The sequence below is a fragment of the Streptomyces sp. NPDC055966 genome, from assembly GCF_042269865.1.
Taxonomy (GTDB): domain Bacteria; phylum Actinomycetota; class Actinomycetes; order Streptomycetales; family Streptomycetaceae; genus Streptomyces.
On the sequence record NZ_JBHJYK010000031.1, the window covers coordinates 53,128 to 97,208 of the forward strand.

The 44,081-nt window shown below is 67.5% G+C and carries 57 protein-coding genes (1 of these 57 running past the window's edge); 47 read left to right on the forward strand and 10 right to left on the reverse strand.

The features are described 5' to 3' along the window. The 28 genes from ACFC8N_RS42890 to ACFC8N_RS43025 form a co-directional block, all read left to right on the forward strand. A protein-coding gene (locus tag ACFC8N_RS42890) for a hypothetical protein (RefSeq protein ID WP_376295097.1) crosses the window boundary here: on the forward strand, nt 1-1,036 show its 3' portion. The gene continues 455 nt to the left of window position 1, outside the view; only the last 1,036 of its 1,491 coding nucleotides appear in the window; its start codon lies off the left edge, out of view; the stop codon is at nt 1,034-1,036. A gap of 103 nt (nt 1,037-1,139) precedes the next feature. Continuing rightward, nucleotides 1,140-2,129 (forward strand): HNH endonuclease signature motif containing protein, encoded by a 990-nt coding sequence (locus tag ACFC8N_RS42895; RefSeq protein WP_376295099.1) that lies wholly within the window; start codon nt 1,140-1,142, stop codon nt 2,127-2,129. A 79-nt stretch (nt 2,130-2,208) separates the two neighbouring features. Next, entirely contained in the window at nt 2,209-2,559 is a 351-nt protein-coding gene (locus tag ACFC8N_RS42900) for a hypothetical protein (RefSeq protein ID WP_376295100.1), read from the forward strand. A gap of 40 nt (nt 2,560-2,599) precedes the next feature. Continuing rightward, a complete protein-coding gene (locus tag ACFC8N_RS42905; protein WP_376295101.1) occupies nt 2,600-3,547 on the forward strand; it encodes a hypothetical protein in 948 nt (315 codons plus the stop codon). Between the two features lie 33 nt (nt 3,548-3,580). Then, nucleotides 3,581-4,291, forward strand: a complete 711-nt coding sequence (locus ACFC8N_RS42910; protein WP_376295103.1) for an HNH endonuclease signature motif containing protein — start codon at nt 3,581-3,583, stop codon at nt 4,289-4,291. 44 nt (nt 4,292-4,335) lie between these two features. Then, the gene (locus ACFC8N_RS42915; RefSeq protein ID WP_376295104.1) at nt 4,336-4,485 is read left to right on the forward strand and encodes a hypothetical protein; all 150 of its coding nucleotides are present in this window, start codon (nt 4,336-4,338) and stop codon (nt 4,483-4,485) included. A gap of 42 nt (nt 4,486-4,527) precedes the next feature. After that, on the forward strand, nt 4,528-5,001 hold the full coding sequence (locus ACFC8N_RS42920) for a hypothetical protein (RefSeq protein ID WP_376295106.1): 474 nt from the start codon (nt 4,528-4,530) through the stop codon (nt 4,999-5,001). Between the two features lie 14 nt (nt 5,002-5,015). Then, nucleotides 5,016-5,447 carry an HK97 gp10 family phage protein gene (locus ACFC8N_RS42925; RefSeq protein WP_376295107.1) on the forward strand — a complete coding sequence of 144 codons (432 nt, stop codon included), beginning with the start codon at nt 5,016-5,018 and terminating at the stop codon, nt 5,445-5,447. Nucleotides 5,448-5,449: 2 nt separating this feature from the next. After that, nucleotides 5,450-5,674, forward strand: coding sequence for a hypothetical protein (locus ACFC8N_RS42930; protein ID WP_376295109.1), 225 nt, complete (start codon nt 5,450-5,452; stop codon nt 5,672-5,674). A gap of 3 nt (nt 5,675-5,677) precedes the next feature. Further along, on the forward strand, nt 5,678-6,892 hold the full coding sequence (locus tag ACFC8N_RS42935) for a phage tail tube protein (RefSeq protein ID WP_376295110.1): 1,215 nt from the start codon (nt 5,678-5,680) through the stop codon (nt 6,890-6,892). Nucleotides 6,893-6,967: 75 nt separating this feature from the next. Further along, on the forward strand, nt 6,968-7,474 hold the full coding sequence (locus ACFC8N_RS42940) for a hypothetical protein (RefSeq protein WP_376295111.1): 507 nt from the start codon (nt 6,968-6,970) through the stop codon (nt 7,472-7,474). 71 nt (nt 7,475-7,545) lie between these two features. Next, nucleotides 7,546-10,359 (forward strand): phage tail tape measure protein, encoded by a 2,814-nt coding sequence (locus ACFC8N_RS42945; protein WP_376295112.1) that lies wholly within the window; start codon nt 7,546-7,548, stop codon nt 10,357-10,359. 148 nt (nt 10,360-10,507) lie between these two features. Next, nucleotides 10,508-11,797 (forward strand): hypothetical protein, encoded by a 1,290-nt coding sequence (locus ACFC8N_RS42950; protein ID WP_376295113.1) that lies wholly within the window; start codon nt 10,508-10,510, stop codon nt 11,795-11,797. A gap of 9 nt (nt 11,798-11,806) precedes the next feature. After that, the gene (locus tag ACFC8N_RS42955; protein ID WP_376295114.1) at nt 11,807-12,019 is read left to right on the forward strand and encodes a hypothetical protein; all 213 of its coding nucleotides are present in this window, start codon (nt 11,807-11,809) and stop codon (nt 12,017-12,019) included. After that, nucleotides 12,016-12,546, forward strand: a complete 531-nt coding sequence (locus tag ACFC8N_RS42960; protein ID WP_376295115.1) for a hypothetical protein — start codon at nt 12,016-12,018, stop codon at nt 12,544-12,546. Before ACFC8N_RS42955 ends, ACFC8N_RS42960 begins: the two co-directional genes overlap by 4 nt. Nucleotides 12,547-12,550: 4 nt before the next feature. Then, a complete protein-coding gene (locus ACFC8N_RS42965; RefSeq protein WP_376295117.1) occupies nt 12,551-13,312 on the forward strand; it encodes a hypothetical protein in 762 nt (253 codons plus the stop codon). 1 nt (nt 13,313) lies between these two features. Next, the gene (locus ACFC8N_RS42970) at nt 13,314-15,212 is read left to right on the forward strand and encodes a glycosyl hydrolase family 28-related protein (RefSeq protein WP_376295119.1); all 1,899 of its coding nucleotides are present in this window, start codon (nt 13,314-13,316) and stop codon (nt 15,210-15,212) included. Continuing rightward, the gene (locus ACFC8N_RS42975; protein ID WP_376295121.1) at nt 15,212-15,958 is read left to right on the forward strand and encodes a hypothetical protein; all 747 of its coding nucleotides are present in this window, start codon (nt 15,212-15,214) and stop codon (nt 15,956-15,958) included. Before ACFC8N_RS42970 ends, ACFC8N_RS42975 begins: the two co-directional genes overlap by 1 nt. Before the next feature lie 16 nt (nt 15,959-15,974). Next, a complete protein-coding gene (locus tag ACFC8N_RS42980; protein ID WP_376295123.1) occupies nt 15,975-16,451 on the forward strand; it encodes a hypothetical protein in 477 nt (158 codons plus the stop codon). Between the two features lie 14 nt (nt 16,452-16,465). Beyond that, nucleotides 16,466-18,796, forward strand: a complete 2,331-nt coding sequence (locus tag ACFC8N_RS42985) for a hypothetical protein (protein ID WP_376295125.1) — start codon at nt 16,466-16,468, stop codon at nt 18,794-18,796. A gap of 64 nt (nt 18,797-18,860) precedes the next feature. Next, nucleotides 18,861-19,142, forward strand: a complete 282-nt coding sequence (locus ACFC8N_RS42990) for a hypothetical protein (RefSeq protein ID WP_376295126.1) — start codon at nt 18,861-18,863, stop codon at nt 19,140-19,142. A 65-nt stretch (nt 19,143-19,207) separates the two neighbouring features. Continuing rightward, nucleotides 19,208-20,137, forward strand: a complete 930-nt coding sequence (locus tag ACFC8N_RS42995) for a hypothetical protein (protein ID WP_376295128.1) — start codon at nt 19,208-19,210, stop codon at nt 20,135-20,137. 1 nt (nt 20,138) lies between these two features. Then, the gene (locus tag ACFC8N_RS43000) at nt 20,139-20,684 is read left to right on the forward strand and encodes a phospholipase D-like domain-containing protein (protein WP_376295129.1); all 546 of its coding nucleotides are present in this window, start codon (nt 20,139-20,141) and stop codon (nt 20,682-20,684) included. Then, a complete protein-coding gene (locus ACFC8N_RS43005; protein ID WP_376295130.1) occupies nt 20,681-20,905 on the forward strand; it encodes a hypothetical protein in 225 nt (74 codons plus the stop codon). The genes ACFC8N_RS43000 and ACFC8N_RS43005 overlap by 4 nt, the downstream gene beginning before the upstream one ends. A gap of 10 nt (nt 20,906-20,915) precedes the next feature. Beyond that, the gene (locus ACFC8N_RS43010) at nt 20,916-22,448 is read left to right on the forward strand and encodes a glycoside hydrolase family 25 protein (RefSeq protein ID WP_376295131.1); all 1,533 of its coding nucleotides are present in this window, start codon (nt 20,916-20,918) and stop codon (nt 22,446-22,448) included. Next, nucleotides 22,445-22,696 carry a hypothetical protein gene (locus tag ACFC8N_RS43015; RefSeq protein WP_376295133.1) on the forward strand — a complete coding sequence of 84 codons (252 nt, stop codon included), beginning with the start codon at nt 22,445-22,447 and terminating at the stop codon, nt 22,694-22,696. Before ACFC8N_RS43010 ends, ACFC8N_RS43015 begins: the two co-directional genes overlap by 4 nt. 51 nt (nt 22,697-22,747) lie before the next feature. After that, on the forward strand, nt 22,748-23,113 hold the full coding sequence (locus ACFC8N_RS43020; protein WP_376295134.1) for a hypothetical protein: 366 nt from the start codon (nt 22,748-22,750) through the stop codon (nt 23,111-23,113). A 65-nt stretch (nt 23,114-23,178) separates the two neighbouring features. Then, a complete protein-coding gene (locus tag ACFC8N_RS43025; RefSeq protein ID WP_376295136.1) occupies nt 23,179-23,910 on the forward strand; it encodes a hypothetical protein in 732 nt (243 codons plus the stop codon). A gap of 333 nt (nt 23,911-24,243) precedes the next feature. Here the strand turns inward: ACFC8N_RS43025 and ACFC8N_RS43030 are convergent, their stop codons facing one another. The 5 genes from ACFC8N_RS43030 to ACFC8N_RS43050 all read right to left on the reverse strand — a co-directional run bounded on the left by ACFC8N_RS43030 (nt 24,244) and on the right by ACFC8N_RS43050 (nt 26,248). After that, entirely contained in the window at nt 24,244-24,432 is a 189-nt protein-coding gene (locus ACFC8N_RS43030; RefSeq protein WP_376295138.1) for a hypothetical protein, read from the reverse strand. 610 nt (nt 24,433-25,042) lie between these two features. Then, on the reverse strand, nt 25,043-25,276 hold the full coding sequence (locus tag ACFC8N_RS43035) for a hypothetical protein (protein ID WP_376295139.1): 234 nt from the start codon (nt 25,274-25,276) through the stop codon (nt 25,043-25,045). Nucleotides 25,277-25,287: 11 nt separating this feature from the next. Next, entirely contained in the window at nt 25,288-25,749 is a 462-nt protein-coding gene (locus tag ACFC8N_RS43040; RefSeq protein WP_376295141.1) for a hypothetical protein, read from the reverse strand. An 11-nt stretch (nt 25,750-25,760) separates the two neighbouring features. Next, entirely contained in the window at nt 25,761-25,940 is a 180-nt protein-coding gene (locus ACFC8N_RS43045; RefSeq protein WP_376295142.1) for a hypothetical protein, read from the reverse strand. Between the two features lie 14 nt (nt 25,941-25,954). Then, the gene (locus tag ACFC8N_RS43050; RefSeq protein WP_376295143.1) at nt 25,955-26,248 is read right to left on the reverse strand and encodes a hypothetical protein; all 294 of its coding nucleotides are present in this window, start codon (nt 26,246-26,248) and stop codon (nt 25,955-25,957) included. A gap of 194 nt (nt 26,249-26,442) precedes the next feature. Between ACFC8N_RS43050 and ACFC8N_RS43055 the strand changes: the two genes are divergently transcribed. The 4 genes from ACFC8N_RS43055 (at nt 26,443) to ACFC8N_RS43070 (ending at nt 28,548) form a co-directional block, all read left to right on the forward strand. Beyond that, the gene (locus ACFC8N_RS43055; protein ID WP_376295144.1) at nt 26,443-26,700 is read left to right on the forward strand and encodes a hypothetical protein; all 258 of its coding nucleotides are present in this window, start codon (nt 26,443-26,445) and stop codon (nt 26,698-26,700) included. Between the two features lie 121 nt (nt 26,701-26,821). Continuing rightward, nucleotides 26,822-27,010: a hypothetical protein gene (locus ACFC8N_RS43060; protein ID WP_376295145.1), complete on the forward strand. Its 189-nt coding sequence runs from the start codon at nt 26,822-26,824 to the stop codon at nt 27,008-27,010. Continuing rightward, nucleotides 27,007-28,146, forward strand: a complete 1,140-nt coding sequence (locus tag ACFC8N_RS43065; RefSeq protein WP_376295147.1) for an integrase — start codon at nt 27,007-27,009, stop codon at nt 28,144-28,146. Before ACFC8N_RS43060 ends, ACFC8N_RS43065 begins: the two co-directional genes overlap by 4 nt. Before the next feature lie 258 nt (nt 28,147-28,404). Further along, a complete protein-coding gene (locus ACFC8N_RS43070) occupies nt 28,405-28,548 on the forward strand; it encodes a hypothetical protein (protein WP_376295148.1) in 144 nt (47 codons plus the stop codon). On the opposite strand, the gene ACFC8N_RS43075 is transcribed toward ACFC8N_RS43070, so the two are convergent. The 5 genes from ACFC8N_RS43075 to ACFC8N_RS43095 form a co-directional block, all read right to left on the reverse strand. Then, nucleotides 28,545-28,868, reverse strand: coding sequence for a hypothetical protein (locus ACFC8N_RS43075; protein WP_376295149.1), 324 nt, complete (start codon nt 28,866-28,868; stop codon nt 28,545-28,547). The genes ACFC8N_RS43070 and ACFC8N_RS43075 overlap by 4 nt on opposite strands. 49 nt (nt 28,869-28,917) lie before the next feature. Beyond that, nucleotides 28,918-29,775 carry a hypothetical protein gene (locus ACFC8N_RS43080; protein ID WP_376295151.1) on the reverse strand — a complete coding sequence of 286 codons (858 nt, stop codon included), beginning with the start codon at nt 29,773-29,775 and terminating at the stop codon, nt 28,918-28,920. A 268-nt stretch (nt 29,776-30,043) separates the two neighbouring features. Then, complete coding sequence (locus ACFC8N_RS43085; protein ID WP_376295152.1) at nt 30,044-30,799, reverse strand: hypothetical protein; 756 nt, start codon at nt 30,797-30,799, stop codon at nt 30,044-30,046. Nucleotides 30,800-30,996: 197 nt separating this feature from the next. Continuing rightward, the gene (locus ACFC8N_RS43090; RefSeq protein WP_376295153.1) at nt 30,997-31,287 is read right to left on the reverse strand and encodes a hypothetical protein; all 291 of its coding nucleotides are present in this window, start codon (nt 31,285-31,287) and stop codon (nt 30,997-30,999) included. A gap of 10 nt (nt 31,288-31,297) precedes the next feature. Further along, on the reverse strand, nt 31,298-31,747 hold the full coding sequence (locus ACFC8N_RS43095; RefSeq protein ID WP_376295154.1) for a WYL domain-containing protein: 450 nt from the start codon (nt 31,745-31,747) through the stop codon (nt 31,298-31,300). A 184-nt stretch (nt 31,748-31,931) separates the two neighbouring features. Here ACFC8N_RS43095 and ACFC8N_RS43100 point away from each other — a divergent pair, with 184 nt between their 5' ends. The 15 genes from ACFC8N_RS43100 to ACFC8N_RS43170 all read left to right on the forward strand — a co-directional run bounded on the left by ACFC8N_RS43100 (nt 31,932) and on the right by ACFC8N_RS43170 (nt 43,194). Next, nucleotides 31,932-32,450, forward strand: coding sequence for a hypothetical protein (locus ACFC8N_RS43100; RefSeq protein ID WP_376295155.1), 519 nt, complete (start codon nt 31,932-31,934; stop codon nt 32,448-32,450). A gap of 87 nt (nt 32,451-32,537) precedes the next feature. After that, a complete protein-coding gene (locus tag ACFC8N_RS43105; RefSeq protein ID WP_376295157.1) occupies nt 32,538-33,524 on the forward strand; it encodes an ERF family protein in 987 nt (328 codons plus the stop codon). Beyond that, the gene (locus tag ACFC8N_RS43110; protein ID WP_376295159.1) at nt 33,524-34,900 is read left to right on the forward strand and encodes a DNA cytosine methyltransferase; all 1,377 of its coding nucleotides are present in this window, start codon (nt 33,524-33,526) and stop codon (nt 34,898-34,900) included. The genes ACFC8N_RS43105 and ACFC8N_RS43110 overlap by 1 nt, the downstream gene beginning before the upstream one ends. A 110-nt stretch (nt 34,901-35,010) precedes the next feature. Next, complete coding sequence (locus ACFC8N_RS43115) at nt 35,011-35,310, forward strand: hypothetical protein (protein WP_376295160.1); 300 nt, start codon at nt 35,011-35,013, stop codon at nt 35,308-35,310. 305 nt (nt 35,311-35,615) lie between these two features. Next, complete coding sequence (locus ACFC8N_RS43120) at nt 35,616-36,353, forward strand: WhiB family transcriptional regulator (RefSeq protein ID WP_376295162.1); 738 nt, start codon at nt 35,616-35,618, stop codon at nt 36,351-36,353. Continuing rightward, nucleotides 36,350-36,781, forward strand: coding sequence for a hypothetical protein (locus ACFC8N_RS43125; RefSeq protein ID WP_376295164.1), 432 nt, complete (start codon nt 36,350-36,352; stop codon nt 36,779-36,781). The genes ACFC8N_RS43120 and ACFC8N_RS43125 overlap by 4 nt, the downstream gene beginning before the upstream one ends. Before the next feature lie 344 nt (nt 36,782-37,125). Beyond that, a complete protein-coding gene (locus tag ACFC8N_RS43130) occupies nt 37,126-37,512 on the forward strand; it encodes a DUF6221 family protein (RefSeq protein WP_376295165.1) in 387 nt (128 codons plus the stop codon). A gap of 644 nt (nt 37,513-38,156) precedes the next feature. Continuing rightward, nucleotides 38,157-39,248 carry a hypothetical protein gene (locus tag ACFC8N_RS43135; protein ID WP_376295166.1) on the forward strand — a complete coding sequence of 364 codons (1,092 nt, stop codon included), beginning with the start codon at nt 38,157-38,159 and terminating at the stop codon, nt 39,246-39,248. Beyond that, entirely contained in the window at nt 39,245-39,547 is a 303-nt protein-coding gene (locus tag ACFC8N_RS43140; protein ID WP_376295167.1) for a hypothetical protein, read from the forward strand. The genes ACFC8N_RS43135 and ACFC8N_RS43140 overlap by 4 nt, the downstream gene beginning before the upstream one ends. Further along, the gene (locus ACFC8N_RS43145; RefSeq protein WP_376295168.1) at nt 39,544-40,338 is read left to right on the forward strand and encodes a DciA family protein; all 795 of its coding nucleotides are present in this window, start codon (nt 39,544-39,546) and stop codon (nt 40,336-40,338) included. Before ACFC8N_RS43140 ends, ACFC8N_RS43145 begins: the two co-directional genes overlap by 4 nt. 12 nt (nt 40,339-40,350) lie before the next feature. Next, nucleotides 40,351-40,785 carry an SLOG family protein gene (locus ACFC8N_RS43150; RefSeq protein WP_376295169.1) on the forward strand — a complete coding sequence of 145 codons (435 nt, stop codon included), beginning with the start codon at nt 40,351-40,353 and terminating at the stop codon, nt 40,783-40,785. 65 nt (nt 40,786-40,850) lie between these two features. Continuing rightward, entirely contained in the window at nt 40,851-41,033 is a 183-nt protein-coding gene (locus ACFC8N_RS43155; protein WP_376295170.1) for a hypothetical protein, read from the forward strand. Further along, entirely contained in the window at nt 41,033-41,191 is a 159-nt protein-coding gene (locus ACFC8N_RS43160) for a hypothetical protein (protein WP_376295171.1), read from the forward strand. Before ACFC8N_RS43155 ends, ACFC8N_RS43160 begins: the two co-directional genes overlap by 1 nt. A gap of 207 nt (nt 41,192-41,398) precedes the next feature. Continuing rightward, nucleotides 41,399-42,058 carry a ParA family protein gene (locus ACFC8N_RS43165; RefSeq protein ID WP_376295172.1) on the forward strand — a complete coding sequence of 220 codons (660 nt, stop codon included), beginning with the start codon at nt 41,399-41,401 and terminating at the stop codon, nt 42,056-42,058. Then, nucleotides 42,058-43,194 (forward strand): ParB/RepB/Spo0J family partition protein, encoded by a 1,137-nt coding sequence (locus ACFC8N_RS43170; protein WP_376295173.1) that lies wholly within the window; start codon nt 42,058-42,060, stop codon nt 43,192-43,194. The genes ACFC8N_RS43165 and ACFC8N_RS43170 overlap by 1 nt, the downstream gene beginning before the upstream one ends. Nucleotides 43,195-44,081: the final 887 nt, after the last annotated feature.

Genomic DNA, 44,081 nt, shown 5'->3' on the forward strand with positions numbered 1-44,081 from the left:
CGCCGCCCCGGCCGCCCCGGTCGTCACCCAGCACGCCACCGGCGGCACCATCGGCGCCGTCAGCCTGTACGTCGGCGTCGCCGCCCGCACCGGCTCCGGCTACTACTACGGCTCCGGCAACTCCCAGGGCACCAGCAGCGTCATCAGCACCTTCGGTTCCGGCTCGACCAACTCGGTCACCGCCACCGTCACCGCCGTCCGCGGCGCCGTCGCCTACGACTGGTTCTACAGCGCGAACGGCTCGACCTGGTACTACTACACCACCACGTCGACCAACAGCGTCACCATCACGCAGACGATCGCCTCCAACCAGGCCCTGCCGACGAACCTGCCGGACCTCTCCACCAACTGGAAGGGCAGCGCCGGCGTCCCGACCATCAACACCTCCGCCGACAACGGCTCCGCGAACGCCGCCGACTACGACGGCTTCATGGCGAGCTTGACGGGCGACTACAACGGCTCCGGCCAGTGGGTCCAGCCCGGCACCGGCACCGCCAACCCGTCCATCTTCAAGAGCCTCGACGGCGCGGCGCTCACCCTCACCGGCGGCACCATCACCGAGATCGAAGCCAACCTGTTCCTCCCGCTGTGGAACCAGGTCAAGACCAGCCCCACCGCCATCATGGTCAACGCGGCGCAGGCACAGGAGATCGCCAACCTGATCCTCGGATCCTCCTCGGCGACCACCTACCTCAACACCGACACCAGCGGCCGTGTCTCCGTGACCGCCGGCGGCCGGGTCGGTGAGATCGTCAACGCCCCCGCCGGCGGCGTGACCGTGCCCATCGAGGTCCACACCTCCCTCCCCCCGGGCACCATCATCGCCCGCACCGACAGGGTCCCGTTCCCCCAGGCCAACATCAGCTCCGTCCTCGAGTGCCGCACCCTCCGCGACACCGCCCAGTTCGACTACGGGATCAACCGCAACCCCGGCGTCGCAGGCGGAGGCCCTCGAAAAGAATTCGAGCTCAGAACTGTCAGCGCTTTCCTTAATAGGGCTCCCGTAGCGATGGCGGTCATGAGTAACGTCGCCTAGTTAGAGGGTGCTCTGAGCTGCATAAATGCTCTGAGCGACAGTGTATTTGACGGGCAATCACTGGTACCCTGTAGAGAGTCGATTCTCTCTACAGGGGGCCAGCATGACCGTCCGCACCGGCGGCGTGTGCACAGTCAAAGACTGCGAAAAACCGAAGTTCGGGCGTGGCTGGTGCCAGATGCACTACGCCCGCTGGCAGGACCATGGCGACCCGCTGCACCCCGTCCAGCGGTACGTTCGGCAAGGCGCAACATGCAGCGTCGATGGCTGCGACAGCAAGCCCAGAAGCCTCGGTATGTGCGGCACGCACGGAGACCGCTTTCGCCGATACGGCGAGACAACGGAACCGCGCGAGCGCCGGTTCTGGGCGAAGGTCGACAAGGATGGCCCCATACCGGAGCAGCGTCCCGACCTCGGACCCTGTTGGGTCTGGACTGGGTACATTAACTCGGTCACCGGCTACGGCAACTTCGGCGGCCGTAAGGCCGGAACGCAGCTCGTCCACCGGATCGCCTACCAGTACCTGGTGGGCCCGATCCCGGCGGGGAAGCACCTCGACCACTTGTGCAGGCGACGCGAGTGCCTTCGGCCGAGCCACTTGGAGCCCGTGACCCCGCGCGAGAACATCCGACGCGGTGACCAAGGAGCCTTCTGGGGGTACGTGCACGAGGCACCGCCTCCACCACCGAAGGCACCCCGCCCCGACCGGTGTACGGAGTGTGGCGGTGACAAGCCGATCTACAAGCGGACGTTGTGTCGTCCGTGCTACCGCAGGTGGCTCAAGGACCCGAGTGTGGAGCGGCCGTCGAAGCGGACGGCAGAGCAGCGGTTCTGGGAGAAGGTTGAGAAGACCGACTCCTGTTGGTTGTGGATAGCGGGGATCAACCGGCATACCGGCTATGGGCGGTTTGGCTTGAGGCACGGCCAAATGGTTGACGCGCATCGGTACGCCTACGAGATTGCCAACGGCCCGATACCCGAGAAGCACGACGTGCATCACACCTGTCACGTTCGGCACTGCGTGAACCCGTCTCATCTTGAGGCAGTCACCCGCTCCGAGAACCTGCGTCTGCGCAAGGTGCGCCGCGCCTGACCGAACCAAGACCACTGAAGGCCGAGGGCTCCGATGCTCTCGGCCTTTCGCATTCCCTGACACCCTCAAGGAGCACGCTATGCGCCTCTACTCGCGCACGGGCGCGACCGCGCTCGACGACCCCACCTACGGCCACATCGAAGCCAACGCCGACGGCGGCTTCGACTTCCCCAACGAACTCTCCGACCAGCTCCACGGCTTCTGCGTCAACGGTCAGCCGCTGTGGGAGACCGACGTCGAACGCCAGCACCGCCTCATCAACGAGGAGCTGGAGCGGCGCAAGGACCCGGCGACGCTGCTTGGTGCCGTTGAGCAGCTTGTGAAGGCGGCGCAGGCCACGAAGGCGCTCGCAGATCCGGCTGAGTCCAAGCCAGCCCCGGCCAAGCGCGCCTCGAAGCGCACCGCACCACCGCCCAAGACCGCCGAGTAGCCGGAAGCACTGAGTAGCTTGGCCGTGAGGGGGTGAAGGCATGACCCTCGGAACGCCGTACGTGACCCCGCAGATGCTGATGAACGCCCCTACAGGCGTCTCGTGGTCGCTTATTCCGCAGCCCAAGTCTGGTGGGACTCCGGAGCAAATGGCGGAAGTCACCTCGATCTGCTGGCGTGCCACGTCCATCGTGGACGCGTACTGCAACCAGGTGCTTCGGTCCACGGTCGACAATGAGTACCTACAGGGGCCGGGCGCGCCGCGGGTCGGGATCCAACAGGGCACGGGCAACGGGCTGCTGGTGATGCGGCGCTGGCCGGTGACGCAGGTCCTGGCGATTCAGACGTCGTCAAACCGCACCTTCCCGAGGGCGTGGTCAACGGTTCCTGCGGGCCAGTACGACATCCTGCACCCGCTGATCAATCAGTACACCGACAGCGCTTCGGCCACGATGCCGGACGGCGGGTCGTCGATCCTGGTCGCGCCTGGGTACATCGTGGACTGGTACGGCCGTAACGGGCAGCGGATCCTGGTCAGCTACACCAACGGTTGGCCGCACAGCAGCCTCACGGCCAGCGCTGCGGCCGGGGCCACCACGATCAGCGTGGACGATGTGACCGGTTGGGCCGGAGCGGCCGGCTTCGTCTACGACGGCGCATCCACGGAGCCGGTCTCGGTCACCTCGGTTGCCGCGACGACACCGATGCAGCTCCCCAACGGCGCTGGCACCGCGCAGACGGGCCCAGGCACCGTCACTCTCTCTGCGCCCCTGTCCGCTGCGCACACGGCCGGGACGGTGGTCTCCGCGCTACCGGCCAGCGTCCTGTGGGCCACGGTGCTGGCCGCCGCGGCACAGGCGCTGGAGTCCGGGATCACATCGGTGTCGATCCAGAACATCCCCGGGTCGGAGACGACCGGTGGCAAGGGCGTCGAGGACCTGATCACCGAGTACGAAGTGTTGCTCGAGCCATTTCGCAGAATTGTATGAGAGGTATTCCTCCACCATTGCTACAATTCTCTCATGGCGATGTGTACCGTCAACGACTGCGAAGAGCCCGTAACCGGCCACGGATTCTGTTCGAAGCACTACCAGCGGTGGAGGTCGCACGGCGACCCATCGATCGTGCTCAAGCCGTATGGGCGTCGACTCAAGCCGACGTGCAACGTCGAGGGCTGCGACCGAACAACCGTCGCTCGTGGAATGTGCGGGAAGCACTACCAGCGGTGGGCCAAGTATGGCGACGCACTTTCCATCAAGCAGGACCGCGACCAGACCCCACAGGAACGCTTCTGGTCGAGGGTTGACAAGAACGGCCCTATCCCAGAGCACTGCCCAGAACTCGGCCCCTGCTGGGTATGGACAGGTGGATTGGCCGAGGGCTACGGGGCGTTCTGGCTAGACGGCCGCCAGGAGCGAGCACACATCGTCGCCTACACCTGGGCCAAAGGCGAGATCGCCGAAGGGCACGAACGGGATCATCTCTGCCGCAACCGAGCGTGTGTGCGCCCGGATCACCTTGAAGCCGTCGAGCACTGGACCAACGTCGCTCGCGGCATTTCTCCTCACGGAGTGAACGCCGCCAAGACGCACTGCAATCAAGGCCACCCATTCGACACGGCCAACACCTATATCAATCCCAAGGGCGCGAGAGTTTGCCGAGCCTGTGCGCGTGCGCGACACGATCGCTGGGCGGCCAAGAAACGTGCAGCGAAGAAGCAACTGGCGAGTTAGAGGCTGTCACTTCGCATGACGGCCTCCACGAGAAGGAGCATGTCATGGCACGTCATTGGGGTCACCGTCGGTCCGCCCACGCCGCGAAGAAGGCCATCGTCCACAAGTCCCGTACGAAGAGGGCGAAGGACTTCCATGTCGGCCGTAAGGGCGGTACTCACGTGCGGACCGTCAACGCCCCGAAGACCTGGTGACGTGCTGTGCCGCTCAACTCCGTGCAGCGGTACCTTCAGGGCTTGCTCGACGGTACGCCGGTGCCGAGCCCTACGGGTGGCTCGCAGACGCTGACGGCGTGGGTGACCCCACCAACGGTCGAGGATCTCGATGGGCCCCGCGCGTACGTGTGGGGCGGCAGACAGCATGGGCACCGGCAGACGATGCCGCGGGCCAAGCCCAACGAGCCGGAGACGGGCGGCTACCGGTGGATCGACCACACGATCGACATCTACCTCGTCTACCTCGCGAACCCGGACGACACCGAGCTTGACCAGGAGTTCCCGCTACTGATCGACGCGGTGCTGGCCCAGCTATGGAACGCCGAGATGCCGACGAAGATCCAGGACTCGACCACGGGTGTGGTCTCCCAGGTGCTGCTGGTCGGCGAGGACTGGGAGATCGAGTACCCGCCCGTGCACGCTCCGGCGACGCAGCGGATGGTCTATTACTCCTGCCGCATCGCGATGGACGTCCGTGAGGCGGTGCAAGGGTGAGTATCCAGGTCAAGGTGTCGCGGCCGAAGCGTGGACTGGCCGGCCCGTACCGGTTCAAGACGATCGCCGCGGCCTGGGGTGCTGAGGTCACCCCGCTCGTGGAGCGTGCGCTCAAGGACAAGGCGCCGGTCGCCAAGGAGAACGGTGGCCGGCTGCGGGAGTCCATCAAGCACAAGCAGCTCAACGCGTCGGGCCTGACGGTCACCTTTTACACGGAAGTGCCGTACGCCAAGTACGTGCTCGACGGGACGCGCCCGCACGAGATCCGGCCGCGCACGGCAAAGGCTCTGCACTGGAAGGGCGCAGGCGGCGACGTGTTCGCCCAGGTCGTCAACCACCCGGGCACGAAGGCCAACAAGTTCCCCGAGCGGGCCATCAAGCCGCTCTTGCCGGCGCTGAAGGGCCGGTTCAGGCAGATCTCCATCGAAGCCCTAGGAGGCGAATAGCCGTGAGGCTGCGCTACATCGGCGCCGGGCCGGTCACTTTCGTCGAGGCGGGTGAGCTGGAGCCGGGCGACGAGTTCACCGTGTCCGACGACCTGGCCGACGGCTGGCTGCGTCGCGCCGACATCGAGGAAGCACCGTCCGAGCCCGAGCCGGAGCCTGCGCCGGTGAGGTCGCGGAAGGCGTCGAAGACTACCGAGCCCGCCGCTGACGCGGCCCCCGAGGAGTAGGCCATGCCGTACCCCACGATCCAAGAGCAGTCGGGTGCGCGCTCCGCAACCGGCATGGCCAAGGAGCCCGGCTTCGGCCAGGCGACGACCCCCACCACCTTCCTGCCGGTGTCCGCCAACACGATGGAGGTCGACCCGGGCTGGTTCTCCCCGACGCTGATGCAGGGCTTCAGGGACAAGCAGATCTACAACCTCCAGGGTGAGCAGAAGCTCGCCGGAGCGATCACCGGGCCGATCTTTCCGTCCAATGCGATGGCGTTGATGGTCGCTTCCATCGGTGCGGATGCGGCGCCCGGGGCTGGGGTTACAGGCACTGTCGGGTCTGGGTCCACCACGCTGAGCGGTACCGTCTCGGCCGGTGCTACGTCCATCACTGTGGCGTCCGCCTCCGGGTTCATTACCGGGCAGGTCGTGCAGATCGACGTGAACTCGGGGACGACGACGACCTCCGAGTGCCGCAAGATCACCGTGAGTGGTACGACGTTCACCCTGGACTCTTCGCTGACTTACGGTCACATCTCAGGTGTGGCTGTGATCGGTGTGGTCGCCCCGTACACGCACACGATCAGCCAGGCCAACACGCTTCCGTCACTGACCATCGAAAAGAACTTGGGTGGCTTCCAGAGCCTCCAGTTCGCGGGCTGCCGCGCGAACAAGTTCGACATCAAGGCGCCGGTCGGCAACAGCCCCGTGGAGATCACGGCGGACATGATGGCCCAGTCCGTGGCGATCCTGAACAACCCGACCCCGATCTCGGTGGTGAATGAGGCGCCGTTCGTCTTCGCCGAGGCGGCACTGACCATCTACGGATCGTCCCGTGCTGAGGCCAGCAACGTCGCCATCTCCGTGGAGAACGGCATCAAGGAGACGTACACCTTCGGCAACCACGGGCCCGCGTTCCTCACGCCGGTGAACTTGCACGTCAACGGCACGATCGACCTGGTGTGGTCGAGCTTGAACGACGCGACCTACGGCGACTTCAACCGGATGCAGAACAACACCCTCGGGGCGCTCACGTTCTCGCTGACGCACCCGTCGAGCGGCGGCACGATCACGATCAACCTGCCGCAGATCGCGCTTAGCAAGTACGCCAACGACCTCAAGGCCGAGGACGTGATCATGTCGTCGCTGACCTACGAGGCTTCCCGGCCCCTGTCCGGTGCCTCGCAGTACACGATCTCGGCGACGGTCGTGAACTCGGTCTATACGGCGTACTGAGCCACCTTCCATCCCGACGCCCTGAGCCGCCCTGGCCGGGGCCTTTTTCATGCCCGCACCCTCAGGAGCACCCTCATGGGCTTTCTGTCCGCCTACTCGGACACCCGCAAGATCGATCTCGGCGGCGGGTACTGGGTCGAGATCAAAGAGTGCCTCTCCATCGTGGAGAAGCAGCGTGCCGAGAAGGCCCTCTCGTCGGGGCCGGTGTTCGACCAGAACGGCCGCGGCAGCGCGCAGATGGACATGCCCGCGTTCCACACCGAGATGGTCGTGGCCTCGATCACGGCCTGGAACCTCGACGAGGACGACGGCACCGTCTGGCCGCTGACCCCCGAGCCGGTGAAGCGCAAGAACGTTGCCCGGTTGCCCGCATCGGTGTTCGACCAGATCTTCAAGGAGGTCGACGAGTTGAACGGGCCGAAGCCGGCCCGGGAGCGGGCCCAGTTTCCTGAGCCGGGCCTCGGGGGCGATCCGGATGGGCACGGAGGGGCCACCGAGCCTGGGGACGTTCTGGGCGGAGCAGCAGCTGTGGCAGCGCCTGGGGCTGCGCCGTCAGGACCTGGAGACCCGTCCGTGGCGTGAGGTCGAGGACTACCTCCTCTACATCCAGCTGATCACCCGCGAAGAGCAGGCGCAGCAGAGGAGGGCGAACAGTGGCCGGGGCTGAGATGTTCACCGTCCTTGCGGTACTGGAGGCACGCGACCGGATCTCCGGGCAGCTGGAGAAGGCCGAGGGCGCGGTCGGCAGGTTCTCCGAGTCGCTCCAGCGCATGGCGGGGACGGCGGAGGAGGCTGGCGCCAGGACGGACGAGGCTCTCCTGCAGACCGCGTCTGGTACAGACGCGGTGGAGCTTGCCGACGCCCGCCTGGCTGCGGCCCGGGACAAGTTGACTGCGGCGACCGAGCGGCAGGCCGAGGCGGAGCGGGCGCTCCTCGAGGCACAGGGCTCGATCGCGAGCGAGGAATCGCTGGCGGCGGCGGCCGACAAGGTGGCCGGTGCCGAGGAGCGTGCGGCTGCGGCGGCGCAGCAGTTGAAAGTCGCGCAGGACGAGCTGGCGGCGGCGAAGGAGGCCGAAGCTACCGAGGCGGAGTTGGGCCGGGCGGCCGAGGCTGTCCAGATGGCCGACGAGCGGGCCGCGCTCGCCGTGAAGGAACTCACGGCCGCGCAGAAGGAGCAGGCAGCTCTTGTCACGCGCGCGGACGTGGTCATGGCCGCTGATGCGCTGGCAGTGGCGGAGAAGCGGGCGGCTGTAGCGTCCGGGGAGCTGACCGACGCGGAGAGGGTGCAGGCGGACACGGCGGCGGCATCGGCGGCGAAGACCGATGAGGCCGCAGCCGCGCAGGGCCGGTTCAGCGGGGTGATGGCCAAAGGCAAAGCCGTGATGGCCGGCGTCCAGAAGGCGGCCATGTACTCAGGTGTCGCGGTGGCGGCGATCGGCTACGAGTCGATCAAAGCGGCAAGGACCTATGAGTCGTCGACAACCCGCCTAGTCACGTCTGCCGGTGAGACGAACGACAAGCTGAACATGGTCCGTCAGGGCATGGTGGAGATGGCTGGGCAGGTAGGTGTCTCGGCGGACGACCTGTCGAAGGCTATGTACTACGTGGAGGCGGCCGGCTACCACGCCGCCGATGGTCTGACGGTGCTGAAGGCGGCGGCGCAGGGTGCGGCGGCGGAAGGCGCGGACACGACGACCGTGGCGCAAGCGCTGACGGACGTCCTGAAGGACTACCACATGAAGGCGTCGGCGGCGGCCGACGTCACCTCCAAAATGATCACAGCTGTGGCGCACGGCAAGACCAATTTGCAAGATTTCTCCGCTGCGTTCGCGTCGATCGTTCCCGCCGCATCCGGAGCCGGCATCTCTTTCAATGACGTTGGAGCCGCGCTCGCCAACATGACGAACCATGGCTTCACCGCCTCGAGGGCGAGCCAGAATCTCGCGCAGGCGCTGCGAAGCCTGCTCAACCCGACGACGCCGATGAAGAAGGCGTTTGACGAGTTTGGGGTCTCGGCGGACACGTTGAAGTCCAAGCTGCACGGCCCGAACGGCTTGACGGACGCTATGCAGTACCTGTCCGAGGCGGCGTCGAAGGCGGGCAAGGAGGGTACGCCTGAGTTCGCTGCGGCGCTCAAGAGGCTGATGGGTACGGCGCCGGGAGCGAACGCGGCGCTCTCCACGGTCGGCGCGAATATGAAGGACACCAACGACACGATCAAAGCGATGTCCAAGTCCACGGCTGACGCTCACGGCAAGGTCAAGGGCTTCGCCGAGGTGCAGCAGACCTTGGGCTTCAAGATGGCTTCGGCCAAGGCCGCGATTCAGAGCACGGGTATCGCGATCGGCACGGCGTTGCTGCCGATGGTCACCAAGATTTTCACCGAGGTCAACAAAATCCTCCTGCCGCTGGCTGAATGGGCTCAGAAGCATCAGAAATTGGTGATGCTGATCTTCGCGGGTGTGGGTGCGTTCGTCGCCATCGCAGGCGCGATCAAACTGATGAGCATCGCGATGGGCATTCTCAACACGGTGATGGAAGCAAACCCCATCGCGCTGATCATCATCGCAATAGCGGCCCTGGTCGGGGCGTTTATCTATTGCTGGGACCACTTCAAGTCGTTCCGGGACTTCTGGAAGGGCGCCTGGAAGGACATCCAGGGTGCTGCCGAGGCTGGCTTGCACTTCATCGAACACGCGTTCGCAAGTATCGTCGGGCGGGTCGAGTCGGCCTGGGCGATGGTCCGGGCCATATCGACCGGGCTCTGGCACTGGTTCGTCAGCTTCGTCGCGTCCCAGGTCAGATCGATCGAGGCTCGAATCGCCTGGTTTGGCCACCTGGGCTCGATGTTCGCAGGCTGGATGTCGTCCGTCAGTCACGCCGTTTCATCCGGAATTAGCACGGTTGTCCGATTCTTCGAGAACCTGCCGCACACCATCCTCAGCCTGCTGTCCGGAGCCGGATCGTGGCTGGTCGGTGTCGGCGTCAACCTCGTCGAAGGGCTGTGGAACGGCATCGCCTCAATGGGCTCATGGCTGTACAGCCAGATCTCGGGCTGGATCAAGTCCGTGGTCCCCGGCCCTGTCCTGAAGGTGCTTGGGATCTCCTCGCCGTCGAAGTGGGCGCACTGGGCCGGTCAGATGGTCGGCCAGGGCCTCGCCAACGGTGTCCTCGGCTCGCAGAGCACGGTGGCGACCGCAGCCAACCAGTTGGCCAAGGCAGTCACCGGCACGGCCGCAGGCACCCTCTCGGCCGGGCTGACGGTCACCGGCACCGCAGTGCCAGCATTCACGGGCACACCGGGCCTGGTCGGAGGCAGTGCTGCGGGTGGGGGCGCGCCGTCGGTCGTCATCGACATCCACGGCAACTACATCCTGTCTGACGCCGACACGAAGAAGCTCGCCGACCGGATTAGCCAGCAGATTCCACACGCCCTTGCGGCGGCCGGCGTCAGGATCCGCGGGTGAGTGACCAGCCGCGGGGTTCATCGCACGCGCACAGGGGCGGGGGTGACGTGTGGTCGCCACCCCCAACCTGACGTTTACGATCACACCGCCGGGCGGGTCGTCCACGGACTACACCCAGTACCTGGCCTGGTCCGGGGCCCAGGCTCAGATGACGATCACGCAGAACTTCGGCCGGCAGGGCGACACCGCGATCTTCCCGCTTGTCGACGAGTTCGTGTCGACGCCGCACTTCTGGATCCCGGTGTTTTCGCAGGTGAAGCTGGTCGACAACGCGATCGGGCAGACGCTGTTCGCCGGGGTCGTCACGAAGCCGGTGCAGGATGCGACGTCGCCGACGCGGAACGAATGGACTCTGTACTGCACGGACTACACGTTCTATGCCGACAACGCCATCGTCCACGGCACGTACGTCGGGCAGACGGTGGACCAGATCATCGTGTCGCTCACGGCGCAGGCGAACTGCGGCATCTCCGCCAAGCAGCTATCGCACGGCGGCTACGTGGCCCCGGGCCCGCAGCTCGCATCCTTCGTCCTCAACTACACCACGCTGTCGGATGCGTGGCGGCGGCTGGCGACGTTGGCCGGGCAGGTCACACCGTATGGCTGGTATGTCGATGAGAACCGTCGTGTGCACTTCTACGACGCCACCACCGCGCTCTCCTCAGGGGTGACCTTCACGACGATCCCGACCGCGACCAACGGTTCGACGACCGAGGGCCACATCTACTCGGAGAACCAGTTCGGCTACGAATGGGACGGCACCTCGGTCAGGAACCGGATCCTGGTTCAGGGCGCCAACCAGTCCATCACCTACGGCTCCGTGGCCCACAGCAAACCGACGGACACGTGGGTCGGCAACGGCTACCAGACGGCGTGGCCGCTCCGGTACACGGTCACGAACCAGCCGGTGCTGTACGTGGGCGGCGTGTCCAAGTCTGTGACCACCGTGAACGCGGGCGCGTCGAGCAATGCGACGTGGCAGGTCATTCAGGACTCGATCGGGAAGTGGTCGTTGGTCACCACCGGGGCTGCACCGGGCCCGGGTGTCGTGCTCAAGATTTGGTACGACTACCTCGTTCCCGTCACTGCCGCAGCCAACGACTACGCCTCCCAGCACAAGTACACGGGCCCGAACGGCGGGGTCTTCACCGAGTACATCAACGACACCTCGCTGACCACCGTGCCGATGGCCCTCGCCCGTGCGATGCGGCAGCGCACCGAGTACGCCGACGCGGTCGAGCGGATCACGTTCACCTGCGGCGAGGACTTCCTTGGCTGGGTCCGCTCCGGCCAGACGTGCTCGATCCGCAACACGTTGGTCCGGGACGTGCAGAACAATCAGTGGGGCGTCTGGGACCAGTTCATCGTCATCGGCAACACCGTGACCTTCGTCGCCGGCGGCTACCGGCAGTGCCAGATCACCGCCGTCCGACTCTGAGGAGGCATCGTGCCTGGCGTGTTCCGGCCCATGAACCTCGTCGACGTGCTGGGAACGCTGAACCAGCAGAACGGCCAGCAGCAGGACCAGACCGTGAACGGCCTCGGGAACTTCGGCGAGACCGACGAGACCCTCGGCGCCATCGACACCGTGACGGCCACGCTCAACGTCACTGCAGCGACGTACGACTCGGGACAGTGGGGGCAGTTCACTTGGGGATGACCAGGCCGAACGGCGGCGGATTCAACATCCACGGCCGCCTGTCCGTCACCACGGTCCGGCCCGACGGCACCGTCCGAGAGCGCCGCGAAGGCGACAACATCACCTGCACGAACGGGCTCACCGCGTTCGCCGCGGCCCTCGTCTGGGCCGGCATCCAGGACCAGGCCGCGAACCTCGGCGTCACCTCGCCGACGTTCCTGACGCCGCTGTTCGGAGCGATCGGCACCGGCAACGGCACCGTCGCAGCGTCGGATACGGCCCTGTTCTCGGAATACGCCCGGCAGACCGTCGGCGCTGGCGGCTCCACCCCGGCCACGGCATCGCTGAACGCGCAGACGACGTGGCTCTTCTATTTCCCATCGCCGACGAGCACGCTGACGATCACTGAGGCCGGGCTGTTCTCCGGCGCGACCAGCGTCCTCGGCTCTGGCGTCATGCTCGATCACTGGGCGTTCAGCCCTGTGCTGACGTTCCTGACCACGGACACTTTGATCTTGCAGGCTAGCTTCGCCATCTCGGGGAGCTGAGGCCATGTCGCAGATCCCCGCCTACGCCGCGGCCGTCAGCGGCCAGCCCGGGAACGCCGGCCAGGTCAACCAGCTGCTGGGCGCCCACACGTCTCTCGTGGCCTACGGTGCGGGGACGGTGCAGGCGTCACAGACCACCGCGAGCACGAGTTACCAGACGACGGCTGGGCAGTGGCTGGCGCAGCAGTTCATGACCGGCGGCGCCCAGACCGCGATCGGTCAGGTACGGATCCAGCTCAGTACGGTCGGCGGTTCGCCGACGTCCGCTGTGATCCCGCCTCTGACGCTGAGCCTGTACGCGGACCTGGGGGGCTTGCCAACGGGCAGCGCGCTGGCGAGCGTGATCGTGAATGAGGAGTGGATCTACTCGGCGCCCTACTGGGTGACGCTGCCCCTCATGGCCACCGGGCTGACGCCCGGCACGTTCTACCAGCTGGTGATCTCACCGGTGGGGACGTCCTCCCAGTACTACGTGTGGCACCAGTCGAATCAGATCGCCGGTTCGTCGACGTCCTCGGACGGGGTCACCTGGACGGCCTCCTCCTACGGGCTGGTCTACCAGGTGTACGACAACGCCGGGTCGGGGGTGCTGCCGACGATGCTCGTGGACGACACCGGGCAGCGGTGGACGCAGTTCACCTACAACGCGCAGGGCCTGCCCGCCACGATCACCGAGTTCACGGCAGCACAGAACGGCTCATCAAGCTACCTGTACTCGAACCGCTCTCTGACGTACAGCGGCGGCCTACTGACGGGGGTGAACTGACGTGCCCTACCTGGTCGGCTACGCCACGCCCTACGACTATGGGGCCACGGGCAACGGAACGACGGACGACACCACCGCGCTTCAGAACGCGATCAACGGCGTGTCGGCTGCGGGTGGCGGCACGCTGTTCTTCCCCGCAGGCACATTCAAGATCAGTGCTGCGCTGACGCTACCCAACGGGGTGAGCCTCCTCGGCGTCGGCCAGAACGTCAGCGTCATCAACCAGACGTCGACGACCGCCAACGCGATCACGTACAACCCGAGCACCCTGAACTACATGTCGATCGAGAACCTTTCGATCACCGGGCCCGGCTCGGGCTCAGGCATCGGCGTCCTGATCGAAGCCAACAGCGGGTCGACGAACGTCAACTCCTGCTCCTTCCAGGACGTCACCATCTCCGGCTTCGGATCCCATGGATTCGAGCTGGTCACCGGTGTCGGCTGCAGCCTGAACACCGTCAACGTGAGCAGCGTCGGCGGCCACGGCATTTTCCTCAGCGGTGGCACTGGCAACACGCTGACGAACTGCTTCATCACCGGTGGGGCGTCTACGCAGCAGGGCTTCCAGCTCACCAACGTCAACTACACCACCCTCAACGGCTGCAAGGCCTTCAGCTGCGGCGGCGGCTACACGATCAGCGGTGGGTCGGCGAACGCCATCACTGGCTGCGGCGCGGACACGATCGTCGCCGCGAACGGGCAGGACGGCAGCGGCTTCAAAATCTCCGGCGGCACGGTCCACACGATCGACTCCTGCTACAGCAACATCAACAAGGCCAAGGCGTTCTACGCCACCGGGTCGACCGTCGCCGCGACGATCGAGAGCATCCAGGAGAACGCCCCCGGGGCCGGTGCCACTGCGTCCATCCAGGTCGACTCCGGCTCCACAGCCGTCGTCCTCGAAAGCTCCACGGTGACGGCCACCTCTTACGCTGCTGGCACGACCACCGTCATCACGGGTGGAACCGTCACTCTTGTCGGCCCGGTGACACTGCAGCCGACCGCGGCCGGCAACACCATCCTGGCCGGCAACGTGAGCGGCACGGACGCCTTCGACCGCATCCGGATCCTGGGCTCCGGCACTGTGTCCATCGGCCCTGGCACTACCAACCGGGACGTTCAGCTGGCCCGGACCGCGGTCGGCACCCTGTCTGTGACCAACCCGCTCACTGCGCATGCCGCAGTTGAAATCCTCGATGGAAACCTCGTCGTCGGCGGCACAGCCGTCCTCGGCGACAACGGCGTCGGGGAACTCCAGCTCACCAACATCACCACCGCCCCGACCACCAACCCGACCGGCGGCACGGTGGTCTACGCGGTGAACGGCACCTCGCCGCTGCAGCGGGACACCGCAGGGCACCTGACGAACCTGGCCTGGGCGGACAACCCGTTCCAGTCGAACGGCCTCATCACGTGGAATTTCGACCCCAACGTCATCAACTCGAACTATCCGGTGGCGTCGGGCACGATCAACCTGCACAAGATCTACTTGCCGACCACTGCCACGGTCTCCAACGTGCTCGTCGCCGTGCAGGCGGCGGGCAGCGGGCTGACGAGCGGTGACAACCTCATCGGCCTGTACAACGCGGCTGGCACGCGTGTCGCCGTCACCGCGGACCAGACCACTACGTGGGGGTCCACCGGGGTCAAGACGGCCGCCTTCACCAGCGCCTTCACACCGACCTCTCCCGGCGTGTACTTCGTGGCGGTCCTCTCCGTGGGAACCACTCCCGTGACCCTGTACGGTTCGCCGGGTTCCGGTGCGGTCTACAACGCCAACACGACGGGCGCCACCCTCGTCCACGCGACCGGGCCGACCGGGCAGACCACGATGCCGGCGACCATCACCATGTCCGGCCTCACGTCGTCGTCGCTGTCGATCTGGGCCGGGCTCAGCTGATGACGGGGACCCCCGCCTGGCAGTCCGCCACCGCCGGGCAGGCACCGCTCGCGGCGCACGTCAACCAGTACCTCGGCACTCACGCGATGCAGGTGCTCTACACCGGCACGCAGCGGGCCGTACAGTCCACGGTCGGGTCGGGGAACGTGTCCACGAACGGCACGTGGCTCGCCCAGTCGTTCACAACGGCTGTGGGGCAGACCGCAATCGGCTACGTGGTCATCCAACTGGCCGCGAACATCAGCGCGGGCGCGAACCTGGGCCCGACCACGGTGAGCATTCAGGCGAACGCTTCCGGGGCCCCGTCGGGCACCGCGCTGGTGTCGGCCACGGTCACCGCCGAGTACGTGTTCAACGCGCCGACGCTCATCGTCGTCCCCACGCCGGTAACCGGGCTCTCGGCGTCCACGACGTACTGGATTGTGGTGGCGTCGGCCGGGAACGCGACGTACTCCTACAACTGGGCCAAGAGCAACCAGACCTCTGGAGCCTCCACGTCCGCGAACGGCACGTCGTGGACGGCTCAGACCTATGGCCTGATCTTCCAGGTGTACGACCAGACGGTCACCGGTCAGCAGACGGCGACCTGGGAGGACTCGGGGGCCCGGTGGACGTGGACCGGCCGCAGCTCCACCGGCCTGGTCAATGCCTACGCCGCATACACCTCGGGCCAGACTGCGTCCGGCTACGTCCAGACGTACCGCGGCTTTTCCTCGGCCAACGGCCTTGTCACGTCGATCAACTAAGGAGAGGTGACCGGCTGTGGCCTCCACTCTGGAAGTCCTCACCGCCGCGCAGACAGCGTTCCTGATGAACAAGCCGGGCGCGTTCCTCTACCAGAACGCCTCACAATCCGTCGGGAGCGGCGCCTACACGCCACTGACGTTCAACGTGGCGGTCGGGGATGTCTGGGGAGGCTGGTCCAGCGGAAACTCCAGCCGGTACACCGTCCAGGTCGCTGGCACGTACGAGATCAGCTGGTTCACCGCCTGGTCGTCCAACAACACGGGCTCTCGGCAGCACTACGCTCAGCAGAACGGCTCCCAGATCAACGGCACCAAGCAGGAGCTTCCGGCGATGACGACCACGATGGGTGTCGCCTCTCCGGTGTTCCAGGTGCCGGCGAATGTCGGCGACTACTTCCAGGTGCAGATCTACCAGGACACCAGCAACCCCCTGAACACCTACGCCACGGCCCCGTTCTTCAGCTCGATGACCGTCAAGTGGCTGCATCTCTGAGGGGGTGAACCGGGGTGGCGTATAACCCGACGTGGAAGGCCGCCGAGAACGGTCTGCCCGGCAACCTGGAGGCCACGAACCACGCCGCGCAGATCGATCAGTTCCTCGCCGTTCACGGGGTCACCCCCGTCTATCAGGGGAACCTGATCGTCGCCCCGGGCGCGCTCACCAGCACCTACGGCACAGCCTTCTTCTGGGTGCAGAACGTCGGCGGCGGCTCGACGCTCGACGTCTATGACGTCGACTGGCCGTTCACTTTGCCCGGCGGTTCCACGGCGATCGGGCATGTCCAGGTGGCCCTGGCGCCCGTCGGCAATGGCGCGGACCTGGAGGTCACCCTCTACCCGGACAGCGGAGGCTTCCCGAATCTGTCCAGCCCGCTCTCCTCCGCAGTGGTGCCGGCATCACAGATTGCGAACCTGGGGGCGTCAGGTGGGCTCCCCAGCGCGGGAGCACTGGCCACCCCGGCGAACAACACGCTCCAGACGAGCCCGTACACAAACGCGCCCTGGGGGACTACGTCCTCCTCGGCCGCTGGCCTGCTGACCTCGACATCGACCGCCTCATACGGCCAGTACCTGCTGATGTTCGGCGGCACGGACTCCAGCACCGGCAACTCGACCCCGTACGTCTACACCATCCAGCTCAGTGCCACCGGCCCCGCCGCCGCAATGCCCCAGCCCTCACTGCCACAGGGCCTGCTCGGGGCAGGCGTCGCTGCCAGCGTGGACACGGTTGTCGTCGCCGGCGGCTACACCGGATCCTCCTTCGTGAACACGGTCTACACGGCCAGCTGGGACAGCAACACCGGGGTCATCTCCGCCTGGTCTGCGCAGGCCACCTTGCCCGCAGGGCTTGACCTTGCAGCGGTGGAGATCTGGAACGACAGCACGGTGTACGTCATCGGCGGCAACACCGCCTCCGGTGCTGGGTCGCCCGTGTCGACGGTGAGCTACGCCTCGATATCGAACGGGCAGATCCAGAGCTGGCAGACCGGGCCGGCGCTCCCCACCGCCCTGTTCGCCGCCGGATCGGCAATCATCGGGAACACCCTGATCGTCATCGGCGGCCACACATCCGGCACCAGCCCAGGTCTCACCAGCGTCTACTGGGCCAACATCGCCGCCGACGGCAGCCTCGGAACCTGGCAGACCGGACCGTCCCTCCCTGTGGGGGTCGGCGGCATCGAAAACAGCACGTTCGCCACCGACTCCGGCGTGTTCATCATGGGCGGCAACTCGGTGAACGGGACGCCGCCGACGTTCACCCGGGCTATGCAGTCCCTCACCGTCACAGCGGATGGGCTGGGGGCGTGGCAGCAGCAGCTCATCAACGGCAACTCGGGCAACCTGCCCACCGGCGGATTCTCCAACGGTGACGGCACCTACACCATGATCAGCCTGGGGCTGACCGCGGCCGGCTTCAGCAACACGCAGACGCTCAACACGGTGCCCCTCATTCCCGTACCGCTCCCGGCGAGCGGACTGACAGGCGGCGGCACCTACCACCTGCTGTTCCACCAGATCGGCGGCGACGCCAACAACTACGTGAAGCTAGGCGAGGTGCTGTGCAGCTCGTCCAACTGGCAGTACGGGGCCCGCTACACCGGCCCACCATGGACGGTGCGAGGCGGCCTCGCCATCCTGGCGAACATCTACGACCAAACCACAGGCGGCCAGCCCATCTGCACCTGGGAAGACCCGGGCGGCAGCAACAGCACCAGCATCAACCGCGCCGCGAGAACGTCCACGATGGTCTACGACTACCGCGGACGGCTACTGGGAGTGTGTGAGGGAACCCAGCTTCCCCAGGACCCGCTGAACAGCAACCCGACATTCACCAGCGGAATCTCGCCGTGGACAGCGAGCGGCGGCACATTCACCCAGTCCAACGCGCAGACCCACGGCGGCTTCTCCTTCTCCGGCCTGCTCACGCCCGATGGTGTGAGCAGCCAGGCAGCGGCCTTCTCCGAAAGCGTTCCCGCCACGGGCGGTCAGTGGTACACGGCGAACGCCTGGTACTACTCGCCCGTCGGCTACGCCCAAGCATGGCTGGCGATCAACTTCATCGACGCCCAGCACAACCAGATCACCTACTACTACTGGCAGCCCGCCCTTCCTGCCAACACCTGGACGAACGTGACCCGTATCGCCCAGGCGCCTGCCGGGACCGCCTACGCCAACGTCTCCGTTGCCGAACAAGGCACCCCGCCGGGCAGCGCTCTGTTGTACGTGTCGAACTGTTTCCTCACGCCGTCCGACCCGACAACGCTCGCCTCCGTCGCCGCCGTCACTTACCCGACGGGCACGGCATGGCCGCCTTCGGGCGTGTCGCAACTGAACTGACCCGAAGACCCCAGGCCCCTGCGTGTGGGTGGGGATCGCCTTCGCCGAGATAGGGGAGGCTCGCATGCGCGCCCGCTGGATCGCTGTCGCCCTCGCGCTTGTGGCCCTCGATGTCTACCTGCTGCTGGAGCACTGGAACGACGTCGCCGGGAATGTCGAGGCGCAGTTCATCATCGTCACCCCCGCTTTCCTCATCCAACACCTGGCGCTGCGACGGCACGTCGACCGTCGGCACGCCGAGACCGAGCAGCGCCTGGGCAAGAAGGTCGCCGAGACCCACGCCCAGGTCGCCGAGTTGCACGCCCTCCATGTTGAGGGCCAGCTACCGGACCGCTTTAAGCCCTGACCTGCACCACCCCTACAACCCCCGTACCGCCTGGTCGGGGGCTTTCTCATGCCCTCGGAGCCCTCATGCCCCGCAACCTCGTCTTCAAGGGCGGCCGCCTGCCGGCCGAGCCCGCTCGACCTCACCTGAAGTTCGGCGCCTACCTGGCCCCGGAACTTCCGGCCCCGCCCGCGTCCTCGGACTGGCTCACCCCTGTCCCGGCCGGGAACTGGGGGATGCTCGCCAACGATCAGTGGGGTGACTGCACGTGCGCCGGGGTTGGCCACAAGCGCATCGGTGACGTCTACATCAACCAGCGCACAGCCCTCACGGTCACGGATCAGGACGCTCTTGCCCTGTACTCGGCGGTCACCGGGTTCGACCCGAACGCCGGCCCGAGCGGGAACAACCCGACGGACCAGGGTGCCCTGTGCCAGGACGTGCTCTCGTACTGGCAGAAGAACGGCTTCCTCGGCGAGAAGATCGTAGCGTTCGCCAAGGTCGACATCAGCAACGTCACCGAGGTCAAGCAGGCCATCAACCTGTTCGGGCAGATCTACACCGGGTTCAACTTTCCCGGCTCGGCGATGGATCAGTTCAACAACTCTGAGACCTGGGACGTGGTGAGGGGCGCCCAGATCGAGGGTGGCCACTGCGTCACCATCGGCGCCTACGACGCGACCGGCCTGGAGTGCGTCACTTGGGGTGCCGTACAGCGGATGACGTGGGCGTTCTTCAAGAAGTACTTCGACGAGGCGTGGGTCATCGTCACCTCCGACATGATTGACCCCAGGTCCGGCAAGGACGTCCAGGGCTTCGACTTCTACACCCTGGGCCAGGACTTCTCCGGGCTCACCGGCCGGCCCAACCCTGTGCCCCAGCCGAGCCCGCAGCCGACGCCGGTGCCGACCCCTCCTCCGTCGCCCACTCCTTCTCCGGCTCCTGGACTGGATCCTGACGTGGTTCAGGCGTGGAAGTCGATGAAGGCGTGGGCCGCCAAGAACGGGGTGCAGTGACATGGCGCTCAACGACCTGACCGTGCTGGACCAGTACAAGACCGGCGGCTACCCGCCCGGCTATCCGGCCAACCTGCGCACCCTGTACTCCCCGGTCGACGACGTGCACGGCGCGTTGCTCGACCTCGTCCGCTCCGCCACCCAGAGCCTGATCCTGGCGCAGTACGGCTTCGACGACGACGAGCTCGCCGACCTGCTGAAGCAGAAGCTGCTCGACGAGTCCGTCGTCGTGCAGCTCACTCTGGACAGCTCACAGGCTGGCGGCGCGCACGAGCGGGGGATCCTCGCCCGCGAGGCGTACCCGGCCAGCTCGATCGCGATCGGCAGGTCGGAGCGGGGCGCGATCCAGCACATGAAGCTGCTGATCGTCGACGGCATCGACGTCGTCACCGGGTCCACCAACTGGTCCACCAGCGGCGAGACGCTCCAGGACAACCAGTGCACGATCGTCCGGGACCCCTATGTCGCCGCCGAGGCCCGTGCCCGCGTCGATGCGATTCACCACCACATGCTGCAGGCCGCGGCCAGGAAGAAGGCCGTCGCATGACCGTGTGGCGCTGGTACTGGCTGCTGTGGCTGGGGGCCTTCGTCGTCCCCGAGACGATCGCCCTGATTCGCGACCCGCGGAACACGCTGTCCTACGCGGTGTGGACGTGGTTCGGGGTCAAGGCTGGGGTGCCGATCAGCCACTGGACGTTCCTGCACATCGTCCTACTTCTGTTCATGATCTGGCTCGCGGGCCACTTCGCCTTCGGTATCTGGCGCTGAGGAGGCCGTGATGCTCAAAGGGATCGACGTCTCCTCGTACCAGTCGTCCTCGTACTCGACCGCGGGCCTGTCCTTCGTCGGCATCAAGGTCACTGAGGGCCTCAGCTACGTCAACTCCAAGTGGGTGGCGCAGCGCGCGACGGCTCGGGCCGCCGGGCTGGTGACGATCTTCTACCACTACCCGCACGTGGCCAACAGCCCGGCAGCGGAAGCCGACTACTTCCTCTCACAGATCAACCTGGCCGCGGGTGACGTGCTCTGCCTCGACTGGGAGTGGTACGGGCAGACGGCCACCGACCAGCAGGCCCGCGACTACAAAGACGTGTGGCTCGCCCGAGTGAAGGCCAAGGCGCCCGGCCACAAGGTCGGCGTCTACGCCGACACCAGCAGTTGGAAGAATGTCGACACGAACTCCAACTGTGGCGACTTCCTGTGGATCGCCGACTACACCACCGCGGGCCAGCCGCGGGTATCGCACCCGTGGACGTTCCACCAGTACTCGGACTCACCCGTGGACGAGGACGTCGCGAACTTCGCCAGCATGGCGGATCTGAAGGCGTGGGCTGGTGTAGGCGGAAGTTCCGGCGGGGGTGGCAGCACCACGGGCGCCGAGATCTACCCGGGCGCCTCGAAGGCCCACTGGTACAGCACCGCGTACCCGGGCGATCCGATGACGACGAACACGATCGTCTGGCACTCCACCGAGACGAGCGTGCTGCCGGACTACTCGGGCGGGTCGATCGCCCCGAACCTGACCGCGGTTCCGGACTTCAAGGCGCAGAAGTTGGTCTGGTACCAGCACTTCGGGTTCGACGAGTCCTCGAGGGCCCTCGTTCACGCGGCCGGGCAGATCGGCACCAACACGCTGAACTGCGCCCAGGTGGAGATCGTCGGCACGTGCGACCCGACCACCCACGCCACGTGGTCGAAGGCCGGTGTCCAGCATCTGTACATGCCGGAGCTCCCGGACTGGGCGGTCCGCGACCTGAGCGCGTTCGCCCACTGGGCGCACGACGCCCACGGCGTGCCGCTGACGTCCGGCTTGACCTGGAAGCCGTACCCGGCCTCCTACGGCAACAACGGCGTCCGCATGACCAACACCCAGTGGTCCGCGTTCAAGGGCCACTGCGGCCACGAACACGTCCCGCAAAACGACCATGGAGATCCCGGGCAGTTCCCGATCTCGGCAATCCTCGCAGCTCAGCCCACCCCCACCCCGGCTCCTTCGGAGGAAGACATGCCCCAGTGGACTTCCGGCACTGTGGTGCCGGGCCCGCAGCCGACCGTTGCGCTCCCGCCGCACGGCAGCGCCTGGCAGACCGCGGGCAACCGCAAGCTGCACCTCGGCATGGACCAGATCCTTGCCACGCCGCCCAAGGCGACCGTCCGTGTCGCCATCCACGACGGCACCGCGTGGCGGCTCACCACGGTCAACCTGACCGCGGCCGGCGGCACCGTCGACGTTCCGATGACCGCGGCCGACCAGAAGGTCAGCATGCAGACGACCGACGCCGGCGTCGCCTACGCCATAGAGAGCTGGTGACCACCATGACGAAGGCCTACTGGCTGGACATGGCGGAGCGCGTCGGCGCGACCGCCGCCGAGGCTGTCCTCGGTCTCACCATCACGGAGTTCAGCAGTTTGCCTGTGTGGTGGGCGGCGCTCCTCGTGCCCGTCCTGTCCGCGGCGAAGGGCTTCCTGGCCCGGTATGTGGGGAGCCCTTCCTCGGCGTCGCTGCTGCGGCGGCCGGCCGTATCCCCGGTGCCCGACCCGCCGGGCGCGGTGGAGTAGTGGGCGGCTTACCAGCCGCGCCATGTCCATGTACGACCCTGAGGGGTGACGGTGGCTGATGAGGTCTCCGCTGGAGAAGTGGACCGTCGCCTCGACGCGCACGAGCGCCACACCGACCGAACCCACGATGAACTTGCCAGCCGTATCACCAACCTCGCCAAGGACACCGTCCCGCTCGGCGAGTGGCAGCGAGCGGAGCGAGTTCGGGATGCGGAGATGGCCCGGATGAACCGCGAGCATGACGAGGACTTGGCGGAGTTGAAGGACAACGTCATCAAGCCCCTCGTTGGCCGCGTTGAGAAGCTGGAGGGGCGGCCCGGGGTGGCGTGGGGATGGGTTGTCGCGGGCGGCACGCTCCTCGTTGCCGTCTTGGGCGTGCTCATTCAGGCGTGGGCTGCGGCGAAGGGAGCTAAGTGACAGGGCACTCCGTCCCGCCGTCGGGGATACGGCGGCATCTGCCGACCAGCGCCAGGGCCGTCGTCGTGGTGCTGGTTTTCCTGGCCCTTGCCGGGATCGCGCTGGCGGTGAACACGCTCGAGGCGTCGAACCGATCGTTGCAGCGTGGTCAGCAGGCCCAGGCCACGGTCATCTCGCAGCTGGCTTCCGGTCTGGACACCACTCGTCAGCAGTTGAAAGCGCACGGTGTGAAGCCGTCCGCGCCTGCAGCGTCCAGCATTGTCCGCGGAGTGCAGGGCGTGCCCGGGGTTCCGGGGCCGGCGGGGCCGTCCGGGAGTCCCGGGGTCGCGGGCAGTCCCGGGCCGTCGGGAGCTCCGGGGGCGCCGGGCAGGAACGGTTCCAACGGCAGTAACGGTTCTCCAGGTGCTGCGGGATCGCCGGGCCCGGCCGGGCCGTCGGGCGCTCCAGGCGTCGGTGCGACCGGGCCAGCCGGCCAGGCCGGGGCCACCGGCCCGCAGGGGCCGGCCGGACCGCAAGGCCCCCAGGGTGATACGGGTTCGCAGGGGCCGAAGGGCGACACAGGCGCGACCGGGCCGGCGCCGTCGGGCTGGACGTTCACGTACCCGCCTGGTGCCCTCGGCGTCACTTACAACTGCACCCCGGACAGCGACGGGTCCACCCACTACACGTGCACGCCTGCATCCGGGCCGGCGCCGCTGGAGAAGAACAGCCCGGCGAAGGGCGCGCTGTCCGTGACCGGCCTGCTCGCCACGGCCGCCTACCGGCGTCTCGACCCTGCCGGCCGCCGCGCCGACTGACCACACACGAACGCGTCCCCGTTCCTTCCGCCACGCGGCGGGGGAGCGGGGACGCTTTTCGCGTTCGAACGTACGATGGAGCCGTGAGCAGCACCGCGCCTTCCGACAGACCTGTCCCGCCTCTGCCGACGTGCCCGCCGTCCCAGGTGGGTCCGTGCGCGGGGTGCGGGCATCCCACGCACCGGTACGGGGCGGGCGGGAATCCGCTCTGCGTGCTCTGCCGCGCCGAGGTGGAGGCCAAGCGGACGAAGTAGGGGCATCTTCTGCCCCGGATACGGGTCTGCCCCGCAGACGACAACGCGTCTGCGGGGCCTTCCTGCATGGTTCCGGCGTCTACCAGTGGCGTGTCTGGAACCAGATGATGACCAGGCTGACGGCACCGCTGCCGAGACGGGATGCCGCACCGCGAATCATCTCATCGTTGACTTTGCGCATGTTGCGTTTCGTCCAACGGTGAATCTGATCAGCGATTCGGTGGACAGGACTGTCTTCGGGTTCGGACTCCTTGTTATGGTGCTTCATGGTGTTCCTTTCGCTGCCTTTGACTTCCTTGGTGGACGGGACATCACGCAGGGAGCCCTCCTGACGCTGGGCGTAGGAAACTTCGCGTCGGGGCCGGGCTCCTTCTGCTTGCGAGCCAGTCTAGGGCTCCCTGGTAGAGCCGGGGCGACGGTGCGCGGCAACCTCGCCTGCTGCACACGTCATGTGACTGACCGTCATAGGGTGGCGCTCGCCTGATCTCAACTAGTCCTACTCAATCCCGCTCGGTACCAACTGAACCCAGCCGAACGCCATCCTCCGTGACCTCACTATGCGTTCCGTCACATTTGACCGCACTGACCGCCTGCGCCGGAATGACGTACACGGTAGGGGAACGGATCAGCCACCGCGCGAAGCTGATTGCGCTCTCGGCCACATCGCCCGTCAGTGCAGGTAGGGGCGTGAGTACACCTGCCCACAGATGAGTACTGGCAAGGTATTGGCGATCATTGGAAGGCATTGGGGAGCGTAAGAAAGCCACTTCTGGCCTGCGGTTTTGCTGGTTGGCCGATTCTCGCCGCCAGCCGGTACCGTGCATGACGAGGCCCCCGCCTGCTTCCTTCAGGCGGGGGCCTCACTGTGGTCGAGCGCGTCACTGATCGGTGGGCGGTCCAAGCCTGCGGAACAAGCGGTCCAGACCGTCGTCCACGGACGCTGCCGCCAGCTGGTCGACCTCGGCGTGGAGGACGCTTTCCGGCTCCCGGTTGGCGCACAGGGCGGCGTCCTGCCGTGCCATCGCCGCACGGACGGGCTGGTAGATGTCAGGGGTGTCGGGCCGGTGGGCGTGGAGAAGTTCGCGGAGTTCGTTCACCCGGTCTGTGCTCATGGTCGGTGTCCTCACTTCTCGGTGGTCAGGGTCTGCATGGCAAGGTCCACGCCCCGGGTGGGCAGCGGGTAGTCGGCCTCCGCCCCTCCGGTGAGGAGGGCCAGGGTCCATACGGTCACGACGTGTTCGAAGTCCTGCCGTGTCTGGTGGTAGTCGTCGGCCATCGCCCGGATGAACCGCGCAGCGGCCGTGCTGTACCGGGTTGCCTCGCTGGTGCAGGTGAGGATGTTTCCGAGCAGTGCGTCGAGCGCCAGGTACCAGATGTTCAGCATCTTGGCGTGCTCGCGGAGCATGTCCCGGGTGGCGTCCTGCCCGTACTCGGTTTCGTGCCAGCGGATGTGCTCGATGGTGAAGAGGTCGAAGCAGTCGCGCAGGCCGCTGCCGTGGACGGCTGCCTGGTAGTCCCAGATGGCCCGCGTCTCGGCTGGGGTGAAGGGGGCGGTGTCGTGCTCGTAGACGTCCAGGTCGGCCACGGTCGTTCTCCTCACTTTTCGGTGGCGCGGTTGGCGGCGGTGTTGTGCTCGGGGCAGGCGGTGCCGCCGTTCAGGTCGGTCCAGCCCAGCTCCTTCCGGGCGTCCTCGGCGTCCTCACGGGTCTCGTAACGCCCGTCCATGAAGCCCCAGCAGACGTCGCACTGCACCTCATAGGTGGTGGTGATCGGCATGTTCGGTGTCCTCCCTAGCCGTGCTTCTTCAGGTGGGTTCGGACGCTGGCGGGGGCGCCGACGTACTCGCACTTCGGGCACTTCTCCCAGGCTCCCGCGTCCACGGCGGCCTGGGTGACGGAGTGACCGGCGCCGTAGCCGTGCTTGTGGAGGAGCTGGGCGACGGACGATCCGTACTCGACGGCGAGTAGGGCGGCTTCGGCGGTCTTGTCGTGGCCGCGGGCGAAGAAGGAGCCGATGCTGACTTCGGTGCCGCAGCCGCACCAGCAGGTGCCGGTCGGGATGAGGCGGGGCAGGTTCTTGGACATGACTCCAAGATAGCGCGTCAAGAACAGTCGGCAAGTAGGTTTACCAAGATTGTCGAAAGTGGGTCACGGCGCTCCGGTCGGAGTCGAGAGCCGGGACGGCCTGAGCGCAGAATCGCTCCTGACGAAGAAACTGACGGATCGTCATATGCGATAAGCTCACTGGTCCCAAGACAAGATCCGGACGGGGGTGGCCGGTGTACGCGAGTCCCGACGACGAGGCCACCGCGCACCTGCTAGTGGTGGCCGCCTTCCACGAGGCAGCGGTCAAGGCCGAGGAGCAGGGCGACCTCTCGATCCTCAGGTTCTCCCAGGCCGTCCTCCAGCACTTCGACGAGCACGGCGAACTGCAGGGCCGGCTGTACGACGTCGTCCGCGGCTACGCCGACAAGCACGCCTCCCTCGAGGAACAGGCCGCCCTGGACCGGTGGATCGCGGAGAAGACGCGCGAGTGACGTACGGTCGCTCGAGGGATCAGTGCGCCTGGCTCTATGTAATGTCCCTTCTGTAGAGGGATCACATCGAGCAGGGGAGCGCAGCGTGGAAGACAGCCAGACGCCCACATACGCATGGTGCTTGGACCACGGACGACTGCACCACTTCACCCAGAAGGAAGGAGCCTGGTGCTCTGCGCTCTGGGTGGCACTGAGCGGAGATAACGAGCCGTCCGCACTCGCCGACAAGCAGACCCGGTTCGGTGACGCCCAGTTCTTCGACCAGCTGCCGCAGACGGTGCAGGTCGAGCTAGTGGAGTCGAGGGCGTGAGCGAGCACGACCTGGAGGTGGTTGACGCCGAGCTGGTCGACGACCACCTCCCCGCACTCCGCGAAGACCGAACACCCGCCGTAACCACCCCAGATGACGACCCCGACGCCTGGCTGTCCCCCGAAGCCCAGGAGGACGTCAAAGCCGGGATCGCCGACGGCACCCGCGACGGCTACAAGGGCGACATGGACCGCTTCGCCGACTGGTGCGCCACAGTCGGCCGCCGCCCCATGCCCGCCGCCCCCCAGACCGTCACCGAATACCTCTCCCATCTGAAGCGGACCCCGCGGCCGCGCACCGGCCGCCCCTACGGCCCGAACTCCCTGCACCGCATCATCGCTTCCATCCGCTCCGCCCACCGGGCCGCCGGCCACCAGCCCCCGGACACCATGGGCGCCCGCAAGGTCGTCGTCGGCTACGAGAAGGAACTCGCCGAACGCAAGGACCCTGCGGCCAAGCCGCTCAAGGCCAGCCCCGCCGACCGCGACGTCCTGCGCATCGCCCTGGGCGAGCTGGACCGCACCACCCTGGCCGGGAAACGAGACGCCGCCCTGATGCTCCTCGGGCACGCCATCGCCTCCCGCGGCAGCGAACTCGTTCCCCTGGACTGGCCGGCCAGCTTCACCGAACTCCCCGACGCAGGCCTGCGCGTGGCGGTGTACCGCAAGAAGCGCAAGCTGTGGCAGGACGTCGACATGACCCTGGATCCCGAACCCGACCTGTGCGCGGTACGCGCGGTGCGCGCCCTGGTCGCGGCACTCGCCGATAACGGCCACACCGAGGGCGCCCTGTTCCTGCGCATGGACCGCTGGGGCTACCTCGCCCCGCCGATGCAGCGCCGCGGCAAGCCGATCGGCGACCCAGACGGCCGGATGACGATCGAGGCGGCCTCCGACATCGTCCAGCGGTCCATCGAACGCACCGGGCTGCCCGGCCGCTGGCGGTCGCACTCCACCCGGCGCGGCTTCGTGAAGTCCGCGCGTAAGGCGAAGGTGGACATGGTCCGGATCGGCCGGCACGGCGGCTGGATGGACGGATCCAAGGCGCTGGTCGGCTACGTCGACGAGGAAGACGCCGCTGGCGAGATGAACCCGCTCACGCAGATCGGGCGTGCGGCCGTGGAAGACGACGAGTAGGTCCTCCGGCAATCCTTGGTAGCAGCCCCCTGCCCGGCCGACTTCGCCCTGCTCACGGGCGGGTTGGCCGGGCTTTCCCGTGCCCGCGTACGGCCTGGCGGCCCCGCGGGAGCCGGGGCAGCCGGATCATCGGCCGCAAAAACAACGGATAAGCCGTCGCCACAGCACAAACCCGCAGTACAGGCGTCGTCCCTGTCCCCAGCGGGCTGAGGCCTCGGAAGAGACGGAAACACTTCCGAGTGCGAGGAGAACCGCGCGATGCCGATGCACGATCTGATCCACGACACCGAGACCGTCCTGCACTGGTACGACCTGGTCCGCGTGTTCGGGGGCGACCTGGTGCAGGTGGTCCGGTGGGTGCTGCGCCCGGGTACCGGCCGGCACCGGCGGCCGCGCCGCTAGCCCTCGGCCGGGAGGCCCTCCCGCAGGTGGGTGGGGAGGGCCTGGCGGACAGCTGGGTCGGCGATCCAGCCGTCCGCGGCCAGCTGGTCGGCGGTGACGATACAAGGCCCGCCGGTGTCCGTGTAGGCGAGGCCGCGGAACGTTTCCCCGCCGCGGGGCGGCTTCGCGGTGAGATGGACGGCCAGGACGGCGCGGGCCAGGTCCGCAGGCGTTGCGGTGGTGGTGGCCCGGCCGTACGCCTTGCAGATCCACACACGGCTGAACGGCTCGTGTAACTGGACTTCCCAGGTGAGGCGGACAGGATTGTCTTCGCAGGTCATGACCGCATCCTGTCGCGAACAGGCGTCCAGCGATGCCGATACTGGTGGGTCACTTCCCTGGGGGTGTGTCCCAGTATCCGGTGTGGGCGATGGCGTCCGCGGTCACCGGTGGGTTGCGCTGGGCGAGGAGCGGGTGGGTGGCGCAGATCTGCTGCACGATCATGTTGGGGTAGCCGGACGTGATCGGGTTCCCGCCTTGTCCGAGGATGAGGGCGTGGACGCCGTCCGCGGGTCGGATCCGGTAGGGCAGGTAGGCCTTGACGGCGGCTGCGGTCAGCGGCTCGAGGGTGAACTGCTTGCCGACGGCCTCGAACTCGTAGTCGGGGGCGCGGACCTGGTAGGTGCCGTCGGGGAGGTCGTAGAGGTGGCGGATGTCGACGCGGGTGACCTCGGCGGGGCGCAGGCCTTCGAGGAGGAGGTAGGCGATGAGCCGGTCGCGGAGGTAGTGGCGGGCGTGGTCCTTGCCCCACATGCCGATGCAGGTGAGCAGGACGGCGCGTTCTTGGGGGGTGAGGCGGCGGGGTGGGTTGGCGTCGCGGTCGACACCGGAGCGGAGCATCGTCAGGTCGGGGGCCAGGCGGATGGCGCCGCGGTCCTTGCAGGCTTCGTAGTACTGGGTGAGGGCGGTGATCCGGCGGTCGTGGGTCATGGCTGCGGCGGGGTGGTGTTCGGCGATGTGGGCGAGGGCGTCGGGTCCGTTGAAGAGGCGTCCGTCGAGCTGGTCGGTGAGGTAGCCGGCGCACCAGGCGGCGATGTCCTCGATGCCGGTGTCCCACGGGTTGACGGGGGGATGCTGGGTGGCGCACCAGGTGAGCCAGCGGGTGACCTCACGCTCGTACTCGATGCGGCTGGAGGAGCGCAGGGGCGCGGTGTCGAGCCAGTCGGTCAGGAGTGTGAGCGGGTCCATGGGCTCATTGTGCCCGCACCCCACACAAGATCAATACTTTACATAAAACCTCGGACCCACCACCCACTAGGGGATGTCGCGGGGGCGAGGGGACGGGGGGATCCGGCGTGTACCACAACGGGCTGCCCGGGGGGTGGGGGGATCCCGAGGTTTTACTGAAAGATCAGATAGGGGGTGGGACGGGGGTCCGGAGTGGCTTTCTCGATCGTGCTGAGAGCACGCTACGGGGGATACGGGGACGTGTCCGAAGCGCTTCCCCCGCGGCGTGTCAGTCCTCCGCCGGCTCGCCTCCGAGGACCATGCGCAGCCGGCGGTGGGCCTGGAACGTCTCGCCGGGCGCCGGCCAGTCATCGGCGCACAGCCCGTACCGCGGCGGCTCCCAGAACTTCCCCGCGTAATGCCGGTAGACCTTCTCCCAGTCGGCCTTGAAGTAGCAGGGCAGCAGGCCGCCCGTGTTCGGCACGGGTTCCGGCGCCGCCTCGTTCTGCTCGCGTACCTGCTCGGCGACACGGTCGGCGTGGTCGGCGTGCCGCTTGCAGAACCAGTGGGCGATCACCCATCCCGTGCGCGGGTCCTTCTCCTCGACGCACCGGTAGGAGTTGGCGCCGCAGACGCCGTCCTCGGTCCGCCAGTCGCGTGGCGGCGTGTAGGTGGCCATCGCCTCTTCCTTCAGCGCGGCCAGCTCGGGCGGCAGCTCATAGGGGCGGATCGGGACCGGCGCATCGGGGTCGGGCTCGTACGGCTTGCCGGGACGCGGCCGGTAGGGGCGCAGCCGGGGAGCCTCGCACGGCGACAGGTGGGCGTGCTGTTCCACCGCACGGGGCGGCGCGTACCTCGGCGCGTCGGCCGCGACCAGGTCGTCGTACCGCGGCCGACCGATCGAGTTCCGGCCCAGCACACGCCGGGCCTCCCGTAGCGGGCTGACGCCGTCCTCGGTCTTGCCCAGGTAGACGGCGTAGGCCACGGCCAGTAGGAGTTCACGCGCCTTGTGACCGGCCCGCGGGTCGTTGTAGATCGCCCGCACAATCTCCTCGTACGTCCGCGGCGACCTACGCCCCGGCGGCTGCTGAACCACGGAAAGAGGCCGTGTTCCCATCAGGCTGTTCTCCCAGTTCACTTGAGGGCCTTGAGGCGTGACGAGTTCCTCGGCTACGCTGCGCGTGCGCCATCTGTGTGAATCCAGGCCACCAACCCCATTGCGGGGCGGTGGCCTTCGTCGTGTCACCAGCCGAGGTGCTGTGACTCGGCGTAGTTCGCCTCCTCCTCGGCCATCTCCGCTTCGAACTCCTCCTGGGTGCACTCAGGGCACGGCCACGGGGAGACGATGCGGCCCACCCTGGCGAATCCCTGGCCCTGGGTCTCGGGGGTGACTTCGACAATCTTGATGCCGTGCTGGCAGAAGGCTCCCCAGCAGGCGTCGCAGACCTCGGCGAGCACGCCGTTGGGGTACTTCTTGCACTCGTCGCAGGGTGCCCAGACGGTGGTGCCGTCATCCGTGAGCTTGATGGGCATGTGGGGCTCCTTATGCAGCGAGATCGGTCTGAGTCTGCGTGAGCCGGACGCGAGGCCGATAGTCGGCGTCGTCCTTGTCGCGGGCCAGCTCGTAGAAGTACAGCGCCTGCGCGTCGTCGGCCGGCTGCGGCTCGGGCCGCTCGTAGGTGGTGGGCTCGGGCCGGGTGAGGACGTAGCCGATCCGGTGGAGCGTGTAGGCGGAGACGCCTTCGAGGGACAGCTTCCGTTCGGCTTGGCGGAGGCGGCACATGACGATCAGTTCGATGCCGCCGCCGTCGGTGGTGCGGATCTCGTGCAGCTCGACCGTGCGGACCGTGGTCTCGCCCTTCTCGTCCATGTACGTGAGGGTCACGGCGTGCCGGTTGCCGAGGGCCTTGAACAGGTCGGTGAGCGTCCGGGTCTGGGTCTGGCGTGCGGTCAGCTTCATCGTGGCCCCCTTGGTGCGGTGTGGTTCCACCATAGAGGATTCCCCATTGCTATGCAATGGCCTATCGCGTATCGTTGGGGTTGTTGGGGCGCCGCCCCGGCCGCCATCCGGCATGGCGTTGCAATGACATTTGGAGGAGACTGGCGTGGACAAGACCCCCACGCGTCCACCCGGCCGGCCTCGGTTCGGGGGGCGCCCGCCGAGAGGACCTCGCCCCGTGCCGATCAGCCGTCACGACCAGGAACGTGTCGACCACCTGAAGAAGGCCGCCGCGCACCTGCGCCAGACCGGCGCCCCGGAGGAGTTGGCGGAGACCGTCGAATTCGTTCTCACCGATGAGGGAGCGAACTTCGTGAACCGACTGCGGTGGTCGGGTGCCGCGCAGGAGAACCCGAACCTGGCGCTGTCGATGCCGACTGTGCTGCGGGATCAGATCAAAGCGGGTGCCAAGGCCGCGGGGAAGAGTCTGCCGGCGCAGGCCGTGGTGGCGTTGAACTCGTTCCTGGACGGCACGTACATGCCGTTCGATCCTCGCGAGGAGAACCTGTTCCGTGCTTCCGGCCGTACCCGTTCAAATCTGAACGTGCGGGTGAATGCGGATCTGCGGCAGCGGGTTGATGCGCATGGCCAGCAGCTCAAGGAGGACGGTGTCTTGGACTGGGCGCCGTCGACGCCTCAAGTGCTGAAGGCGTGGTTCGCGGAGAAGTTCGCCTCGCCGATGCCGAAGAAGCAGTAACTCGGCGGGCGGGCCGGCCTGGGACGCCGACAACTCGGGCCGGGTACCGCCTCACATCACACTGCATAACCCCTTAGGAGAGACCTCATGGCGAATGCCATTGAGGCCCCCGCCAGCACGACGGCGGAGGGCCCGACCCCTCACACCCAAAACCAGGCCGCACCCAGCGTTCACGAGCTGATGAGCCGCGTCATGCGGGACGTCCGCGACGTCGGGAAGAACGGCGAGAACAAGTCGCAGAACTACAAGTTCCGTGGCGTGGACGACGCCATCGGCGCCCTGGCGCAGCCGCTGCGTGACCACGGGGTGTTCATGACCCCGGAGGTCCTGGACTTCAAGACCGAGCTTCGTGGCCGTATGAACGCGGTGATGATGCGGGTGGCGTTCCACTTCTACGGTCCGGCCGGTGACCACGTCACCGCGATCACGATGGGTGAGGCGTCGGACGTGGCGGACAAGGCGTCGAACAAGGCGATGTCCGCGGCGCTGAAGTACGCGCTGATCCACACGTTCATGATTCCGGTCGACTCGAAGTCGCTGGACGACGGCGACCGCGACCACCCGGAGGGCCAGCGGTCTGCTGCGGACGCCTACATGGAGCGGCTGAGGAAGCCGATGGTGTGGAACAACGTGAATGCCCTGACCGCGTTGCATGCGGAGGTCAAGGCGGACGGTCTGCTGGGCGAGACGGTGTACGGGCCGGACGGTGACACGACGCTGGAGACGCTGATCGTGGGCCGTGGGAAGCAGTTGCGGGCCGAGGCCGAGGAGCGGGAGGCCCGTAAGGCGGCGGAGGCTGGCGAGGTGGCCGCTCAGGTCGCCGCGGAGACTGGCGCGGCCCAGGAGAGCCAAGCGTCTGCGGCGGACGGTGTTGACCATCTCGCCCGGCTGCGTGGCCAGGCTGTGGACTGCTGGGACAAGCCGCTGTCGCTGGCGCAGATCGTCCTGGACGCGGAGAAGCACGGCGTCGCCGACTTGGAGGTGCCGCTGAGGAACGGCGGCGCGCTGATGTTCCGTGAGTTGCTGAACGCTCGCATCATCGAGCTGGAGCAGCAGGCCGGGGCGGCTGCCTGATGGCCCCGTTGCGGATCGGCAGCCTGTTCACCGGTACCGGCGCGCTGGACCTGGCCGTGATGGACGTCTTCGACGCCGAGGTGGTCTGGCACTCGCAGTACGAGCCGCCCGGCAAGGACGGGAAGGAGGACAAGAACCAGTACGCCGCCCGCATCCTGGCCCGTCATTGGCCAGCGGTGCCGAACCTGGGCGACATCACGAAAGTCGACTGGCAGGCCGTCCTGGACGCGTACGGGCCCGTGGACATCCTCACGGGCGGTTTTCCTTGCCAGGACGTGTCCACGGCCGGGAAGCGTGCTGGTCTGACGGCGGATTCCCGGTCCGGTCTGTGGACTCACATGGCTCGCGCGATACACGAACTACGACCCCGATTGGTGGTGATCGAGAATGTCGAAGGGCTCCTCTCGGCGGAAGCTGACCGTGGCTTGGAATCCGGAGCTGAGATTGTGGACGAGGGTTCCGGATCAGGAGGGGTTCTTCGAGCTGTTGGAGCCGTTCTCGGAGACTTGGCCACCCTCGGGTTCGATGCGGAGTGGGCGCGCGTGGCAGCGTCGGAGGTCGGCGCTCCCCATGGTCGGAAGCGGGTGTTCGTCTACGCCTGGCCGGCTGATGCCGACCCCGCGGACCTCGGACACGAACGGTGCGGGTTCGCATGGGGACGGGGGGATGGATCTGCGGACGGCGGTGTCGCTGTTGCCGACGCCGAACGCGTCGGACTACAAGGGGAGCGGTGCGACGCAGGGTCGGATGCGGGACGGGAAGCCGCGCCCGTTGTCGGATGCGGATCTTCCCGAGGCGGTGAAGCTACTACCGACGCCGATGGCGGGCGATGCGACGGGGACGCGGAACGCGACGGCGGGCAGGTCGAATCCGGACTCGGAGCATCATGCGGGGTGGACGCTGTCGGACGTGGTGTTCAGCGGTCAGCTCCTGCCGACGCCCAGGGCGTCGGACAGGGCGAAGGGCGGCCCGAACCAGCGGGGCAGCAAGGGCGACTTGATGCTCCCGTCGGCGGTGGCGCAGTTGCTGCCGACGCCGACGGCTTCGGACTCCGATCGGACGTCCTCAACCTACGGTCGGGGGAACCTGACGTTGAGTGGGGCGATTTCGAGCCCGCCGTCCGACGCTGGGAGCACGTCCTCGGACGTCCCGCCCCGTGGCCCACTGACACTCTGGGACGTCTGAGCGCGGTCTTCACGGAGTGGATGATGGGCCTGCCCGACGGGTGGGTCACCGCGACGCCCGGTCTGCCGCGGGCGGCCATGTTGAAGGCCCTTGGTAACGGCGTGGTGCGTCTTCAGGCCGCCACCGCGTTGACGTTGTTGCACCGTCGCGCTGTCGACGACGAGCAACCGGCGAACGTCCGCGCCGCCTGAACGACCCGGGCCCGCCCCCGTGCGGGCCCCTGGGAGGACCGTCTCCCCTGAAGTCCCCACCTGGGGCACCCACCTCATCCATCCCGGCCGTCGCCGATCGGAGTTCCGTCATGCCCGCATTCGTCCACTGGCTGGCCGATAACCCGGTCCGCTGGCTGATCCCGGCCACGTTCCTGTCGTGTGTGGTCGGTATCCCGTTGATGTTGTGGTGGGAGCGTCGTCGCCCGTCGAAGCCGGTGCGCCGGCCGTATGCCGCGGAGGCGTGGCGAGGGTTGCCGGCCGTGGTGCAGGCCGCGCACGACCGGGCGGCCTTGGGTGCCGTTGAGGCTGCCGCGCTGCGGATCGTGCGTGATGAGGATGCCCGGGTGGCGCATCTGTACGTTCCCCCGTCGTCGGTGTCTGCCGACTGACTTCTTGGAGGTGAGTCCGCCGTGGCGGCTCGCGTTGTGCCGGCCGCCGCGGTTCTCACTGCGGCGGTTGTTGTTTTCGCCCTTGTTCAGTCCCGTCGGTCCCGTCGTGTGCGGCGGGAGTTGGAGCGGGAGTTGGCGTCGCACCGGCTGATGGCTGGCTGTATGGCCCGGGATCTCGAGGTGTTCCGGTGCCGGTTGAACCGGGCTTCGGCTCAGGACGCTGTGGCTCAGGCCGCGGTCCTGGTGCTGGATGAGGCCCTTGCTCGTTCCGATCGTTCTGACCCGCCGTCGAAGGGAGGCCCGCGATGACACAGACCGCGGAGAAGTCTTCAGAGCAGTTGCGCCGTGAGTGGGTGGAGCATTCGTACTTCCGGTACCGGCAGTGCGCGCCGGATCCGGATCAGCCGTTGCGGATGGTGGGTAACCCGGAGCTGCATGTGGGTGCGCACAACGGGCCGGACGCGTGGGCGCCGGAGGGTCAGCGGGAGCGGCGGGCCCGGGAGGAACTGGCGATCGAGGTCTGCCTGACCTGTCCGGTGATGGTGCAGTGCGATGCGTATGCCTCGTCGGTGACGCCGGATGGTCGGTTGGCGGAGCCGGAGGGGGTGTGGGGTGGCCGGCGGTCGTTGGAGCGGCATCGTGCGCTGATCGCGGCTCGGCATGCGGTTGCGGCGGCCCCGGACCGGCGGTTTCACACGGCGCAGAAGCGGGCGGTCCTCAAGGCGCTGGCTGGGTGCTGGGATCCGTTCGAGGTGGCGGCCGCCGCTGGGGTGGACGTGCGGACGGCGAACTGGCAGCGGTCCAGCTTGGTGCGGCTGTTGGGTCTGCCAAAAACGGTCACTCGGATGCGGGCTCTCGCGGTCGCCCGGGAGCGTGGGCTCCTCGAGGACGTGGCCCTGGTGCTGGATGACGGCACGGTGCCGGCGGTCCCGCCGCCGACGCGGATCCCCACCCCGGCTGTTCCGGTGCAGCTGTCGTTCGACGACGCCCTCGCCCCTGTCACGTCCCTGTTCTCGTCTCGCCCGATGGAGGCCGCAGCATGACCCAGATCCCTGCCACCGAGTCCCCTGTCCCTTCCGACCACGAGGACGATGCCGGGTTCGAGGCGATGCGCCGTGATGCAGTCCTGGGCGGTCGGGCGATGTCGTCGGGTGCGTTCCTGGCGGGGCTGATTGCGTCCGCGGAGCTGGAGACGGTGGGCCGCCCGGACAAGCTGGCCGCGGACCTGTTCCCGGACGCGGATCCGGCGACGGTGCAAGCGGTGTGGGATCGGGCGTTGGCGGTCGGCTTCCATGCGGGCCGTCTGTCGTCGGCGCCCCGGCTGTTCCGGGACCAGATGGACCGGGTGGCGGGGGCGTTCGAACAGGCGGGGTTCCATGCGATGGCGGGCCTGGTGCGCCGATCGCGGGCGTTGGTGGCGCCGGAGGTGGATGGGCTGGCGGCCGATTCGGAGATAGCCCGGGAGCACTGACAGACCGTCATGGTTTGTGTGATTAGCGGCTGGTGCGACACGAGAGGGAAGGACGGGGGACAGATGACGGCTCAAACTAGTAGGCTGGTGCCTGCGCCAGACGACTCCTCAGTTGCGAACGTGGGGGTCTCTGGCCGTCAGACAACATGGAACGGCCCCGCAGTGGTCCTGGTGCTGGTAACACCGGGTGCGGGGCCGGGCCGACACACAACTCCGACGAAGGTGCCGACGATGGCCAAGAGTACCCGGGGATCAGACCCCGTAGACAGGGTGACCCGCATTTCCGGCGTGAAGATCACACCGCCGACGCTTGCGGCCCCTGTCCCTTCTACCCTCACAATCGCGTGACCGCCCAGGGCGAGGACATCCTCGCCTGGCTGGACACTGCGATCACTCGCCGTGAGGAAGCCGCCAGGGACGCCGCGCGTTCCTACGGTGCCCGATGGGTCCGCCCTGTCGGCACGGACGTGGTTCGTATCTCTGAGGACGGCATCTGGTTCCAGGCCCTCAGCGACGAAATCGCCGAGCACGTGGTCTGCAACGATCCCCAGTCGGTGCTGCGTCGCTGCGCCGCCGACCGGAAGCTCATCTACGAAGTCCGTCGAACTGCGGAGAATGCCAAGAACAATCCGTGGGACCGAATGCACGGCTACGGCCCATACGCCGACGCGATGCTGGCCGCCGTCAAGGTCATCGCTGAGGGCTACGGCTGGACGGGGGGCGAGCGATGAGCGTTCACCGTCTCTGCCCGCGCTGCAACAAGGTCGTGCGTGTCCGTGTCCGTGACGGCGCCTATGGCGTTCACCGTCGTGGCGTCTACAACTGCACGGCCTCCGGCCTCACTCCCGAAGAGGTCCGCCAGGGCGTGACGGCTCTGGGTAAGCGGACCGCCGAATACCTCGCCTCGAAGGCGAAGGAGCAGACCCCACCCACTGAGGGAGATCAAGTGACTTAGCCAGTTTCTGGCGGGAGGTCCTTCGCCTCTACCGCCTGGCCGCTTCCCGGTTGGTGCGCCAACACCCTCCGGGCCTCTGCGGCCCTCGTACCACGGATCGGACGCCAATCCGATCTAAGGCCCTCCGGGCGCCAACCCGGTGAGCGAAATCAGGTTCCTCCAGAACCCCGAAGCACCGAACCCGGGCTTCGTCGTACCCCAACGAGTACGGAGTACATAGTGCAGTACGCACACCCCTCTTGTCAGCTTGGCTATCCCGAGCCTGGCGATTCGCGGCTTATCTCCCCCCGCACGGGCGATCTCGAAATCGAACGCACTAGCGATTACAGTGCTGGTCAGACCGGTCTCGTACGCGGCGCCTGCCAGGAGGTGGCCCACACCAAGTCGCGCAGGACCGGCCCGCGGCGGTGGCGTCGCGCGGTGGGATGGCTGATCGCAGCCGGCCTGCACCCCCGCGCGAACGCCACCACGCTGCGCATCGCCGAAGACCTCGCCGACCGCATGGACTACTCGACGGGGCACGCCCGGTACTGCCTGGACGAGATGGCCGCCCGCCTAGACGTCTCCCGGGCCACCGTGAAGCGGCACATCGGCTACCTCCGGGAGCTGGGCGCCCTCGCCTGGGTCCAGCACGGCACCCGGGTCAACATCCGACGTGCGATGGGGCTCAAGGGCTACGCCGCGACCGCCACCGTGTACGCCGCGGTCATCCCGCCGGCTTACGACCACGCCATGGGGCACACGATCGTCGGCTCCGGGTACACGGCGCGGATCGTCATCGACCAGCGCGGGCAGACCCCGGTTCAAAACCGGGTTTTGAAGCAGCCCCTGATCCCGGCCCAGTCCCGGAAGCCTGTGGATAACCCGCCTGTGGACAACCCCGCTCCGGAGGGCCTTGAGCCCCCTTCCCTTACCTGGGTAGAGGAAGAGGGAAAGCTGAAGGTAGTGGGGGGTAGTAACTACACCTCGCAGGCTCGGCCGCCGAAGACGCGAATCCCCCACCAGAGCAGCCAGATCGACGGACGCCGTCGCACCGCGGGTGACGTGAAGAAGGCCAGCGAGACGACCCGGTTGGTGCGGGCCCTCGTCAACTGGACCCAGGCGGTGCCGCTGCGGCCCCTCGAGTACGTGCTGCGGCCGTGGACCGACCAGGGCCAGGACGCCTACCAGATCGCCGCCGACCTCAACGGCATGTGCCTCGGTCTCCGCTGGAAGCCGAAGAACCCCATTGCGTTCATCCGCGCCCGCCTCGCCGCGGACGTCGAGCAGCGGCAGGAGATGCAGGCCGCGCAGGAGGCTGCCGCCCGCTGGGAGCAGGAGAACCCGCTCGAGGGCGCCTTCACTGCCAGCACCAGCCAGCAGCTCGACGTCATGGCCGCTCTCCGGCAGGGCCAGCAGCGTCTGCAGGCGACCAGCCGGGCCCGCGGCTGGCAGGACCTGTCCGGCGCCGACGACACCGCCTGGGATGCCGAAGCCGACATCCTCGCCTTCCTCAACGGGAGCTCCTCATGACCAACACCCGCAGCAAGTGGCCCGCCGCCCGGCACCTTCAGCAGGCCGCCGACCAACTCCGTGAGGTCGCCCCCAACCTCTCTGCTCCGATCCAGGGCTACGCCGACCCTGTTGCCGATTGGCTGGACAAGGCAGCCAACGAGATGGCGTGGCTGGCCCCGTTCCGTGAGCACGAGGGCGGCTATCGGCCGTGGGGCGTCGCCACCCGCGTCGCTCACGGCGTGCTTGGCCTGCCTGACCCCGACATCTGCACCACCTGCCATACCCACGCTTGGGAGCGGAAGGCGGCCCAGTCATGACTGACACCCAGCCTTCCGGGATCGACCTCGCCCGCGCCGCTCTTCTCGCCGCTCGGGCCAGCGCGAAGACCCGACCCGCCCAGCAGCAGAAGAAGACCCGCACCACCCGCCGGTCCAGCGACCGCCGCGCCGGCGACCCCATGGGGCTCGGCCTGGCGATCGACCGGATGATGACCGAACGCGGCTGGGACCCCCCGGAAGCTGGCGGGAGCATCCTCGACCAGTGGCCCACCATCGCCCCGGAGCTCGCCGGCAAGGTGGCCGCGGTCCGGTTCGAGCACGACACCGGCGTCCTGCACCTGCGGCCCGCGTCCCCGGCGTACGCCACCCAGCTGCGGCTGTTCCAGGCCCAGACACTGCGCCGCATCCACGAGAAGACCGGCGGCAGGGCCGTCCGTGCGCTGCGCATCCTGCCGCCCGGCGCCGGAGCTGCCGTGGACGACTCCCCGCCCGAACAACCCGCAACACCTGCCGCAGAGGCGCCCGTACGGACCCGGGCCGATGGCTGCACCGGCTACCAGGACGCGCTCGCCGTAGCCCTCGAGCACAAGCCCGGCCCGCCGCCCGTCAACCCGTACGTGGAGCAGGCCATGCGCCGCCAGGAGGCCGCGCTGCGCGCCAACCGGCTCCCGGAAGACGAGCATCGGGAAGCCGGCTGGGTTGAGGAGGAGGCCATACGGAAGGCCGGGCCGGTCCCGGGAAGCATGGAAGCCTCCGAGGCCGCGGCTCGTGCCTACGCCCGCAGTCAGGCCGCCGGCCGGACACCCCGCCGCGCGTTCGACGCCGCCTGAGAGGGGACTGCCGTGCCTCTTGCCCTCATCGGCCTGACCGGAAGCCGCAAATGGAGGGACGTGCCCCTGCTCGAGACCATGCTGTACCTCGTGTGGCACGACGCTCTCGAGGACGGATACGACGGCATCGAGCTGATCCACGGTGACGCCCGGGACGGAGCTGACGCCATGGGCGACGCCTGGGCCGTCGCCAACGGCGTGCCTCGCCGGCGGCTCCCGGCGGACTGGGAAGGCCCGTGCGGGCCCGAGTGCCAGCCTGGACACCGCAAGCCCAAGAGGAACGGCCGCACCTACTGCCCGCTCGCCGGGCATCGCCGGAATCAGGAGATCGTCGACGCACGGCCGCTGCTGCTCGTGGCTGCTCAGGTGAACAGCAGCAACGGCACAGCGGACTGCATGCGCCGGGCCAAGGCGGCTGGCGTGCCGGTGTACCGGATCTCCGTGTGAGCGGAGGGAACGGATCTCCGGTTGTGGTGCACGGTGTACGCGATCACCGCACGAGGAGGCCGCGCATGCCCCAACCCACCGCCCACCGGTACCCCGACGCCTGGCACAACGCTGAGGACGCGCAGGAACAGGCGTGGCTGGATGACTGGATCCGCGGCCGCATCTGCGTCGTCACCCTCGACGTCTGCCCCGCCCGGCAGCCGTCGGCGGCCGCCGATCCTGCCCTGACATCCACTGGGAGCTGCTGATGCCCGTCACTACCGTGCCGCCCAAGCCGAAGCTGGTGTACCCGCGGCCGCCGGTCGCCGTCCTCCACGCCGAGCTGTTCAGGGAGGCGACGTACGAGGACGGCCGACCCTACGGGGAACCGGACGACGAAGAAGTCGAAGTCACTGACGCGGCGTGAGGGCCAAGCCGGTTTACCGCGGTAAACCACAGTGCCGCTGTCGCGGGGCCTACGGGCCGGGAACGGACGCTGGTTTACCGCGGTAAACCAGCAGCAGGCCACCGCATGGGCGAATTGCCGGAGTCGGTGCCAGTCGCCAGGCCTCCGTCTGGAAAGATGCTGCACGCCCGAAGTACCGGAACCCGCGGGAAGCATACGGAGCGCGCAATGCCACCTGCCGTTTACGTCGTGTCCATCGACCCCCAGGCCTCAACCGTCTGGTGGGCGAACAGGATCACCGACCTGCCCTTCAACTTCTCCCAAGAGCACGAAACCCCGGAGAACCTGGCCATCCTCAAGGACGCCGGGGCCGAGGTCCACGTCATCGCCAACCAGAAGGGCGGCGTCGGCAAGACCACCGCCACCCTCAACCTGGGAGCCGTCGCAGCCGACGTCCTCAGCCACTCCGACCGGCTGATGCACGTCTTCATCGACACACCAGGAAGCCTGCAAGACGAGAACCTCCTCCTCGAGGCCCTGAAGTACGCCAAAGACGTGATCGTCCCGATGCCTCCCGAGGGCCTCGCGTTCGACCCGACCGCCCGCACCATCGAGCAAGTCATCCAACCCACGGGCCTGCCGTTCAAGGTCGTCATCAACAACTGGGACCCCCGCGACGGCACCGCCGACCTCCTCGACACCGAGGCCTACATCGACGCCCAAGGCTGGCCCCGCGCCCGCACCGTCATCCGGCGCTACAAGGTCCACACCCGCGCCTCCGTCGAAGGCCGCGTCGTCACCCAGTACCCGAAGAACCGCGTGGCGATGGAAGCCCGCGAGGACTTCTTCCGCCTCGCCCTGGAGCTGGGTTACGGAGGGGGTAAGTGATGTCTGGCGGAAGGCGCACCAGCCTCGTCTCGCTTGCCAACCAGAAAGTCGAAGACGTCCCCGGCCGCAGCGACGCCATCCTGCTGTCGCTGCCGCTGGAGAAGCTGCACTGCACCCGGTTCAACCCGCGCCGCAACTTCGGAACCGACGACGAACTGAAAGAGTTCGGGGAGAAGCTGAAGAAGGAACAGCTTCAGCCCGCGGTCGTTGTCTCCCGCGCCGGCTACCTCAAGCTGTGGCCCGACGAGGCCGACCGCGTGGGCCAGGCCGCGTACGTCATCGCCAACGGGGAGCGCCGCTACCGCGCCTCCCAGCTCGCCGGCCGGACGGTCCTCGAGGTCATCCACCGCGAAGACGTGGCCAAGTCCCGGGCCCACTTCCTCGACGCAGTGCAGTCGGAGAACAACGACCGGCAGGACCTCGACCCCATCGAGCGGGCCATCGCCATCGAGACGATGGTCACCGAACTGGAGGGCGCCGACCGGGTGGCCGCCTACTACGGCAAGACGAAGGGCTGGGTCAGTCAGCAGCGCAAGCTCCTCAAGCTTGCTCCCGAGCTACAGGAGCTCGTCAGCGCAGGCGAGATGCCGGTCCGGGTCGCCCGGGACATCGCCGGTCTCCCGGCCGACGTCCAGGCCGCGGCGTGGGATGAGCACCTCGAGCGGCGCCGTCTGGAGAAGGAGGCGGGGGCCCGGCTGCGTGAACAGGCCGCTAACCAGCCTGCGCCCGCGACAACACCCGCTCCGGCACCTGCTTCGCCTGACCCCGAACAGCCTCCCCGGTTTACCGCGGTAAACCAGACGCCGGCGCGGGAGTCCCCCGAGCCGGCCGAGGAGCCGACGAGGGGGGTTCGGTTTACCGCGGTAAACCCGCAGCCCGAGCCGCGCCCAACCCAAAACCCAGTGCCGGACGACGCCGTGCCGACCGAGGGTAAGGAGCCGCGGGCGGACGTCATCCCCGAGCCGCGCGAGGCCCTGGGTGAGCCGGCCGAGCTGACGTCGTTGAAGCGGTTCCCCTACGACAACGGCACGGAGGCGGGGATGCTCCTGCTGCACAAGATGCCGCCGGAGGACCGCGCCACGGTGTACGAGATGCTGGGCAAGGACCCGGAGACGCAGGCAGCCTGCTGCCGTTGACGCTGTACCAGTGGGCCCCGCTCCCTGTCTTCGGGCAGGTGGGCGGGGCCCTTTTCCGTGTGCCCGGACCAGACCATTGAACATTGGTCAGTATGTGGTGGCTTGCCGGGGTTTCCGATCACCCGTTCGAGTGATCGCATGTCGAGGGTCTTCCCCCTGCATATATCCGCTTGATCTGGTGGAGGGGCTGGCCCCCCACGGGATGGGTGGCCGGCCGCCAGGCCGCTGCGGGGGCCTGCGTGGTTCGCAGCCCACCGGGCTACCGGCTGCGGCCCATGGCGGCCAGGCCACCACCCACACACCCAGGCACCGTCCGACAGCTGGTTCACAGGTCGGGGAAGACGTCTATCTCCGTGACGAGTTCCGCGGCTAGACTCTCGTCTACCAGACGGCTACGCCCACCGGGCACCGTGAGGTCTCACAGCCCCTGCACCACCCCCGGGTCGTTGTCGGCAACACCGTCCCCAATGGAGCAGGGGCTGACCCATACCACCCCAACAGCATTACCAGCGGTAGCAGTTCCAGCCACCTGCGTAACCAGATCCGGTCACGGCAGCGTTAAAACCGACCCTGGTATCCACCACTGACAAGAATCAGTGCCACAGTGACAACCCCAGCGTGTGGACTGGCAGCCGCACACCGGGGGGACGGCCGGCCCCGACCAGCCGGGCGTGTTTCGAGGACCCTTTCTGCCGGAGGATCGGAGCCGGACCATGTCCGCAGCAGAGCCGGCCGACCCCGCACCGCCCGAGATGAACACGAGCGGGCCCGGGGCCGTAATCGATATCACCAAGCGCCGCCGCGGTGGCGCGCTTCAGGCGGCCCAGGGACGGTGGACGATGGCGACACCACCCGGGGCCGCCCCCGACGACGCCGGACGGACGGCG

Bases quoted from the DNA above. Each gene is read 5' to 3' on its own strand.
- ACFC8N_RS42975 (WP_376295121.1), top strand. From the start codon at position 15,212: ATGACGGGGACCCCCGCCTGGCAGTCCGCCACCGCCGGGCAGGCACCG.
- ACFC8N_RS42965 (WP_376295117.1), top strand. From the start codon at position 12,551: ATGTCGCAGATCCCCGCCTACGCCGCGGCCGTCAGCGGCCAGCCCGGG.
- ACFC8N_RS43000 (WP_376295129.1), top strand. From the start codon at position 20,139: ATGGCGCTCAACGACCTGACCGTGCTGGACCAGTACAAGACCGGCGGC.
- ACFC8N_RS43160 (WP_376295171.1), top strand. From the start codon at position 41,033: ATGCCCGTCACTACCGTGCCGCCCAAGCCGAAGCTGGTGTACCCGCGG.
- ACFC8N_RS43105 (WP_376295157.1), top strand. From the start codon at position 32,538: ATGGCGAATGCCATTGAGGCCCCCGCCAGCACGACGGCGGAGGGCCCG.
- ACFC8N_RS43110 (WP_376295159.1), top strand. From the start codon at position 33,524: ATGGCCCCGTTGCGGATCGGCAGCCTGTTCACCGGTACCGGCGCGCTG.
- ACFC8N_RS42935 (WP_376295110.1), top strand. From the start codon at position 5,678: ATGCCGTACCCCACGATCCAAGAGCAGTCGGGTGCGCGCTCCGCAACC.
- ACFC8N_RS43035 (WP_376295139.1), bottom strand. From the start codon at position 25,276: ATGAGCACAGACCGGGTGAACGAACTCCGCGAACTTCTCCACGCCCAC.
- ACFC8N_RS43045 (WP_376295142.1), bottom strand. From the start codon at position 25,940: ATGCCGATCACCACCACCTATGAGGTGCAGTGCGACGTCTGCTGGGGC.
- ACFC8N_RS43030 (WP_376295138.1), bottom strand. From the start codon at position 24,432: ATGAAGCACCATAACAAGGAGTCCGAACCCGAAGACAGTCCTGTCCAC.
- ACFC8N_RS43075 (WP_376295149.1), bottom strand. From the start codon at position 28,868: ATGACCTGCGAAGACAATCCTGTCCGCCTCACCTGGGAAGTCCAGTTA.
- ACFC8N_RS42940 (WP_376295111.1), top strand. From the start codon at position 6,968: ATGGGCTTTCTGTCCGCCTACTCGGACACCCGCAAGATCGATCTCGGC.
- ACFC8N_RS43010 (WP_376295131.1), top strand. From the start codon at position 20,916: ATGCTCAAAGGGATCGACGTCTCCTCGTACCAGTCGTCCTCGTACTCG.
- ACFC8N_RS42915 (WP_376295104.1), top strand. From the start codon at position 4,336: ATGGCACGTCATTGGGGTCACCGTCGGTCCGCCCACGCCGCGAAGAAG.
- ACFC8N_RS42960 (WP_376295115.1), top strand. From the start codon at position 12,016: ATGACCAGGCCGAACGGCGGCGGATTCAACATCCACGGCCGCCTGTCC.
- ACFC8N_RS43145 (WP_376295168.1), top strand. From the start codon at position 39,544: ATGACTGACACCCAGCCTTCCGGGATCGACCTCGCCCGCGCCGCTCTT.
- ACFC8N_RS43125 (WP_376295164.1), top strand. From the start codon at position 36,350: ATGACCCAGATCCCTGCCACCGAGTCCCCTGTCCCTTCCGACCACGAG.
- ACFC8N_RS42905 (WP_376295101.1), top strand. From the start codon at position 2,600: ATGACCCTCGGAACGCCGTACGTGACCCCGCAGATGCTGATGAACGCC.
- ACFC8N_RS43070 (WP_376295148.1), top strand. From the start codon at position 28,405: ATGCCGATGCACGATCTGATCCACGACACCGAGACCGTCCTGCACTGG.
- ACFC8N_RS43140 (WP_376295167.1), top strand. From the start codon at position 39,245: ATGACCAACACCCGCAGCAAGTGGCCCGCCGCCCGGCACCTTCAGCAG.
- ACFC8N_RS42995 (WP_376295128.1), top strand. From the start codon at position 19,208: ATGCCCCGCAACCTCGTCTTCAAGGGCGGCCGCCTGCCGGCCGAGCCC.
- ACFC8N_RS42900 (WP_376295100.1), top strand. From the start codon at position 2,209: ATGCGCCTCTACTCGCGCACGGGCGCGACCGCGCTCGACGACCCCACC.
- ACFC8N_RS42895 (WP_376295099.1), top strand. From the start codon at position 1,140: ATGACCGTCCGCACCGGCGGCGTGTGCACAGTCAAAGACTGCGAAAAA.
- ACFC8N_RS43170 (WP_376295173.1), top strand. From the start codon at position 42,058: ATGTCTGGCGGAAGGCGCACCAGCCTCGTCTCGCTTGCCAACCAGAAA.
- ACFC8N_RS43120 (WP_376295162.1), top strand. From the start codon at position 35,616: ATGACACAGACCGCGGAGAAGTCTTCAGAGCAGTTGCGCCGTGAGTGG.
- ACFC8N_RS43005 (WP_376295130.1), top strand. From the start codon at position 20,681: ATGACCGTGTGGCGCTGGTACTGGCTGCTGTGGCTGGGGGCCTTCGTC.
- ACFC8N_RS42910 (WP_376295103.1), top strand. From the start codon at position 3,581: ATGGCGATGTGTACCGTCAACGACTGCGAAGAGCCCGTAACCGGCCAC.
- ACFC8N_RS42990 (WP_376295126.1), top strand. From the start codon at position 18,861: ATGCGCGCCCGCTGGATCGCTGTCGCCCTCGCGCTTGTGGCCCTCGAT.
- ACFC8N_RS43095 (WP_376295154.1), bottom strand. From the start codon at position 31,747: ATGGTGGAACCACACCGCACCAAGGGGGCCACGATGAAGCTGACCGCA.
- ACFC8N_RS43090 (WP_376295153.1), bottom strand. From the start codon at position 31,287: ATGCCCATCAAGCTCACGGATGACGGCACCACCGTCTGGGCACCCTGC.
- ACFC8N_RS43165 (WP_376295172.1), top strand. From the start codon at position 41,399: ATGCCACCTGCCGTTTACGTCGTGTCCATCGACCCCCAGGCCTCAACC.
- ACFC8N_RS43050 (WP_376295143.1), bottom strand. From the start codon at position 26,248: ATGTCCAAGAACCTGCCCCGCCTCATCCCGACCGGCACCTGCTGGTGC.
- ACFC8N_RS43080 (WP_376295151.1), bottom strand. From the start codon at position 29,775: ATGGACCCGCTCACACTCCTGACCGACTGGCTCGACACCGCGCCCCTG.
- ACFC8N_RS43155 (WP_376295170.1), top strand. From the start codon at position 40,851: ATGCCCCAACCCACCGCCCACCGGTACCCCGACGCCTGGCACAACGCT.
- ACFC8N_RS43115 (WP_376295160.1), top strand. From the start codon at position 35,011: ATGCCCGCATTCGTCCACTGGCTGGCCGATAACCCGGTCCGCTGGCTG.
- ACFC8N_RS42950 (WP_376295113.1), top strand. From the start codon at position 10,508: ATGACGATCACGCAGAACTTCGGCCGGCAGGGCGACACCGCGATCTTC.